We start from the raw sequence: 48594 nt of genomic DNA on the forward strand, positions 1-48594 counted from the left end.
TGGATGCTCATGGTCTTTTAATGCTTGTTGCAGAGTTTCCTTTGTTTCAGAACTGAGGAAGTTTTTAGTAGGCATTGACTTTCTCGGAAAATTATCATATTATACCATACAATATGCGTTTTAGATGCTGAACAGCTTAGCATAACAAGTAGCTGCACTGAAACGTCCCAATCTGGTTTGTTGAATCGCAGAGGTTGTCTGCGTGTGGCGATATTGATCGTTAGCTGGCGATCGCAATACTCAATATCCAATACTTCAAAATTACCTGCGGGCGATCGCTTCAAAAGCAAGTTTTGAAGCGATGCGCTAAAATCCTCTTTAGATAGCTATTAGAGATTAATCATGAAGATTAAGGCGATTATCTGGCAAGAGGATGGCCTAGGGTGCGGCTCAGTTCCAACACTTCCAGGTTGTCACACATGGGGAGAGAGTTATGAACAGTTGTTAGAGATGCTTGAAGATTCTGTTCAGGGTTGGCTTGAAGTCGCCAGTCAACAAAATGAACTTGGACCGGAGAAACAGTTAATTGAGTTATCTCTATAAAATCCGTTTCTGGCAAAGCACTCTGCAAAATCTTTTAGCGACAGGGTTGGGAGCTAAAAAAAATCGCTTTGTCTCCTTAGAAGACTCTTTTGCTCTCCCTTTCTAATTATTCAATCCACCGGGTTGTCTTCATCAAAAAAAATGAAAAGGTAAAAGCCTTTTTAAACCTATGAAATGGTTAATTCAATATCTTTACGAAATCAAATTAGATAAAGCTATTCTCTGGTGTTATCTCATTTGGTATGTTATAGTAGTTTGTTTTCATTTTGATCCTTCGGTTAAGATATGGATCAATTCAATTGGTATAAGTGCTGTAATCGGTACGGGTCTGATGCTAAGTGTTTCTTCTAGTAAGGGCGAAAAAGATCATTGGCAGGCATTCAGGTTATATCTCATGCCATTTTGTGTCTCAAGTTTCTCTGCCTTGATTAAAGAGCAGGGATTTATTGTATTCATATCACCAAATATCAAAGAAACAATAGTGTCAGTATCATGCTGTGTTCTGTTTTTATTAGTTATTTTAGGAGTAAAAGTATTCAAGAATAAAGTAATTTAGCAGGAGGCGGAAAGTTTGTAAAATGCAGCAGAAATATGAGATTTTAGGTTGAAATTACCCCGATCGCCTTTAAGGACTATCGAGCTTGTAGAATTCTTAGGTTCCCATGAAGCGATTGAATTGCTTATTGAAATCGCTTTCTTAGTTTCTAGCCTGATAGTTCTTTGACTACGATCGCTTTTTGGTTGGGCGATCGCCGAGTTGTACTATACAAGCCTCTATAAAGAAATTACGAATATCCCCAGACAAATATCGGCCGTAAGCGGGTTGCTAAAATCGAGCGCTCGCGCTAACAGTTTTTGCACTCAAATCGCTTTCTTTGGATTAATTGGCGTTTTAAATTCTGCCTTCTACTTTCTCCCTTGGGGCGACACAAGCGGCAGTAATGCCCTCCCTAGGGTCAACGGTCAATAACCAATTATTAATTGTTAGTATTACATGAGGGGGCAAAAAAGATATATCATAATCTTAACCGGATCATTTCTTCCCAGATATGTTCTACTGTTCTAATCCCAAGTGTTCTAATCCTTTCAATCCCGACAACTCTAAATTTTGTCAAAGTTGCGGCAAGCCCGACCTCACGCCTCTCTTCAGAAACCGCTACCGCGTGATTCGACTGTTGGGCGAAGGGGGATTTGGCAGAACTTATGAAGCGGTTGATACCGATCGCATGGACGATCCCTGCGTCATCAAGCAATTTATGCCCCAATTTCAAGGAACCTCAGCACTGGAAAAAGCCACAGAATTGTTTAAAGAAGAAGCGAAACGGCTTTACGAACTCGGCGAACATCCCCAAATTCCTCGATTAATTGCTTATTTTGAACAAGACAACCGACTTTATTTAGTACAAGAGTTGATAGAGGGGCAAAATTTACTGGCTGAATTAACTCAGCAGGGCGTTTTTAGCGAAGAAAAAATTTGGCAGTTGCTGGCAGATATTTTGCCGATTCTGAAATTTGTGCACGAACGCAATGTCATTCACCGAGACATCAAACTTGAGAATATCATCCGCCGCCGCACCGGAGTTAGTTCATCTCTGCCTAAGGGGGGAAATTTTCGCAGTACCGCTTTCCCAAGGGGAGGGCGAGGAGAGTTAGTTCTGATAGATTTCGGCATTTCCAAACAAGTGACAGGCTCGCTAATGAGCCAAGTAGGCACAACGGTAGGAACACCCGGATATTCGCCGATGGAACAAATGCGGGGTCAAGTTTTCCCCGGAAGCGATTTGTACAGTTTGGGGATAACTTGCCTGAGACTGCTAACTCAATGTTTGCCAAAAGCTGACGGTTCAGATGACCTTTACGACCCGATAAACGGCGGCTGGATGTGGAGAAAACGGTTGCCCGCCGGCACAAAAATTAGCACCGAGTTGGGAAATATTTTAGATAAATTAATTCAAGATTATCTTAAAAATAGATATCAATCTGCTGATGAAGTAATCAAAGCTTTAAATCTCTATTCTTTACCTCCCCAACCCCAGTTTGTCAATGGGGGACAACGAGATCTAAATTATTTGCGGGCAAAGGGAGGACAAGTTGCTATCACTCCCCCGCTCTCTATAAGCGGCAAAATCAACAGCAATGTCTCTATAAATCCGAGGGAAAAACCCAACACAAATCCGCCTCCTAACAAGACATCGCAGAGAATTTCTCTTGTCAAAAGCACTTTTGAATTTCAAGTATTGACTATAGACAAGACCGGGAAGCAAAGTAATTTTAAGAGTGGCAAAGCGGGTTTTTTTGAAGAACATCTCGGTAGCAGTACAGTCCTGGAAATGGTATCTGTTCCTGGCGGTACTTTCCTCATGGGTTCCCCAAACGATCGGGGTGACAGCGACGAAAAACCGCAGCACCCAGTAACTTTAGCATCTTTCTATATTGGCAAATCTCCCATCACTCAGGCACAGTGGACAGCAGTTGCAGCGCTGCCGGAAGTTAAAAGATTTCTCAATCCCGATGCGGCCCGTTTTAAAGGTGCAAATCGACCTGTAGAAAATGTATCTTGGTACGAGGCTGTGGAGTTTTGCGCTAGACTTTCTCGAAAAACTGGTAAGCGTTATCGCTTGCCTAGTGAGGCCCAATGGGAATATGCTTGCCGGGGGGGAACTCAGACGCAGTTTCACTTTGGGGAAACGATTACCAGCGAGTTAGCAAATTACAACGGAAATTCTAATTACGCTGAGGCGCCGAAAGGAGTTTATCGCTTTCAAACGACAGATGTTGGCAGTTTTAAACCCAATGCTTTCGGATTGTACGACTTCCACGGAAATGTTTGGGAATGGTGTGCGGATGCTTGGCACAATAATTATAACGGTGCGCCTGCTGATGGCAGCGTTTGGGAGTCTGACGGCGACTCTTCGCTGAGGTTGTTGCGGGGGGGTTCTTGGAACGATCATTCTCCGAATTGTGGCAGCGCGTGTCGCCTCCGATATCAGGCGAATTGCAAGGCTAGTATTGTGGGTTTTCGAGTAGCTGTTTGTTTTGAGTGATCAGAGTCCAAGGGCAATTATTTATCGCGTTCAAAAATCGCCCACCTTTGTAACTCTAGAAGAAATGACCCAAAATTTAGCACTATTAATTTCGCTAGCAATTGAAGTTCCAACTGTTCTGCTGTTAGCACAGCTTATGGAACCAAGACCTGACAAAAAGCTGCTCTTGCTGCTAATCTGCGCTGGCATTGCTACTCTTGTAACTCATCCCCTAGCTTGGATCGGCTCCCAAATGCTGATTCCCTATTTGAGATTTCCAGAACGAGCAGGATCGATCGAAATCATTGTGACGATCGCGGAAGGGGCTTTCTACGCGCTAGTAGGTAAAATAGGCTGGCGGCAAGGACTTTTTCTGTCAGCAATTGCTAATGCCACCTCTTTCTTCGGCGGCTTGGCTATCTACCAACTGCTTTAACTTCGATGAACCCTGTTTCCGCAGGACAAACTATAGCCAGCAACAAAATGGGAATTTCTAACCAAGCATGAATAGCAGCTACCAACGAGTAAACGCTGCGAGTACCTGTAAAAGATTGAGTAAAAGCCACAAATAAAAGTGTTCCCAAGATAGCAACTGTCCCGCGAAACAGCCAGCCCCTTTGCCAAGGAAAGAAAGTACGAGCTTTTGCCCAACTCGCAGCATCATCCCAGTGAGGCAGTACGCCGAGAACAACCGCATAGTGCATACACTGAAGGAACACGGCGGCAGAGAAAGCTCGGTCGCCCATAGCTTCCCCGTGCAGCTCTGGAGGTACAAATACGCCCAAGTGAGAGGAAAGTGACCCTGCTTTCAGCAGCGAAACTGAGGGAGATAGCAGATGAAGTTGAGCTAAGGCGGCGTGTGGCAAGCCGGAAAGAATTAGCAGCGGTATGGTAACAAAAACTAGCAAACAGCAGCATAAAGCGCGCTGTCGCCGTTCGCCTCGTAGTCTTTCGGCGATGAAACCAACTGGTGTTAGGTTGTGCAAGATACTAAAAACCAACAGCAACATAGCAGGCGCGATCGCAATGCCTGCCGTCACTCCCGCCACCACTGCTATGCCAAAAGCACCCCACAGCCAACTACGCAAGGCGAGTTTAGGAACGACTAATCCTGCTAGGCACGCAACGCAAGTTAATTCTAAAGGTGCGATCTGCAAGCTAGAAATCAAGCCCAGCATAAAGCAGGTGCGGAAGCTAACAATTAGCAGCAGGAGCCAAATCATCCCCAAACGTAAGTTGTTTCCCAGGCGAGAATTAAAACGACCATCAACATAGCGCAATTCGGTGATGACGTGAGCTAGTCCAAACATTGCCAGGGCGATCGTGTAAGTTGCTAGTGGCAAAGCAACTGATATCAGAGCGCAGGCTAGCACAAGCACAATTGCTGCTATTAGCACCAACTTATGTCTTGGCGGTAAGGTTTCCATCGTCTCCATGAGGTGCAAGGATTGCTATAGCAAGAACGGATAGCATGAGAGCGAAACTATTTAGGCAGCTTGCGCAATCTAAAAATTACTATAGCTGTTACGACGGGGCTGGAAAGCACTAAAAGCCCCAAAATAAACATTTGAGAATTACTGCTTTTCTTCCTTAATTCTAGATTGTTGTTACTGATAGAAACAATTTCCAATACATCCGTAATGTCCCCAACGAAGATGGCGGCGACATATCGCGAGTGCTCAATTTGTAGTTTTGATGGAATTAAACGTCGATCTTTTTCATCAAATTTTTTAAGTTGTTCGGCGAGAATTTCTCCAGGTTTAACCGCTGATTTTGGCAGGGCGTAAACTTGGCTATACATCCGATATCCGTGGTCACCAAAACACAGATTTGGCTTGAGGATTCTATGACTATCTGGGAGTGTCGAGGTAACAGAGCGGACGACAGCTATAAATAAATACTGAGGATATTTATTTAAGTTATCAATTTTAAAACAGGCATAAACTTTAGTATATCCTGGTGTCAGCACATCTGCACGCGCAGGCAAAGATAGTCCTAAAGATAAGACTAATGACAACAGTAAAAATGTCGATTTTATGGTTAATTTTTGCATGGGTTTTAGCTAGACTGAATAGATTAGGACTAAGGCAAAAAAACCGGTTTCTATGAAAAATCGTGGATACACCCTGTGTTGGATTGAGGAAGGAAACCCAACCTACAGTATCAACTAATACCAATTATGTATGAAGCTGCATAGAATGGGAAGCCTGAAATCTTTTCTGGTCAAGGATCTATTCTATGCAGCTTCACAGAAAATTGGTATTAGTTTTTCTTCTGTAGGTTGGGTTGGCAGCTCATGTACCTGAGAAAGGCTATACCGTTAAAGAAAAATATTACCTCAACTAGCCTTCTTCTGAGGAGCCATGATGCGTTCCACACTCATAGCACCGACGCTCAACGTCACCACAGCCATGCCGAGAATTGCCACAGCCTCCAACTTCTCATTGATAACTATAAACCCGAAGAGTGCGGTCAGCGCTGGCCCCAAAGTGCCAATTACTGACGCTAAGGCTGCCCCCGCGAACCGGATGGCAAAATTATTCAAAAGATAGCTAAACAGCGTCAGCACCCCTAAAACAACGCCTCCCAGAATCAAACCAGGCCAAACATTTTGGTCGATTTTAGGAGCAAAATTTTCCGACAGCGGCACCCACAAACTCAGAGAGGAAAATACAAAGATCGCGGCGAAATTAACTAAACTAAAAGGAATCGGGTGCAGCTTGCCCGCAGCCATTTGCGTCAGCAATACGTAACCTGCAAAGGTAATCCCAGAAGCCAGTGCAGCCGTGACTCCCACCCCGACATTGCCGCCGCCCGGAGCTGGGGTCGCAAAACTCGGCCACCCAGCTAAAATCAGACCTGCGGTAATCCCGACTATGGCCAAAAAGCCGACTCTGCTAGGGCGAGAGCCAAACAAGATCCAAGAACCTAGTACGGTGACGATCGGATAAATAAAGAAAATCGTAATCGCAATCCCCGCCGGAATATTGCCGATCGCTAAATAAATCAAAACCTGAGACAAAAACAGAAAAAATGCGCTTCCTAAAACCTTGCTCCACAAAGCTCGATCGCCCGACTGGAACAACCGCCTAATATCTTTCCACACAGAAGGATACAGAAATGTCGCCAATATCGGCATCAAAGCCATCACCACAATCAGCCGCATCAACAAAATCAACAAAGAATTTCCAAAACCCGGAGTCACCACCCCCGGAAATTCAAACAAGCCAAAAACCACCCGAGGAGTTTTGCTTTTAATCAGAATTCTCAAACAAACATTAAACAGCGACAATACCACCGCCGAAGACAAAGCCAGCACCAAACCTGTCTGTACTTTAGAAGATGCTGTAGCGGGTGCGGTCGAGAGCACTGAAGAGGGCTGCGGCACTGGTTCCCGCGGCCTTTCCCTAGGTGTTGGTGGCAGAACTTGCGGGCGGACAGAATTAACAGAATTAGTTGATTCCTCGGGATAAGAATCTTGAGCATCGAAAGGATTCTCAAGATATTCTTCTTCTGATTCGAGTTCTTCCCTGATGCGGTTTACGAGATTTTGTAACAGTTCTTCCCCTTGCCGCTCTAAAGTTTGCATATTGTTGAGCCGCATGGAAAGCTCGCTTTCATAGCTGCTCAAATCTTGTTCCAGCATCTGAAAACTGCGATCGATCCTTTCATCCAGCGCCGCCAGCAACTCCGAGGCTCGTTCGTCGTAGTTGGTCCGCGGCATCGGTATCGGGAACTCGCCACTGGGAATAGGGCTGCTGAGAGAATGTCCAGAGTTAGCGCTGAGTTCGTTGAACCGTTGCACCAACAAATCCTGCAAATTGTGAGCCAAAACTTGAGCCAACTGCTTCAGCCACAATTGCTGCTGTTGAATGTATCGCCCAGACAGAGCTTCCATTTGCTGAGACTGCAATTTGCGATATTGCTCTCTCAGGCCTTCAATATCCTCAATCAGGTGATTTTTTTCAGTTTGCAGCCGTGTAATGTCTTGATTTAACTGGCCTTTGACATTTTGATGCAAAGCGTCCAGTTCTTGCATTACTGAGTGGAGGACTTCTTCTGCTGATTGTGCTTCCTCTGGCTCGTCCTTTGACGAGTATACGTTCCGCTGCGCCATTAGCCTATAACCTCTAATTTAAACTGCACGTTCAGTGTTCTTAAGTATTTTGGCAAATCAGCTCGCAAGTTATAGTGAGTTGATCTAAAAGATTGCGGACACTGTTTAATCAATAGTAGTCGCTCAGTTGGAGATGTGAAAATTTGGCGATCGCCCCAAGAACACTTTGTGCAATTAGAAATCATACTACAGGTTGACCTCTCCACGGATTGCTCCTGCTAATTCTCCCATCTAACTCACCCGATTGCACCCGAATCACAAACTTAATGACCGAAAGCATCCAGGATACAAGCCCCCGGATTCATCCCTGGAGAAATAAAAAACCTGTATCCGATAAACTTGCCCCCCGAATTTATCCGTGGGGTCAAGGCTTCAATCTAAAATCTAAAATCTAAAATCTCAAATCGATTGACCCCTTCTGCGACTAAATTTGATTGGGGGGTGGCACTCCTAGCCCCTCAACGGATAACTTGATCCTGCAGGCAGAAACCCCCTTTCTTTTGCCTGCGTCTCTCCCGCACTCGCGCACCCAGATTTATGATTTTAAAAGTTCCGATCTTTTGCTCGCGAAAGTTTTAAAAGGCGATCGCACCCTCAAAAAGCAACCCCGCGCCATCAAAAAATTAACACATCCCATCCCCCAAGAGCAACAGATATGGCATCCGAAATTTATGACAATTCCTTTACAAACGATCTACAAAAACTGAATATTTCCTCAGAAGCCGAAGTGTTTGTCTTTCCGGCATCATTTGCCCAGCAGCGCTTGTGGTTTCTCGACCAATTCGCACCGGAAAACCCTTTCTATAATGTAGTAACAGCACTGCGCTTAACTGGTTCCCTCAACTTAACAGCCTTAGAGCAAACCTTCAACGAAATAGTGCAGCGCCACGAAACTTTGCGAACCACTTTTGCCGCGGTATCAGGCCAACCAGTGCAGATAATCTCTCCCGCTTTCAAGACTCATTTAAAACTCTTAGACCTGCAACATTTGCCCCCAGAACTACGGGAAACAGAAGCAAAGGAACTCACCGCAGCCGAATCTCTTCGCCCTTTCAATTTATCCACGGGGCCGCTGATGCGAGTAACCATCCTGCGGCTGACAGAAACCGAGCATATTCTATTGCTAAATATGCACCACATAGCCTTCGATGATTGGTCTATCGGGGTACTAATTCGAGAACTGGAGGCGATCTATACAGCTTTGATAAATCAACAGCCATCTCCCCTACCAGAATTATCACTTCAATATGCCGACTTTGCCGAGTGGCAGCGCGAATGGCTGCAATGTGAAGTATTAGAAACTCAGCTAGCTTATTGGCGGCAGCAATTGCACGGGATTTCGGCGTTAAACTTGCCCACTGATCGCCCTGCACCAGCTAGGCACAATTATCGGGGAAAAACTCAATATTTAGAACTCCCGAAAAAGCTGAAAAACGCACTCTTAGCGCTCTCGCAGCGAGAAGGAGCGACTTTATTTATGACAGTGCTCGCAGCATTTCAAACTTTGCTTTACCGCTACTCGCAACAAGAAGATATTGTTGTAGGGTCGCCGATCGCCAATCGCAACCAGAGCGAAATAGAAGCATTAATCGGTTTTTTTGTCAATACTTTAGTGCTGCGAACAGACTGCTCGGGAAACCCGACATTTCGAGATTTTTTGGGCCGGGTGCGGGAAGTAACCCTAGGAGCTTACGCTCACCAAGATTTGCCTTTTGAGAAGCTCGTCGAGGAATTGCACCCAGAGCGATCGTTGAATCGCCACCCGCTGTTTCAGGTGGTATTTGGCCTGCAAAATGCGCCGCTGGACGAGCTAGAATTGCCAGAATTAAAGTTGAGTTATTTTCATTTGGAGACTCAAACAACGCGCTTTGATTTAGAGCTGCATTTGTGGGAAGCTTCCGATAATTTTAGGAGCAGATACGGCGAACATTGGGAAGATTCGGAAGGGCTCAGAGGCGTAGCTGTGTACAATACGGATTTATTTGATGAAGTTACGATCGCCCGAATGCTGAGGCATTTTAAAACGCTGGTGGAAAGCATTGTGGCTAATCCAGAACAAAGAATCGCTAACTTACCTTTATTGAGCGAGGATGAAGTGAATCAATTATTCAGAGAATGGAACGATACTCGCACAGATTATCCTCAAAATAAGTGCATTCATCAGTTATTTGAAGAGGGGGTTCAGCAGCATCTGGAGGATGTCGCCCTAACTTTCGAGGGCCAGCACCTCACTTACAGAGAACTCAACAGTCGCAGCAACCAACTGGCGCGCTACCTACAAAAACTGGGCGTGGGGGCGGAGGTTTTAGTGGGGCTTTGTGCAGAACGATCGATCGACCTAATTGTCGGGATGTTGGCTATACTGAAAGCGGGAGGAGCCTACCTACCGTTAGATCCGAGCTACCCGCGCGATCGGCTAAACTTGATGCTGGAAGATGCTCAAGTTAAAGTCTTGCTAATTCAGGATAAATTGATTGAGAATTTTCGAGACTTCTCAAACTCGGTGATTTACTTCGATCGCGACTGGGAACACATAGCCAAAGAAAGCGCCGAAAATCCCGCCAACACCGTAACAGCAGACAACCTAGCTTACGTTATTTACACATCTGGCTCAACCGGAAAACCGAAGGGAGTTGCTGTCACCCACAAAGCAGTAAATCGGCTGGTACTCAACACCAACTATATAAAAATAGAACCTACCGATAAAATTGCCCAAGCATCAAACGCTTCATTCGATGCAGCCACATTCGAGATTTGGGGAGCCTTGCTTAACGGCGCTAAACTCGTGGGGATTAGCACAAATATTACCCTTTCGCCTCACGATTTAGCCTTAGAACTGCGCCAACAAGGCATCACCGTTTTGTTTTTAACAACAGCCTTATTTCAACAAATTGCTAGAGTTTTACCGCAAGCTTTTGATTCGCTGCGCTGCTTGCTGTTTGGCGGAGAAGCGGTCGATATGAGATGGGTTAAAAAACTTCTCAAACAAAAGCCAACTACTAAATTAATTCACGTTTACGGGCCGACAGAAAATACCACATTTTCGGCTTATTATTGCGTGCAAGACGTACCCGAAACCGCAACATCTATCCCCATCGGCCGCCCGATCGCCAACACGCAAATTTATCTCCTGGATGCGGATTTGCAGCCGGTGGCGATCGGTGTTATAGGTCAATTGTATGTCGGCGGTGACGGATTGGCGAAAGGCTACCTCAACCAGCCTGATTTAACTGCTGCTGCATTCATTCCTAATCCTTTTAGCAATAACTCAGGTTGTAGCCTTTATAAAACAGGTGATTTAGGTCGCTATTTAGCTGACGGCAACATCGAGTTTTTAGGTCGCATTGATGACCAAGTAAAAATTCGAGGCTACCGCATCGAGTTGGGAGAAATTGAAGCGGCTTTGTGCCAGCATCCACAAGTGCGCGAAGCAGTAGTAATTGTGAGGGAAGACATCCCCGACGATAAACAGTTGGTAGCTTATGTTATTCCTGACGGCATTAAGGAAAAATCCGAAATTCCCTATCTCAAGTCAAGTGAGTTGCGCCAATTTTTGAAAGAAAAGTTACCAGGGTATATGGTTCCTGCAACTTATGCAGTGTTGGAGAATATGCCACTGACGCCTAATGGCAAAGTAGACCGCCGCGCCTTGCCTGATATAGATACAGACAGCGAGGATATAACAGAAAATTATGTAGCGCCTCGGACTGAACTCGAAAATGCGATCGGGAAAATTTGGGCTAAGGTTTTGGGAAAACAGCAGGTTAGTATCTACGATAATTTCTTTGAACTAGGCGGGCATTCCCTGCTAGCAACTCAGTTGATTTCTCGCATCCGAGACGCTTTGCAAGTCGAGTTATCGGTCAGCAATTTGTTTGAGGCTCCGACTGTGGCGAGTCTGGCAAAATACATTGAGACAATGCGCTGGGCTGCGAAAGGTTTGGATACTCCCATAACTGACGAAAATGAGCGAGAAGATGTGGAATTTTAAGGGCTTACATAATTGCGGGATGATTTTGATTGTTTTGTGGAATGACCGTCCAAAAGTGGGGAGCATCTCACTTTTGCAGGCAAGCTAGAAATTGGAGTTTTGAGGCAGGAGGCAGGAGGAAAGAGGAAGAAGGAAGGAGCCAGAAAAAGTGTTTTTACAAATATGAGATGCTCCCAAAAAGTGTGTGTCTAAGTGCAATCAAATTGGTGGCAGGAAACCAGAGGAATAGAACTCCAACAGATGTAATCTTTGGCATCTAAATGTTGAGCTAATTTGGGGACTGAATCCTCGCTGGAAAATTGAAAAATCAAGAAACTGTGGTAGTAGGAATTGACCAGGCTGTGGGCGCATTTATCGGTCTGTTTGAGGGAAAAAATATTGGCAAGATGGTGGTGAAATTGGATTAGGTGGCGATCGATTAGTGTCAACTTAAGGTACAACCAATAGTCCGGCAAGGGTTAAAACCCCTGCCTCAAAGCGAAAGTCCTCTCAAAGAGGACTGAAGAGAAGAATTTTCAACTAATTAGTCCTCTTTGAGAGGACTTTCGCTATTAGACAGGGAATTAATTCCCTGTCGGTGCCGGGTGGGCGAGAGGATTTGGCGGACTCACAGCTTAAGTTGACACTAATGGGTGGCGACCAATTGAGTGAGCAGTGGTCGTAGAGAATTGTTTGACGTTATTTGGTTTAACTAAAGTATGGATCTCAAACTATCAGGAAAGGTGGCATTGGTCAGCGGTTCAACGGGTGGCATTGGACTGGCAATCGTTACCGCACTTGCTGAAGAAGGAGCGACGGTCATTGTCAATGGCAGAACGCAAGAGCGCGTAAACAATGCGATCGATCGCATTCAGCAAACAGTCCCTAATGCCAAACTTCAGGGAATTGCTGCCGATTTGGGAACGCAAGCAGGCGTTGAATTGTTACTTCAAAAAGTGCCATTCGTCAACATTTTGGTGAATAACTTAGGAATTTATGCCTCCAAAGCTTTTGAAGATATCTCCGATGAAGCGTGGATGAATATTCTGGAAGTGAATGTGATGAGCGGTGTTCGCCTCTCGCGCCATTATTTGCCGCTGATGCTGAAGCAAGATTGGGGACGAATTATTTTCATCTCTAGTGAATCTGGCTTGAATATTCCCGCCGAAATGATTCACTATGGCGTGACTAAAACTGCACAATTGGCATTGAGTCGCGGTTTGGCCGAAACAACTGCGGGCAGCCATGTGACTGTCAATACGGTATTGCCCGGCCCAACCCGTTCCGAAGGTGTGGAAGACTTCATCCAGGGATTATCTAAGGATCAAAATATTTCGATTGAACAAGTTGAGAAAGAGTTTTTTACCAAGATGCGTCCATCTTCGCTAATTCAGCGATTTGCTTCAACGTCAGAAGTTGCTGCGTTAGTTGCATTTGTTGCCAGTCCTTTAGCTTCTGCGATTAATGGTGCAGCCCTGCGAGTTGAGGGTGGAGTGGTGCGATCGATTGTGTAGCGAAGTTTTTACCTTGATGTGCTTGGAAAATCTCTCACTCCCTACATTTCCGAACAGAATGCTTTCGTTCAAACAAAAATAAGGAGCGTTACATTTCATTAACTCACCCTAAAGCGATCGCTATTCCTGTGAGTCGTGATTTTTAGGCGATCGCACTTAACCTACAAGATCAGCGATCGCGCCCTTTACTCACCGAATACCAGACCGAACCACACTACAGCGTCATGCAGATATGATTGAACGTGGTGGCCAGGAAGGAATTGCGGAGGAGTTGGACTACAAAAATGTGAAAGAGCGGTATCTGGCTGCGGTGAAAGCGATCGGTCAAGCTTAATCAATATGCGATCCCACTTAACCGACAAGAGCAGCGATCGCATTAATGAACATCCCAAAAATCAGATAATTACACATTCATCATGTTTAAAAGTAAAAAGGCGCGTTGAGTAACGCACCCTACAGCGATGGCGATCGCACTGTGCCTGAGACAACGCGATCGCCAATTAGCCTAAGGTAATATGATGATCGCCATTATTCCTGTAGGATCAATCTCAACTAAGAGCGATCGCACTATTTTTTGATTATGTAAAATGTTTGGTTAGGCTTTATTTTAGGCTCAACGCTAATACTAATATTTGTTTTTTCTATAATTGCCAGTTCTGGATATGATTGATTATCTAATTGAATGGTCAAAATAGGCTTTTTATAAAATCTTCCTTCTTTAGTTTCAATAATTAGCATATCTTTAACTTTTATCGTATATTTTTCAATCTCAAATGCCAATATTTCATTCTTGAAAATTTTAATTACCTTTTCTATTTTTTGAAAAGTATGTATTGATTCTTGTTTGATAAATTGTTCAAATAATGCTTGAAAAATAGCTTGACAATATTTTTCTAAAAATTGAATATAAGGTTCTAATTCAGATATGCTTTTGATAGTCTCTACGTTTTCTGAACCGTGAGCAATTTGGTTTCGTCTTTCAACTAAATCATTGATTTTATTGTACAAAATATCTTTTCCTATTGTGGAAATTCTTTCTGGTGTTAAACCTATCTCATTATTAAGTTCTTCATTCTTCAGTAATTCATTGTTCAAATCTAAGTTTAAATCTTTGAATAGATCTACAATTTTATTATGTTTTAAATTACCTGATAAAAGAACAAATGCGTCTGTGTTAATTTGATACTCGCTAGGATTAACGATACATTCATTTAGCTTCTTTAATACCTCCTCTTTTGTAATATGCTGATATTTAGCACTTTCCCTAGTTGTAATAGTATTTATCAATTTTAAAGACAGTTCAAAATGATTAATTCTAATCTTTTCATCCACTTGATTATATTCAGGTACTACTTTAGAGAGGGAATCAAGATATTCTTTAATCCAGATTTCTACATATTTTTCTAGCAGTCCATAAAGTGAAATAATAGAAGCTTTATATTCAAATATTCGTTTATCTGTTCTAAAACCCCTATCATGCTCTTTTAGTCTATTAAGTAATTCCTTGATTTGTCCATTATCAGTGTCTATAATGGCATAAGCTGTTAAATCATTTACATATTGAATGTGTTTTAAATATTCTTTAATTTGATTTAATTCTCTTTTGAAGTTTTCCAATGATTGTATATTCATAATTTCTATCAATAATTAAATATAGTTTTTTAGGAAATTATGAAAATACTCAATGCGTGCTTCTACATCCTTTTTGTTATTGTATCTACCATCAAAAAGCGATCTATTATTTTCTTCTTTGATATATAGCAATTCTTTATTTGAATATAGATTACTTTTAATGTCAGCTTTATTTCTGAGTAGACTTTCCTTATGGGGAATATTATTTGCAAACACCTGCATTATTGGATCATAAATAGTTTTTAATGGTGTTTTTCTATCACGCTGTTCTTTTGGAGGGATGAAAGCTGAATCTCCTAATATAGAATAAATCAACTGAATAGTTTCTTGGAAAATATTTTCAAGATTTTCAATCGTTTGATCTGAATAGTTATTTGCTTGTTTTAAATATTCATCTAAAAATTTATCCACTGGAGATTTTAAATTCTCTATATGACGATAAGCAAAGAATCGCAAAACTAATTCTACATCTTCCATTTTGCGATAAGATTCACTTTCAAGTAACTTTTCTTCCCCTTCACTTTCTAAGGGTAAGTTCCACATTTTACGGAAAGGGTCATTTTCAGAAAGTTTTATACATAGTCGGTTAAACTTGCCATTGTGTAAGGCATTTCTTGTTTCTTGTGCAGTTAGCTTTTCTCCTCCACTATTCAATCTTTCAAAAACTATCTGTTTGAGAGATTCAGCTTCTTCTTTACTTTTAGCTGTTTCTTGCAATAAAATAATAGAAGACAAATATCGTCTATCTATACCTTTTTGAACTTGCTCAGGTAAATTTTGATAATTTCGCCCGTTAAGTTCATTCCAATACTCTAATCCTTCTAGCTCAAATTTTCCTTTATAAAAATCATATATAGCTGTCAGTCTTTGTTGTCCATCCATTACTTCATAAAGAGAATAGTCTATTTCATACAAAAAAATAGGTGGAATAGGTACATTCATTATGAATGATTCTATTAAACGAGATTTTCGAGTATTGTTCCATCTTTTACGACGTTGGTATTCAGGATTTCGGATATATTTTGCACTGTCAAGCATATTTTCTATACTATCAAGTGGATAACGAGCTTGTTCTGTTACAATTCTTATCTCTCCCTTTTTGTATTTTTCGTTAATTTCATCATCTGGCGGAAAGTTGTGAGTTGTATCTGGTCTATTTTGAGAAATATATGTTTCACCTGAAATTAAATGGCTATTTGTAATCATATTTATTCTTCCTTGTTAATTATGAGATCAATGAGTGCGCGACAACTAGCGGATTGGGTTAAGTGCGATTATTATGGGTTGCTATGCCAACTTTTTTTGATGAAGCGAGATCACCGCTCTTTTGGGTCGGCTTAATAAAATTACTCCAAATAACAGTTTAGTGCGATCGCCGATCTTTTAGCTTGGGTTAAGGAACGCAACCCAACTAGGGGAAATGATAACCTCATTGTGGGTTACTGCGTACCGACTCAAGTTCGATCGCCGATCTTTTAGGGGCATTATAACTGTGTTTTTGGCTAACTGTCAAGTTACTGCGATCGCTTTCTCCGATGAAGGGCGATCGCCTCAATTATCTATCTGCTAGAGGTTTTGCTGTATGCCATCGCTATTCCTGTGAGTCGTGATTTTTAGGCGATCGCCTCAATTATCTATCTGTTAAAGGGTTTGCTGTAGGCTATCGCTATTACTGTGAGTCGTGATTTCTAGGCGATCGCTCAAACCCAGTAAATTTATCCCAGTTTGGTTATTTATCACCATTCTAATCACTATCTTGCTCTATTCATGTATATCATACCACAGCAAGGTTTTAATGTCAAAGATGCGAGGATATCCTTTAACTCCAATGGCGATCGCATCTATTTAACAGCTAGCAGCGATCGCGGCACGAATATTCAAGGACTTTTGCAGGCGAAGGCAATACTTGAAAGTAATCAGTAAAGATTGCTGGTGATGGAGCAATTTATGGAACGAGGGGCGATGTTCCGCTACTACTCCTTGCCGATCGCGCTGCCATCTTTCCTGGACACAGTTTGACACACCTGCTATTTTTCAAAGCCAAGATTTAGAAAGCAATGCCTGATGTCTAGCTACCTAGAATCAAAATCTCATCCTTCAGAGAGGTAGCAAGCTGCTAGTTTACTGCCAGCATTGGAGTGAGGTGGAGTCGATTGAAGCAAATCTCAAAGCGGCTTTAGCAAAGGTTCAAACTGAGCAGGAAGTTCAGGTAGGATAGCCTCACTTTTTTTGCGACGATCCTCCGCGCCGCCTTCTTACGATCGCGTAACCGCCCGATGGGTGCGATCGCAGCCTACTTAGTTGCAATAGCACGCTCGAATCGACTTGTAGGGTGCGTCAGACTTTGATTATGAACGGATTATCAAGGGTTTCGGATCTGACGCACCTTACTAATTGTGACACTTCCGTAAGTCCTGGCTCTTAATTTGTGCGCTGGTGGAATTTCTTTTATATTTGCCCAAGTAATGACAGGATGACTCAAAATGCCCGATCCAAAAATATCGAGTTCATCGCCAAATGCCAGAGATTCTGTCAGGGTGGAGTTAGTTGAGTTTTTATCTTACCTTCGCAGTCTAGATATTAATATTTTTGTTGAGGGCGAGATCCTGCGCTGCAACGCTCCCGAAGGAATTCTTACACCAGAACTGCGCGCCAAAATATCTCAAAAAAAAGCCGAAATAATTTCATTTTTAAAAGCAGCTAATCGTACTTCTAGTTTCACTCCTGCACCGATTGTTCCTATGGGGCGGGACGGAAATCTACCGCTTTCCTTTGCACAGCAGCGCTTGTGGTTTCTCGACCAATTAGTCCCGAACAATCCTTTTTATAATGTTCCCGCAGCATTGCGTTTAACAGGTTCGCTCAATTTTTCGGCGCTGCAACAAACCTTCAATGAAATAGTGCGCCGCCACGAAGCTTTACGGACGAATTTAGCAGTAGTTTCGAGCCAACCTGTTCAGAGAATAGCTGCTGCTTTCCACCTCCCGATTAATGTAGTAGACTTGCGAAACTTGCCAAAAGAATCTCGACAAACTGAAGCAAACCGGCTCACCGCTGAGGAAGCGCAACGTTCTTTCAATTTGTCCAATGACTTGTTGCTGCGAGTCACATTATTGCAGTTAGATGATGCCGAATATTTACTAATGCTGAATATGCACCACATTGTCTCCGATGGTTGGTCTATCGGAGTGCTAATTCAGGAATTAGGCGCACTTTACACGGCATTTGCTAGCGAAAAACCTTCGCCTTTACCGGCTTTGTCGATCCAGTATGCTGATTTTGCAAAATGGCAGCGCGAATGGCTGCAAGGGGAAGTTTTAGAAACGCAGCTTGCTTACTGGCGACAGCAGTTAAACGGCATTTCTATGCTAAATTTGCCGGCGGATCGCCCCAGGCCAGCAATTCAAAGTTACCGAGGTAAAAGGCAATTTTTGCAACTGCCAAAACAACTGAGCGAGGCTTTAGAAACGTTGAGCCAGCGCGAAGGAGTGACGCTGTTTATGACAATGCTGGCAGCTTTTAAAACGTTGCTTTACCATTACGCGCAGCAAGAAGATATTGTAGTAGGTTCGCCGATCGCCAATCGCAACCGCAGTGAAATTGAAGCATTAATCGGGTTTTTTGTCAACAGTTTGGTGCTGCGTACAGATTTGTCGGGAAATCCAACTTTTCGGGAACTTTTAAACCGAGTCAAAGAGGTAGCATTAGGAGCTTACGCTCACCAAGATTTGCCGTTTGAGAAGTTAGTAGAAGAACTGCACCCCGATCGCGCGTTGAACCAAAATCCCTTATTTCAGGTGGCGTTTGCGCTGCAAAACGCGCCGGGGAATCAGTTAGAATTGCCAGAATTAACACTCAGCCCGCAGCAGTTAGATGTGGGTACAGCGCGGTTTGATTTGGAGTTCCATTTGTGGGAGCGATCGCCCAACAGCTCGGGAAGCAACCAATCGCCCAGCAATAAGCTGTGGGTTGATAGCTCGGAGGGTATCAGCGGCATGGTTATTTACAGCGCCGATTTATTTGATGAAGCTACGATTACCCGCCTGATCGGGCATTTTCAAACCTTGTTAGAAAGGATTGTGACAAATCCCGAACAGCGAATTGCCAACTTGCAATATTTGAGCGCCCAAGAGCGTTATCATTTGTTAGTTGAATGCAACAATACTCAGGCGGATTATCCGCAAGATTTGTGCATCCATCAGCTATTTGAAATGCAGGCAGATCGGACACCGGATGCGGTGGCGCTGGTATTTGGAGAGGAGCGAGTCACCTATGGAGAGCTAAATCTCCGTAGCAACAAACTAGCACGTTATTTGCAAAAAATGGGGGTTGGGACGGAAGTTTTAGTCGGGCTTTGCTGCGGGCGATCGCCCGATCTGATCCTGGGGATGTTGGGTATCCTGAAAGCGGGAGGAGCTTACTTAATTTTAGATCCGAGCTATCCTGCTGAGCGATCGAGCTTTATGCTAAAAGATGCTCAATTATCTGTTGTGTTAACTCAGCAGCAATGGGTAGAGAATTTGCGATCGCCCAATTTACAGATAGTTTGTTTAGACACAGACTGGGAGATGATTTCCCAAGAAATCGCCGACAATCCCACCAGCGCAGTCACAGCCGAAAATCTGGTTTACGCGATTTACACCTCCGGCTCCACGGGAAAGCCGAAAGGAGTTGAAATTGAGCACGGGAGCTTGTTAAATCTCGTTTTTTGGCATCAAAGAGAGTTTGGGGTGTCAGCGGGCGATCGAGCAACGCAAATTGCAGCGATCGGCTTTGATGCTTGCGGGTGGGAAATTTGGCCTTATCTCGCCGCAGGAGCTAGCATCTACTTTCCAGAAGATGACATCAGGCGAGATCCTGAAAAACTGCAAAACTGGTTAGTATCAAACGCAATTACAATTAGCTTTTTGCCCACACCTTTAGCCGAGAAAGTTTTGCTATTAGATTGGCCTCAAACAACAGCGTTGCGAATCTTGCTCACAGGCGGCGAAAAACTGCAACAACATCCTTTAAAATCTCATCCATTTAAGCTAGTAAATAATTACGGCCCAACCGAGAACACCGTCGTCACAACTTCCGGTTATATTCCTGTAACAGAGCAAACAGACATCGCCCCGACAATTGGCCGCCCCATTGCTAACACTCAAATCTACATATTAGACAAATATTTGCAGCCGGTGGCGATCGGCGTTGTTGGCGAATTGTACATCGGCGGAAACGGACGCGCTCGCGGCTACCTCAACCGCCCAGATTTAACCGCACAAAGCTTTATTGTCAATCCTTTTAAACCAAATTCAGACATCATTCTCAATGACTTGTTTAGGAACAGGCAAGATGCCTGTTCCACAAAAAAATTCATCTCTTGTGAAACAGGCATCTTGCCTGTTCTCGATAATAATGCCCACCCCACTCTTTGTGGAACAGGCATCTTGCCTGTTCTTGATAATGATGCCCACCCCACTCTTTGTGGAACAGGCAAGATGCCTGTTCTTGATAATGATGCCCACCCCACTCTTTGTGGAACAGGCATCTTGCCTGTTCTCGATAATAGTGCAACATCTCAGTTTAAACCAAATTCAGGAGAGCGAATTTACAAAACCGGCGACTTAGTGCGCTACAGAGCCGATCGCAACCTTGAATTTTTAGGACGCATTGACGAACAAGTAAAAATTCGCGGTTTCCGCATCGAATTAGGAGAAATCGAGACAGTATTAACTCAACATCCGGCCGTGCAGCAAACTGTAGCAATAGCTTCGGAAGATGGACAGGGAGATAAACGTTTAATAGCTTATATAGCCCTGAATCCTGAATATAGCGTTGCCCGCGAAAAAAACCAAATAATGCAATTGCAGGACGAACAGGTTTTGCAGTGGCAAATGCTCTACAATGAAACTTACAATCAACCTGCTGTTGACTCAGATCCAACATTTAATATTGTCGGCTGGAATAGCAGTTATACTAATCAGCCAATCCCAGCAGAACAGATGCGCGACTGGGCGAACAATCAAGCCGCCCAAATTTTAGCTTTGCAGCCTAGCCGAGTGTTAGAAATTGGCTGCGGCACAGGTTTGTTGCTGTTCCAAATTGCCTCTCGCTGCACTCAATATTGCGGAACAGACTTTTCACCTATTTCGCTCAACTATATTCGGCAGCACTTGGCAAATCAAGAGTTAACTAATGTAACGCTGCTTCAGAAAATGGCGACAGACTTTGAAGGAGTAGAGACAGCAGCTTTTGACGCAGTAATTCTCAACTCTGTCGTGCAATATTTCCCGACTATCGACTATCTCGTGCAGGTGCTAGAAGGTGCGGTGAAAGCAACTGCTCCCGGCGGCTTTATATTCATCGGAGATGTCCGCAGCTTGCCGTTGCTGGCAGCTTTCCACGCTTCCGTACAACTGTATCAAGCCGAACCTTCTGTCTCTGGCGAACAGTTGCAGCAGCGAGTAAAAATGCAAATTTATCAAGAAACAGAGTTAGTTATTGATCCCGATTTATTTGGCGCATTAAAACACCACTTTCCGCAGATTGGCGGCGTAGAGATTCAATTAATTCGCGGTAGTTATCACAATGAGTTAACTGATTTTCGGTACAATGCTATTCTGCATATTGCGTCGGAAACAGATACCGCCCAATCCCCGGCAAAAGGGGAGTTTGGGGCATCGAAATGGCTGGATTGGTCTGCTGAAAATCAAAATTTGACTGTTACCAAGGTGCAACAAATATTATTGGAAAATCAACTCGATGTTTTAAGAATTGCTAATGTGCCAAATGCGCGGCTAATGGCAGCAGTTAAGGCGGCAGAATTGCTGTCTGTTGTCGATAAATTTCCAACAGCAGGTCAGTTGCAAAAAGCCGTGGAAAAAGTAGAGGATTTAGGAGTAGATCCCGAAGCGTGGTATGCTTGGGAAGTTCCGTATAATGTTAATATTAGTTGGTCTAATTCCGACAGTCAAGGGCGCTACGATGTAGTGTTTGCACGGGGCGAAACTAGAGATTTTGTGCGAGAAACCCGAAGCGATAACTTGCGTCCTTGGCGCTCTTATGCTAACAATCCCTTACAAGGTAAAGTAGCACGGAAATTAGTGCCACAGTTGCAGGCTTATCTAGCAGAAAAACTGCCGGAATATATGGTTCCGTCGGCTTTTGTGGTGCTGGAGTCGCTACCGGTGACGGCGAACGGAAAGGTCGATCGCGTCGCTTTGCCTGTACCGGAGCCGATTAAGTTAGAATGGGCTGGCGGTTATGTTGCGCCTCAGACTTCTATTGAGGAAGTTTTAGTGAAAATTTGGGCTGAGGTTTTGGGGATAAAGCGAGTGGGTATCCGGGACAATTTTTTTGAATTGGGAGGCCATTCGCTGCTGGCGACTCAGCTTGTTTCTAGAGTGCGAGATGCTTTCGGGGTAGAGTTGCCTTTGCGCCGGGTTTTTGAAGCGCCGACAATCGGAGAATTATCTAAGATTGTTGAGAGTTTGAAAGAGAGCGATGCTAAAATTAAAGCTCCTGCTTTAGTGCCTGTTTCTCGCGATAATCGTCGCGTGAAGCTGTCATCGCTGAACAGAGAAAGTAAAGAGAGAGGATGAAAATTTTATTGTCCCTTCCAAGAAATACACCCAATGAGTTCATACGCTTTCTGGAACAATAAAGGCGGCGTCGGCAAAAGCTTCCTTTGCTTTGTCGCTGCTTCTGAATATGCTCACCGTCACCCCGATACAGATGTCTATGTAATTGATTTATGTCCGCAGGCGAATGTGTCAGAAATGCTACTTGGCGGATATTTCACTAGCCCAGATGCGCTGCATTTTTTAATGAGCAAAACTCCGCGCGCAACAGTAGCAGGCTATCTAGAAGCGCGTCTGAACTCTCCATTTCGGATGGTTGCAGACGTATCCCCATATCTATGCGAACCGAGAGAATTCAATCAGAATATACCAGAGAATCTAAGACTTGTATGCGGGGACAATTACCTGGAAATAATTTCTGAAGCAATCCGACAAACATCCCAGTTGGAAATACCTTATGACTCGTGGAAACAGGTGCTAACTTGGGGACGAGACCTGACGGTTGCCCTGCGTTCATATAGCGGCGAGCGCGATACCATATTCTTCATAGACTGTAGTCCTACTTTTGCTATTTATACACAGCTTGCTCTGGTGGCGGCAGAGAACTTAGTTGTACCATTTATAGCGGACTATACTTCACGTCTGGCGATCGAGAATGTCCTCGCAATTCTCTATGCCATAACCGACCCGCATACTGCGCCATACGCACGAATTGCTTTTGCAAAACGCGCCAAGGAAGAAGGTCTACCTGTACCAAAATTACATACATTCGCTAGCCTACATTTGGCTGTGTACAAAGGGAGAGCGAGCAAGGCATACGAAGCTGTAAACCAGACAATTATGCAGATGATGGATGATATACACAAGAAGCACCGTCATATTTTTGCTAACTCCAAAGACAAGCCGAGTAACAGCTTCATTGAAATCCCAGATTTTACCAGCGGTTCTGTACTCGCTGCTACGACTGGCACGCCCTTGCACAAACTCACACCAGCAGCCACAAACATCGCGGGCGAGCAGGTCCAATTGGATGCAGAGTCACTGCAAAGCTACCGAAATGCACTTGAAAAATTCGTGAATTGTCTTTAGGAAATAGCCGTGCCGTCACCAGCAGCATTGAAGTACAAAACCGCGTCCAACACGGCTCGAACACTTCGCGAAACAGCTACCGATCCGCGCTTGCAACCAATATCGCGCAGCCAAACTCAAGTCTATTATCACTCCGCTCTAGCTGCATTTGTTGCTGTATGGGATGCTTACATAAACGAACTCGTTCGCAATTTTTTCGCAGCAACTGCAAATCCTTTAGATCCCAAATTTCATGCCGTACATTCTATTGCTAGAGATGCGGCGGAACGCGCACTTGAAAGATTCAATACACCCAACTCGGAGAACACGCGAAACCTTCTGATTCAAAACACTGGTTACGATCCTATTGGCGACTGGGTTTGGTCTGCAAGAAGCCTGAGCGGATTAGCCGTTCGGCAGAGGCTAAATGAGATTTTAAGAGTGCGGCACAGTTTTGCACATGGTTTTGCTATTCCCGCGCTTTCTTGGACTCAAACAGCAACCGGAAAAGTTCGGCTTACGGCTAAAGCGATAGACGATGTTGATGTGTTTTTTACACATCTTGTGAATGTTACCGACCTCGGCATGAAGCAGCATATCGAAACGAGTTATAGTCTAGTATTGCCTTGGTAAAGATTTTAATCAAAGAGATAAAATCTTCTCTCTTTAATATTTGTAGGCTACTTTGTACGCGCTTTCCTTTGAGGCTTGCCTGATAATTTGATATGACTAACTATCTTTCCGACAATTCCCTCCCGGCTGGTGAAGAAAAGCTTAATCTTCCCGAAGAAACAGAAGTTTTCGTCTTCCCGGCATCCTTTGCCCAGCAGCGGCTTTGGTTCCTCAATCAATTAGCACCGGGCAATCCTTTCTACAATGTCTCAACAGCGCTCCGCTTAACAGGTTCCCTCAACTTAAGATCCTTAGAGCAAACCTTCCACGAAATTGTGCAGCGGCACGAAACTTTACGCACCACATTTACGCTTTTGGAAGGGGAACTCGTACAAATTATTGCTCCCATTTTAACCGTATCCCTCCCCACAATCGACTTACAAAATCTCTCGCCAAATCAGCAGCAAACCGCAGCGCTGCAACTCGCAACCGATGCAGCGCAATGCCCTTTCGATTTAGCCGCCGGGCCGTTATTCAAAGCAACGCTGCTACAACTCAGTGAAACAGAACATATATTGTTGCTGAATTTACATCATATTGTGGCTGATGGTTGGTCGATTGGAGTGCTAATTCGAGAGCTGGGAACGCTCTACACAGCATTTGTAAAAAATGAGATCTCGCACTTACCAGCACTGCCCGTGCAGTACGCCGACTTTGCAGAGTGGCAGCATCAATGGTTGCAGGGCGAAGTATTAGAAAGCCAGTTAGCTTATTGGCGGCAGCAGTTAAACGGAATTACCACACTCAATCTACCAACAGACAGGCAAAGACCAGCGGTTCCATCCTACCGCGGCGCCAAACAATTTATAATACTATCACCTGCTTTGAGCGAGGCGCTAAAGTCATTGAGCCAGCAAGAAAGCGCGACTTTATTTATCACTTTACTAGCCGCCTTTCAAACTTTGCTGTACCGCTATACAGGACAAGTAGATATTGCAGTAGGAACGCCGATCGCCAATCGCAACCTGAGCGAAATAGAAGCATTAATCGGTTTTTTTGTCAACAGTTTAGTGCTGCGTGCAGATTTATCAGGAAATCCAACTTTTCGGGAACTATTGCATCGGGTAAAAAACGTCGCAATGGCAGCCTACGCCCACCAAGATTTGCCCTTCGAGAAGTTGGTTGAGGAAATGCACCCCGATCGCGAGTTGAGTCGCAACCCCCTATTTCAAGTTAGTTTCAGCCTGCAAAACACTCCTGTAGCAGCGCTAGAATTGCCGGGAATCGCTGGAGAGGCGATCGACTTTGACGCGGGAACCGCCAAGCTAGATTTAGAGTGCCACTTGTGGGAAGATGCAGGAAGTATTCAAGGGCAATTTGTCTACAGCACAGATTTATTTGATAGCGGCACAATTGCGCGCATGGCGGGACATTTCCAAACGCTGCTCGAAGCCATTGTTGCCAATTCCCAACAGCACCTAAGCGACTTGGCTTTGCTGACAGCGCCAGAATACCAGCAATTATTAAATGATTGGAATGACACTCAGAGAGATTATCCGCAAAACCAGTGTTTCCATCAGCTATTTGAAGAGCGAGTCGCGCGCGATCCCCATGCTGTCGCCGCCGTCTTTGAAAACCAGCAGTTAACTTACCGCCAACTCAACAGCCGAGCCAACCAACTTGCACGTTACTTGCAGCAATTGGGAGCAGCACCAGAAATCTTAGTGGGCCTTTGTGTAGAACGTTCCTTAGATGCGATCGTCGGATTGCTAGGCATTATCAAAGCAGGCGCAGCCTACCTGCCTTTAGATCCAACTTATCCTCAAGAACGCCTTAACTTCATGTTAGAAGATGCTCAGGTGTCGATTTTGGTAACTCAGCAGCACTTAGCCCAAACCTTGACGCAGGCGGAAAATTACGGAGTTTTTTCAGTAGTGTGTTTGGACTCCGGCAGAGAAATTATCGCCCGACAAAGCCCAGAAAACCCAACTACAAATATCCTACCAGGAAACCTAGCCTACGTCATTTACACATCTGGTTCAACCGGAAAACCCAAAGGCGTTTTAATCGAACATCGGGGACTCTACAACTTAGCCCTAGCTCAAATAGAAGCTTTTAACTTAAACTCAAATCACCGCATTTTGCAATTCGCCTCGCTGAGTTTTGATGCCTCAATCTTTGAGATTGTCATGGCCTTGGGAACCGGAGCAACACTTTACTGTGCCAAGAAAGAATCTTTGTTGCCCGGACAAACATTAATCCAATTTTTGCAGGACAATGCTATTACCCACGCTACCCTCCCGCCCTCGCTGCTAGCTGTCCTTCCAAACGCCGAACTTCCCGCACTGCAAACAATCATCTGTGCTGGCGAATCTTGTTCCCCGGATATTGTTAAACGCTGGGCTGCTGGGCGCAGATTTTTTAACGCTTACGGCCCTACAGAAGCGACTGTCTGGTCAAGTTTGGCCGAAATTTGCGATTCCCTGCGGGATAGCTTCGCTTCACGCAAAAAACCGCCAATCGGCCGCCCAATAGCTAACACTCAACTCTATATTTTAGATAAAAATTTACAGCCTCTACCCGTTGGAATTCCCGGTGAATTGTACATCGGCGGCAGCGGATTGGCGCGAAGCTACCTGAACCGCCCCGAATTAACCGCCCAGCGATTTATTGCTAATCCGTTTAGCCAGAAAGCAGGAGAACGAATTTATAAAACTGGTGACTTAGCTCGCTATTTTCCCGACGGCAATATTGAGTTTTTAGGCCGCACAGACGAACAGGTAAAAATTCGCGGTTATCGAATAGAATTGGGAGAAATTGAAGCGCTGCTGGTTCAGCATCCAGCAGTCAAAGAAACAGCGGCGGTTGCTGTGGATGATTTGTCGGGCAACAAACGCGTAGTTGCTTATGTCGTCCCCAATCACAATCAGACGCTTAATTCCGTGGAAATGCGCCATTTTCTCAAACAACAACTGCCCAATTACATGATTCCCAATGCTTTTGTGGCGATGGATTTTCTGCCCCTAACTCCCAATGGCAAAATTGACCGCCAGCGCCTATCTGCACCGGGGAATCTAACAAGCAATTCAATAGATAAAAGCTGTCTTGCACCTCGCACACCAACCGAGTCCACCCTCGCCCAAATTTGGGCCACAATCCTCAACGCAGAGTGCGTTGGCATTCGCGATAACTTCTTCGATTTGGGTGGAGATTCCCTGCTGGCAATCCGCCTCATCAATGAGATTAACCAGCAATTTGAGCGCGAGTTGCCGCTGTCTGCTCTTTTTTTAAATCCGACAATTGAAGGTTTAGCAGATTCGCTATCTTCAGAAACAAATACTCTGGAATGGTCGCCTTTAGTTGCAATTAAGCCTCGCGGTAAAAATACTCCGTTCTTTTGCGTCCATCCCATCTTTGGCGTCGTATTTCCTTATTGCGAGTTAGCTTTTCAGCTAGGAGAAAATCAACCGTTTTACGGGCTGCAACCAAAGGGTATTGACGGCGAAAGTTCTCCGTTAACTAGCATTGAAGACATGGCGACTGACTACATCGCAGCCTTGCGTACCGTTCAACCAAAAGGGCCTTATTTTTTAGGAGGCTGGTCTTTTGGAGGTTTGGTTGCTTTTGAGATGGCTCAACAGTTGCTCGCAGCGGGGGATCAAGTGGCTTTACTTGCTGTGCTGGATACTTTAGCGCCGGTTTCTGCTAACAAACCTTCTTTTTGGGACGGTTGCAAGTTTATTCTGACTACTGTTTCGCGCTCTATCTGGCCTTTTGTAGTAGATTATTTTCGCTTGGTGGCTGCTGCAGAAAATGTTCAAAGTGGCGGTATTGCTGCTAAATTTCCGAAATTAAATAAGATGCTTAATTTGGCAGCTAATTTTTTGCATCGCTGGAATTGGAAACAGGCCGTTATGGTTAGCATCCTATCTCAGGAGTCAAAAGAACGGAGCTGGCGCGAGCTGGCAATTCCCTCGATGTTTACTGTATTTCAGGCTAATAGTCAAGCAACTCTCAGCTATGTACCGAAAATTTATCCGCAGCGAATTACTCTGTTTAGATCGAGGGAACAGCTAAGCATGAGTCATCAAGATCCGACTCTTGGCTGGAGCGAATTAACGACCCAAAAAGTAGAGGTGATTAGAGTTCCTGGGAATCACCTGACTATGCTGAGAAAGCCAGGGGTCGAGGTGCTGGCTCAACAGCTAAAGCATTGCTTGGAGAAGGAATTAAGTGATTGAGTAGCCCGCGTGCTGGTGTGCCGCAACCGGGTTTGATGTGCGAAAGCGCTATTAGTCCTGAATCTGATCTTCATCTGCGCGAATCAGCGTCCATCCATTGTCATCTGCGGTTTACATTCTCTTTTTTTAACCGCAGATGAGGGCATATTAACACAGATTAACGCAGATGAGTTAGATCAATTCCGGTTGCACCATCCATCCGTGATTGTTGACTGATGACTGTTCTGAAATGCCTCAATCTAAAATCTAAAATCTAAAATCTAAAATCGATTGGGCGATGCTGAAGATGATAGCAGCCAAACCTGCTGCGATCGGAATTGTCACCAGCCAAGCCGAACCAATTGACAGCAAAGTTTCCAAGCGTACTGTTTTCCAAGCTTTGATCAGCCCGACTCCGACGACTGCACCGACTAAAGCGTGGGATGTGGAAACTGGCAAACCGAAGCGGGATGCTAGCAAGACTGTGGTGGCTGTGGCTAATTCCGCGCAAAATCCGCCGCTTGGTTGGAGTTCGATGATCTTTTCGCCGACTGTGGCAATTACATTTTTGCCCCAGATGGCTAAACCGATGACGATTCCTGCGCCTCCGACGACTAAAATCCACAGCGGCACGCTGAAATCCTCTAGGGGAAAGGAACCTGTGCGCCGGATGTAGGCGATCGCAGCTAGGGGAGCAACTGCATTTCCTACGTCGTTGGAACCGTGGGAAAATGCTACAAAACAGGCGCTTAAGACTTGAAATCTCGCCATTTGTTGCTCGATGGGAGAGTGAGGAAGTTTCGGAGTGGGGGAGGAGTTTGTACTTATTCCTTCTGCCTTCTCCCCTCTGCCTTCTGGGTTTTCAACTGATTCTAATTTTTTCCAGCTATTGAGTGTTAGCCCGATCGCCCCAATACTCCCGATGCCAATGACAATATCGTGAATGGGAAGATTCCAGCCAAATCGATCGTGCGCCGCGGCGATCGCCCCTGTCTGCACCAAAGCGACATTCACAACAGACGGCAGTACAATTATCCCAAATACGCTCAGCATTGCTGAACTCAGCCAAGGTATCCACTCGCGCATTTGAGATAGAGGATCTGGCCGATCGAGAATCGAATACTTCACCACGCTGTAAAATAGTGCGGCTAAAGCACCGCTAGCAAAAGGTGTCGCCACCCATGTTAGGGAGATGGTGCCGATTGTTCCCCAATCAACTGCATTAATTCCGGCTGCAACACAGCTAAAACCCGCGATCGCGCCCACCACTGCATGAGATGAAGAAACTGGCAAACCTCGACTGGTAGCGATTTGCAGCCAGATCCCGCAAGCTATCAGCACTGACACCATCCCGATTAAAAATACTTGCGGTTGGGCCGCGAACACTTCTGCATTCACAACTCCTGTTGCCAGAGTTTCGGAAACTCCTTGCCCGAACAGCACTGCGCCGGAAAACTCCAGTATGCCTGCAACAATTATTGCCTGCCGCAGCGTTAGGGCCTTCGAGCCTACGGATGTCCCCATCGAGTTAGCGACATCGTTGGCCCCCAAGTTGGCAGCGACGTAGAAGGCGAGTGCGGCCATTGCCCCGAGTTGCAGAAATACGACCCCAGAGGTATCTAACATAGAAATTTTTTGACATAAAACGGGCATTTCGATATATGATAAGGGATTGTGAGTTTTGGTAAATCCGATGAAAGGCGCAGAAATAATCCGTTCTATCGAAACGGCAGAAATAGATAGAGTCAAGCAAGAACTCAATAAACAAGTTCCCGAAATTTACGTCGGCGACACAGTGCGAGTCGGCGTAAGAATTAAAGAGGGTAACAAAGAACGGGTTCAGCCCTACGAAGGAACTGTGATTGCCATGCGTAACGGCGGGATTAATGAAACAATCACGGTCCGCCGCGTGTTTCAGGGCGTCGGCGTGGAACGGGTGTTTTTGATTCACTCGCCCCGCATCGCCACGATCCAAGTGATGCGCCGCGGGAAAGTCCGCAGAGCAAAACTTTACTACCTGCGCGATCGGGTGGGCAAAGCTACTCGCGTCAAACAGCGGTTCGATCGCTCCCTGTAGGAATGCACCCAGCTTCCCCTTGGTTCATGGTTCATGGGAAATTGAGAAATTTCAAAAAAAAGTTTCCCATTTAGGAGCGCACTGTGTTAAAATAGAAATCTAGAGGTTAAGCGAATTTCAGCAACCTCACCTGTGCGCTCTTAGTTCAGTTGGTAGAACGCAGGTCTCCAAAACCTGATGTCGGGGGTTCAAGTCCTCCAGGGCGCGCTGAATCACCAAACTTTAAATTCTGCCCGAAAGCGCCCGGATTATTGGCTGGCAACAGTCAAAACCGCAAACTTTCGGGTAGAATTAATTTTTGTGGGCGGTTCGCAAAAAATGCCATCAACAAATGCTCGGTGTCGCTTCTTGATCGTCGGTTTCGGCGATCGGCAGTTACACAGTTGATAGGTTGGGCTTGTAAAAAAGTCGTGGCTTTAGATTTGAGATTTGGGACTTGGGCGTAAGTGGTTAGTGTCACAAAATCTGAGAGCCGCGGGCCACTCACACCATCTAAAATCTAAAATCTAAAATCTAAAATCGCAAGGGGGATTGAATCGTGGCGAAAAAAGACGAAGCTCAAGAAACTCAAGAAATAACGGCGCCTGGGTTTAATCCTACGGGTTTTTTAAAGGAAACTAGAGAAGAACTCGACAAAGTGGTTTGGCCCAGCAGGCAGCAGCTAATCAGCGAGTCTTTGGCCGTGCTTTTGATGGTAATCCTCTCAGCAAGCCTGATTTATTTGGTGGATAACTTCTTTAACTGGGGCGCGGGAAAGGTGTTTGGGCCATGACTTTTGCATCAGAAGAATCTGAGTATTCCACAGAAGCGACGGGACAGGCAGCATCGCCAGATGTGCCGGAGATTGATGCTCGCTGGTATGCTGTTCAGGTTGCCTCGGGCTGCGAGAAGCGGGTGAAGGCAAACTTGCAGCAGCGGATTCAAACTTTGGATGTTGCCGATCGCATCGTTCAAGTGGAAATTCCGCAAACTCCGGCGATCAAAGTCGGCAAAGACGGTTCCAGGCGGCAGTCAGATGAAAAAATCTTTCCCGGCTACGTACTCATCCGTATGTTTATGGACGAGGATACCTGGCAGGTGATCAAGAATACCCCGAATGTAATTAATTTTGTCGGGGCAGAGCAGAAACGCCGCTACGGGCGCGGCAGGGGTCACGTCAAACCCCTACCTCTGAGTCATTCAGAAGTAGAACGGATCTTCAGAAACGCTCAGGAATCAGAACCGGTTGTCAAAGTATCGATGTCTGCTGGAGACCACGTTGTGGTACTTTCCGGGCCGTTTAAGGATTTTGAAGGTGATGTGATTGAAGTTAGCCCGGAACGGAACAAGCTCAAAGTTTTACTCTCGATTTTTGGGCGCGATACGCCTGTAGAATTGGAGTTCAATCAGGTTCAGAAACAGAACTAACTAATGGCAAAGAAAGTTGTTGCAGTAATTAAGTTGGCGATTACGGCGGGAAAAGCCAACCCAGCTCCTCCGATCGGCCCAGCTCTGGGTCAGCACGGCGTCAATATTATGATGTTTTGCAAGGAGTACAATGCTAGAACCGCAGACCAAGCGGGTCTGGTGGTTCCGGTAGAAATTTCGGTTTTTGAAGACCGCAGTTTTACTTTTATTCTCAAAACCCCGCCGGCGTCGGTTTTGATTCAAAAAGCGGCTGGCATTGCTAAGGGTTCGGGAGAACCGAACCGCAAGCAAGTAGGGACAATTACACAGGCTCAGTTACGAGAAATCGCTGAAACGAAAATGCCTGACCTCAATGCTAATGATGTTGAGGCTGCTATGAAAATTGTGGCAGGAACGGCTAAAAATATGGGCGTGGCGATCGCGGATTGAAGTCAGTTGTCAGTTGTCAGTTGACAGTTGTCAGTTGACAGTTGCCAGTTGTCAGTAATTCAGGATTTTGAAGCTAAAATCTTCAAGCTCAAATCGTAATTCCTAAGTCGATTCAGGGGGAGAAGCAAAGCTTCGCTAAGAATCGCAAATTTTTTAGATTTGAAATAACCAAAATGGCTCAAATCTAAAATCTAAAATCTAAAATCTAAAATCAACTGACCCCAGGAGATAACAATGGCAAAGAAAGTATCGCGAAGACTGCAAGAACTTCAAAAGAAAGTTGAAGACAGACCTTATCTACCGCTGGAAGCTCTGCAACTTTTGAAAGAAACAGCAACGGCTAAGTTTGGCGAAGCTGCTGAAGCTCACATCCGTTTGGGAATTGACCCGAAATATACTGACCAACAGTTGCGGACAACTGTATCGCTGCCAAAAGGAACTGGTCAAGTAGTCAGAGTTGCGGTGATTGCTAAGGGCGAAAAAGTTAAAGAAGCTTTGAATGCAGGCGCTGATATTGCGGGTTCTGAAGAGTTGATCGATGAAATTCAGAAGGGCATGATGGACTTCGATTGCTTGATTGCTACCCCAGATGTGATGCCGTTGGTGGCAAAATTGGGTCGGTTGTTGGGCCCGCGCGGTTTGATGCCTTCTCCCAAAGGTGGCACGGTGACGACTGACATTGCTCAGGCGATCAACGAGTTTAAAGGTGGTAAACTAGAGTTCCGTGCCGATCGAACTGGCATCGTTCATGTTATGTTTGGCAAGGCAGCTTTCTCAGCGGAAGATTTGCTCGTCAACCTTCATGCTTTGCAAGAAACTGTTGACCGCAACCGTCCTTCTGGTGCTAAAGGTCGCTACTGGCGCAGTCTGTACGTATCCGCAACAATGGGCCCGTCGATCGAAGTCGATATCAGTGCCCTGCGCGATACCAAACTTGATGCTGCCTAGAAAGAATTAATCATTCGGCAGAAGGTAAAAGACAGCTTCGGCTGTCTGTGTAAATCTCTCACAAGATTTGCGTCATAGCCTTGCTATGTCTGCCTTCTAGTGATAGCCTAATCAAAAATCAATAAGCTGAAGACCGCAGGTGCCGATCGCTTAATTTCCTGCCGAGGCTGAAGAAATAAAAACTCAAGACTCAAAGATTAGAAATTTTCTATTTTTAATTCTGACTTGTTAATTTTTAATTCTCTGCCCCGGCTCGAAGGTCGGGGTTTTTGACGGGCAATTTTCTATCCTAAAAGGAGGTGAAATAAGTATGGGCAAAAGTTTAGCAGTAAAAAATGAGATTATTGCAGACCTCAAGCAAACCTTGAGCGAATCTCAACTCGCGATCGTGATTGACTACACGGGCTTAACTGTTGCTGAAATCACAGATTTGCGTCGGCGTTTGCGTCCGAAAGGCAGCAGTTGCCAAGTGGCAAAAAACACGCTGATGCGAATTGCTGTTGAAGGCAACGACACGTGGCAGCCGATACAGGAATTGCTGACGGGTACGTCGGCGTTTGTGTTCGTGCAAGAAGATATTGGCGGCGCGATTAAAGCTTACCAAGAATTCCAAAAAGTCTCTAAGAAGACTGAACTTCGCGGTGGCGTGATGGAAGGACGGGTACTGAAAGAAGCTGATGTTAAAGCATTAGCTGATCTGCCGTCGAAAGAACAACTCATGGCTCAAATTGCTGGCGCTATCAACGGTGTCGCAACTAAGTTGGCTGTGGGTATCAATCAAGTTCCTACTTCGATCGCTCGCGGTCTTAAGGCTTATGCTGAAAAAGACGGCGATTCCGCAGAAGTAGAAGCAGAAGCACCAGCACAACCTGAAGCAGAAGCACCAGCAGAAGCAGACAGCACATCTGCGTAAGTCATTAGTAATTAGTCACGAGTCAAGAGTCGTTAGTTTTGAGAAACAAACTGATGACTGGAGACGAAAAACTAATAATTAATGAGCAATCGAAAATCTCAAATTCCAAATCTACAATCGAACTAGGAGTTCAAAAAATGTCTACTGCAACTGACGAAATCTTGGATAAACTTAAGTCTCTGACTTTGCTCGAAGCTTCTGAATTGGTCAAGCAAATTGAAGAAGCTTTCGGCGTTAGCGCTGCTGCTCCTGTAGGCGGCATGATGATGATGGGCGCGGGCCCTGCGGCCGCTGCTGAACCCGTAGAAGAGCAAACCGAGTTTACTGTCATGCTCGAAGAAGTTCCTGCTGACAAGAAAATCGCAATTCTTAAGGAAGTCCGCGCAATTACCGGTCTGGGTCTGAAGGAAGCGAAAGACTTGGTAGAAGCCGCACCGAAGGCAGTTAAGGAAGCTATTGCTAAGGACGCTGCTGAAGAATTGAAGAAACAGCTTGAAGCTGTGGGCGCAAAGATTTCTATCAAGTAGTCAGAGAATGTAGTTGATATCAATTCCGGTGACACCGGAATGATGGTTGACTGTTGACTGTTGACTGTTGACTGTTCCCTAAATTTAATGGCGCAATAGTTATATCATGTCCGATCGATCGCCCATAATACAATTGCCGGGGCGGGTTTGTGAGATTGTCCGTTTTTGGCAAATATTATTGGTGAACCCGCCCCTACAGGAATCAGGGTAATCGACCGGACATGATATTACATCTCGCGCGATTAATTATTTTTTGCGCTAGGGAAACTGCATTGCCGTGTCCTCTTAGATTTTAGAGGCGGCTTCCATCTGCCGCACTACTGTTAAAGCAGAATAGGAAACACCCGCAGTTCCTTCTCCGGGATGGGTGGAGTCGCCCACTAACCACAAATTTTTAATTGGTGTGCGGTTGGCAAATCCGAAGGGGCCGAAGGTTGGTATTCGCTGGCCGATGCCGCCGACAACTCCTTTATCTCTCGCCGTGTAGCGGGCAAAGGTGCGAGGTGTGGCTGATTCTTGGTGTACGATCGACTCTGGCGTCAAATTGAAATATTCGCTCAAACGGGCGATCGCCCCTGCGCTGTATTTTTGCTTCAATCCTTCATAATCAACCGAATTCCACCACATTCGAGTATCAGTAAATGACGAAGCGATAATTGTCGCCATTCCCTCCGGTGCTCGCCCATCACCCGGATGACTGACTGAAACAAATAATGAATTATTCTCCCCAATCTCGCCGTCGTAATCGTAGAGAAACTGAAGGTGCGGCGGACAATTTGCCGGAATTGCGCTTTCATGCACTCCCAAATATATGACAAATGCACCGGATGCGGGCGGCAATTTATCAACTCGATATTTGTAGCCTGCCATTTGATTTGGGAGTTTGTTTGTTGTCTCTGAAGTCTCTGATTTAACGGATAAATTATCTGTTAAATTGCCGATACTTGGCTCGCTTGACATCAATTTTACTAGATTTTGCGCTGTCACGTTGGCAACAATGCGATCGGCTGTTTCTGTCCAAACTTCGCCTGTTTTTTGATTGCGAATCACTGTACCGATGGCTTTGCCGTTGGCGGTGACAATACTTTCAACTGTGTGCCGCAATAAGACTTGACCGCCGTAGAGTTCGATCGCCTCTACGAGTCGATCGCTCAACACCTGCATACTTCCTTCTAGATGATACAATCCTTGTGGCGCTTGCGAAACTCCTAAAGCCGTCGCCGCGTAAAGTAGCGCAGTTTCTTCGGTATCAACTTGAGAATACAATTTTAACTGCAAATCCAGAAAAGTTCTCAAGCGCAAATTGTCGCCCAACCCACAAAGCCGCAAAGCATCTCCCACTGTCATAAAAGTGAAAGGCAAAGTAATTAGAGTATCGGGGCGAACTGCTTGAATTAATTGCCAGAAATCCCAGAAGTTTCTGGGCGGTAAAACTGGATCGCGCCCTTGAAAGTTCCAGCTAGCTTTGAACAATGCAGACAATAATTGCCAAAAAGGTTCGCTTCCAGGAAACTGCCGCTGCCTTTCTTCCTGCCACTTTTGCGGATCTCGCCACACGCTAATCGGTGCAGTTTCTCCCGGCAAAAACACTGCACAAGCGGGATCGCAGGGTGTCGCGGCGGGAAGTTCTATGTCTAATTCTGAGAAAATTCGGTGGTGAATGCCTCCGGGTTCCAATCCTGCAACCTGGGTGGCGCCGACATCGAAGGTAAAGCCTTTGCGTTTGAAGGTGGAAGCGCATCCTCCGGGGACGATCGCCTGGTCTAAGACTAGCACTTTGTATCCTCTGCGGCCTAGCAGGGCTGCTGCTGTGAGCCCGCCGATGCCTGCTCCTATTACCGTGACGCGGCCCTTAGTGTCTGCTGGACTGGATTTGCCAAAAGGGGTGCGATCGCCTGTCATAAATTTATTTATTGTAATATTTCTTAATAGTATGCTCATATTTTGCAATAAAAAGCTCTTGTAGCGACAGGTTGAAATCTATCGCTACAAGAGGAAGGAGGCCGAGTTGAGAGGACGTTTTAGGGGTAAGGTGGTCCTGGCGCACCCGGAGCGTTAGACTGTGCCGTGCTGATGAGAGAATCAGGGACGGCGCCACTTGTTGAGATAAGCTTCGCCAATCCCAGCCACAGCCTGCATTTGACCTAGCTGTTCCCGTAAAGCTTTGATGGTTCTTAGCTGTTCTTGAGACTGTTGCTGCAAAGCGTCGTAATTTCGCTGTATCGCCGCACTCTGGCTCAATTGATTTTCTAGAGAGTGCAACTTGGTTAGTTGAACTTGGAATTCGCCGATCGCACTTGACTTTTCTGCTAACTCCTGCTGCAAAGATTCGTAACTCGACTTCGACACGGTTTGCTGCAATTGCTGTGCCAAATTTTGCTTTTCGGTAGCTAATTGCTGCTGCAAAGATGCGATCGAACTTTCTCTTTCTGCTAACTGCTGCTGCAAAGATGCGATCAAACTCGATTTTTCTGCTAACTGCTGCTGAAACTCGTGTTCCCGCTGTTCTTTGGCGGCGACTTCCTGCTGCAAAGATGCGATCGAACTTTCGCGTTCACTCAACTGCTGCTGTAAAGTTTCGTAACTTGACTTCGCTACAGTTTCCTGCAATTGGCTTTCGAGATTTTGCTTTTCGGTAGCGAATTGCTGCTGCAAAGATGCGATCGAACTGGATTTTTCTGCTAGCTGCTGCTGAAACTCGTTTTCCCGCTGTTCTTTGGCGGCGAATTGCTGCTGCAAAGATTTGATCGAACTGGATTTTTCTGCTAGCTGCTGCTGAAACTCGTTTTCCCGCTGTTGTCTTTCGGCGAGTTGCTGCTGCAAAGATTCGATCGAACTGGATTTTTCTGCTAGCTGCTGCTGAAACTCGTTTTCCCGCTGTTGTCTTTCGGCGAGTTGCTGCTGCAAAGATGCGATCGAACTCGATTTTTCTGCTAACTGCTGCTGAAACTCGTGTTCCCGCTGTTGTCTTTCGGCGAGTTGCTGCTGCAAAGATGCGATCGAACTTTCGCGTTCACTCAACTGCTGCTGTAAAGTTTCGTAACTTGACTTCGCTACAGTTTCCTGCAATTGGCTTTCGAGATTTTGCTTTTCGGTAGCGACTTGCTGCTGCAAAGATTCGATCAAACTTTCGCGTTCACTCAACTGCTGCTGTAAAGTTTCGTAACTTGACTTCGCTACAGTTTCCTGCAATTGGCTTTCGAGATTTTGCTTTTCGGTAGCGAGTTGCTGCTGCAAAGATTTGATCGAACTTTCGCGTTCAGCCAACTGCTGCTGTAAAGTTTCGTAACTTTCTTGCAGCGGATTTGGCTTTACCTTCACCGAGTCCAATAGAGTTTCTGCCGTTCTAGCGTCATTAATTTCGCTTTCTTCGGCTGTTTCCCCTTGCAAGTCAGCGGTTTCTACCTCCGTTTCTTCACCTTTTTTCCAAGTGACAGTAACTTCCGTCTTGTCGCTAGAAATATCCAGAGCGCCTTTTGCCAAGCGTTCTAGGAGTTGCGACCTTGATATTCCGAGCTTTCGAGCGATCGCGTTCAATCGAGCGGCACTATAAGAGCTCAGGGAAAGTCCGACTTTGACTTTGCTGTCTGAATTGGAACTAACTACATTGCGATTTTTTTTGACCATTGGCATTTTCCTCATGCCAACCTACACTTATTAGTATAGTGGCTGAAGCTTGTATTAAAATTCATTCTTGTTACTTACCAATTGTGCCAGCTTCTGTTCCCAATCGAACAAAAAGCCGTGAATGTATTCTTCCGCCCATTCCTCGCCGTAGAACCGCTTAAACATTCTCCGGGCCGGGTCTTTTTCGGCACGAGACCGCAGATAGAGCAGTTGAGCTTGTAAGATATTATCTAACTTGGCGCCCGATGTCATGGGTTCGGCGCGATCGACCAAATCCAAATAAGCGGCCAGATAGTCTTTGAACGCTGCAAAAACGCTAGTTTCCACAACTTCCCTTTCCTTGGGGCGAGTCCACAGAAACGGCGACGAGAAAAACTGCTTCGCTTCGGAAAGTCGCCACCCTAGGGAAGGTGCGGTTGATGAGCTTGAAAAATTTGTTTGATCGGCACAGTATACTTAGCCTGGTAGTCAGCGTCGCCACCAAACAGAGGCTGCATATCCAGAGCAATTAAATGGCCACCCCGCAGCGTTGCCAAATCCGCGCCAAAAAACGGCAAATCAAAGTTAATATGCGGGAATATCACAAAATAGAGAGCGTGCAAGCTGCTGCCCTCTTGAAGGTGAGCCGCCCGAATTTGCCGCTGTTTCTCTGATGCAAAAGCGTAACTGGTAGTTACGATTTCCTGAGTTATTTTTTTCCATTTGCCGACTGTAGCTTCCTTGACTTCAAAGCTTTCTGGAATCAAGTAATACTGTAATACCAATTTTTTATGAGGCCCCGTAGAATCCGATCCCCCCTAGCCCCCCGCCGGAGGGGGGGACAAGATCCCGATCTTTCGTCCCCCGACTATCAGGGGGATACGAGGGGGATCGAGATATGTGCAACTTCACATTAAATTGGTATAAGTCTAAGCGATTTTTAGTCAGAGCGATCGCGGCATCTAAAAAAGGCTGCTCAAGAGTGAGATCGATTTGAGATTTGAGATTTGAGATTATACCTCTTCAATCCACAGGTCTCTAGTAAGAAATAAAGTTTTTCCCCTGTCGATTGTAGATTTGAGATTTTACCTAATCAATCGAGAGGTTTGTAGTCATGACTTTAGTCCTTAGGGCGATCTAGTTTTTTTGAAAAATATATAGCGGTTCTCAAAAAAGTGAGGTATGCCCTATGCCCTATGCCCTATGCCCTATGCCCTATGCCCTATGCCCAGTCGTACCTCATCTTTCTGAGAAATGCTATATGTAAACTTAGTGGTCATCGCGAGTTCGCGGTTACAGCTAAAGGCACAGCATCTTCTCACAAAAATTTCTCAAGAAATTTATCAGCCAATTCGTGACCGAAATAACTGCTAAACAATCCCGAAGCCGCGTCTCTGTCTGCACTGTACTGGTCATAATCTTTTTGAGCTTTAACGCTGCGGTGGATATTTTATGGGTCAGTCAGCAGTTGTGCTGACCCTAGCATTTTTCAGTACAAATTCCCCTAATGTTTATCAGCTGGATATACCCGATTTTATACAGTTTCCGCCTCAGTTTTGGGGAACAGCAAGTATTTATAAAAATAATGATTGGCGTCATTAAATTTCCTTTCTAAATTTGGGTTCAAATCCTCGTACTTATCACAGAGCGATTCTAGAGGTTGAAGGTATTTTGCTATATAAGCCTCATATCTAAAAAACGGTTGAAAGCCGAGAACCACCCAAATTTTCTGCTTGCTGAAAGACAAGAGGTGAATTCCCAACAGCGGCAAATCGTAATTGTGAGTCGGATAAATCACGCCATTAAAAAGTTGAGCAGATTCACCCGCATCGATGTAAGTGTAGCGGATTTTCCGTAATTGTCGGCAGTTGTAACACCAACTCCGGAGACTAGCTGAAGTTTTGCCGCGGCTGACATTAAGTTCCAACGCCGAAGGAATGGGGCGACTTTGCAAATCAAACCTTTGAAACAGCTATTGCTCTAGGTATTCCCAAAAAGGCTGGTACATGGCGAATTAACTCAGATGGCAAAACTAAGAGCGATCGTCAAGGATGCCGATCGCCCCTGTCTCGCTTATTAGAAACAAAGTAACAATCCGTAATATTGTGAGGGCGATCGGGCTAATCTAGGGGCGGGTTCAAGAGTTTAAGGGCAGCTACCAATGTCTGCTTGAGTTTGTAAGCCGTTGTTTTAAAGCGAAGCTTCCAAAGTCGCACCTGCAACCCGATGATCTGGATCTTTTGCCAAATAGCTCACAGCAGCGCGAGCTTGAGGATTGTCAAATTTGCTCAGCGCGCGAGCAACTCGCAGCCGAATTCCCCAGTTATCCGAACTTACTAGAGGTAATAATTGCTGCAATGCCTCTTCTTGCTTCTGGGTATTAGCCAGCAGACCCAATCCGTCAATTGCTGCTTCCTGAACTGGTAAATCTTCGCCGCCAAGAGCGATCGCACAAATTTCAAATACTGCATCAGGACACTGCATTTCACACAGCGCAGCCATGATACTGCGGCGCACGAGCCAATTGTCATCGCGGCGAAAAGCTTCCACCAAGTGAGAAATCGCCTCGGTTCCGAACATTGACAAAGAGTTAGCGGCTTCGGCGCGCACGTTCGGATCGCGATCGAACTGCATCATTTTTAACAGTGCCGCAAAAGCTTCCGCAGTTTGAGTCTGCCGCAATCCCATCGCCACGAACGATCGCACCATAAACTCCCGATCGTCCACTTTGCTCAGCAGCATCGGTAGCGCCACCGCAGAATCGCACTTTCTCAGAGCAGTTACCCCCCGCATCCTGTCTTGAGAATCCGAACTTTGCAGCGCTGCTTGGATTTCGCTAATTTTCATAAGCCACTTAAAATATACTTTTGTTACTTTTCTTTACAATTTTAGCAATTATTCCCGGATTTTGCGAGGCGATCGCCCGAACCACGCGGCTAGAAGCTTTTTTACACGATGAGGATCAAGTCGCGGGAGGAAGAGTGGGATTAAAGACAAAGCCTGCGGTTTCCAACCGCGCCTACACAGACAAAACCCACTTGGAGTGCGTTAAAGAATTTTTACTCGATCGGGCCTTGACATTTCCCTCTCAGAATGAGAGTATAAGCATAGTAGTTCAATCACTCCGCAGGAGCCAACGTGTATGCCAAACGAAAAAAGACACCAACCAACACACCAACCAAAAACACATGCACCTAATCTCGATCCGGAACCTCCGTAAAGATGCTGCCCAGTACCCCGATGTCAAAAATCAAATTGATAGCTGGAACGACACTATAAAGAAAGCAGAATGGCAGAATCTGGAGGAGGTTCGCAAGATTTACCGGGATGCCGAAGCAGTAGGAGACTTGACAGTCTTTAATATCAAAGGCAACGAATATCGCCTGATTGTCGGCATCAACTACGAGGAGCAAACTATTTTCTACAAATATTTCCTAACCCACGCTGAATACGACAAAGACAAATGGAAAAATGATCCTTACTTTTGATGGAGCCACTTATAGCAAATTGCTTGGAGAAATCGCTCCTAGGGCGATCGAAACCGAAGAGGAATACGATCGCCTCCTGGCAGTGGCAGAACGGCTAACGTTCGCTAAAAACCGCACCCCAGAGGAGAGAGCTTTATACAAGTTGTTAGTCACGCTGATTGAAGTTTATGAGACGGAAAATTATCCGATGGACAAATCTGAGCCTCATGAGATTTTGCAACACATCATGGAATCCAGCGGCACCCGTCAAGCGGACTTGGTAGGTATCATTGGATCGAGCGGTGTGGTGTCTGAGGTTGTGAATGGGAAAAGAGCGATTAGCAAGGCACAAGCTAAGGCACTAGGCGATTATTTTAAAATCTCACCTAGCTTGTTTATTTAATTGGAAAATAGGGCATTGTGAATAGGGCATGGGTTATTTGTGATTAGAAAAACTACTAACCAGTAACCACTAACTATTACCCATGCCCGATGCCCGATGCCAGAGGCATCTGACCCTATGCCGGCAGTCCCTGAATGTTACCGATGGGCGTTGCGGAATCAAGGTATGATTAGTTCAAAGATAAATTTGGAAAAAACAATTAAGTGACGCTCCTATACCAGATCGCTGGCGATTTGTGTAGGAGCGTCACTTAGGTTTTCTACTATTGGCATTATATAGCAATCCTAAATGATTATACTCGTTACCAGGAAGAGCCTGGTAACGCAGACCCGGAGGCTCTGCCTCCATAGTCTGGGCCGAGGCAGAGCAATAGTGACATCGGTTCCCAGGAAGAGCCTGGAAGTTAACCAGTTATTGAAACTGATGCGAGGATTGCTGTATCGGGGCGTTTATTCTCGGGGCGATCGCCCTAAATTACAATCAAACATTGAAAAGCGAGGTCCCTTGATTTTTCTAAAAGAATTCAAGGGATCTCGCTAATAATCAAAGTATTTATCTCAGATATGAGATTTTTTTTGCAAGCTGTTTTTTTTGCCTAAACAGCTTGTTTAACGGAGAGGGAGGGATTCGAACCCTCGTTAAGTTGCCCTAAACAGCATTTCCAGTGCTGCGCCTTCAACCGCTCGGCCACCTCTCCAGGGCTAAATGAATTCATTTAGCCACAGCTAAGCTATCTTAGCAGAACAAATCTGATTTGGGAAGGGGTAACGGCATAAATTTGCTGTTTAATGTGGGTAGGGTGGCAAACGATCGGGCTTGGCTTCTCCTCCCGGTGTCGCAAACCCATTCATCTAAAGGATTTTGCCCGCCAAACCCCTATCTAAAATCTAAAATCTAAAATCTAAAATTCCATGACTCGCTCTTACACAATTAAAATTCATAACAGACAGACAGGCGATCGCCACACCGTGCGAGTACCCGAAGACCGCTACATCCTCCAAAGCGCGGAAAACCAAGGAGTAGAATTGCCCTTTTCCTGCCGCAACGGCGCTTGTACAGCCTGTGCGGTGCGCGTCAACTCGGGAGAACTGTACCAGCCAGAAGCAATGGGGCTTTCGGTGGAACTGCAAAAAGAGGGTTATGCCCTGCTGTGCGTCAGCTATCCCCGTTCCAACCTCGAAGTAGAGACGCAAGACGAAGACGAAGTGTACGAACTGCAATTCGGTCGTTACTTCGGCAAAGGTAAAGTTAGAGCCGGTTTGCCCTTGGATGAAGAGTGAGACTAAATAGCCAAATAGTTTGCTAAACTTGTCTATAATTTACCAAACCCCCAACTATAGGTAAGCTTAACTATGTTTGCTGTCAAACGAGCGCTAAAATTGAATAACAATGAAGCGACCTTGATGGCAAAACACGCAGGATTTAGGCGGGTCGTCTTCAATTTCGGGTTAAGCTTGCGGACTCAAATGTATAGTGAGGGCAAGCTTTCGGACTCGAAGGTGCTCAACGAAGTTAAAAAAGTTCTCACCAACCACGTCAAGAAACAGCCTGAATTTGCTTGGATGAACCAGTTGTCTAGCCGAGTCTACCAAAACGCTTTAATTGACTTGAAAGATGCGTTTAGTCGATATCGTTCCGGGAAAGCAGGTCATCCAAAATTCGCCAGCCGCCGCCATGGTCAATCTTTTACGGTCGATTCATCCAATGGGAAAGTTCTGCTAAGTGCTGGCAAAACCATCAAGATTCCTACATTGGGAACGTTTCGCCTTCATGAGCCACTAGAATGTGGTTACGTGTCTCAAACTTTCACTATCTCAAAAGAAGGAAGTCGCTGGTTTATTTCATTCTGTGTTGATGCAGAACGTTTACCAGTTGAGCAATCTCAGGCAGCCGTAGGAATCGACGTAGGCATTAAGTATGCGGCCACCCTGTCAAACCAGCAAGTTTTTGATGCACCAAAACCGTTGAAAGCCCGTGCGAAAACCAAGCTTGCCAGTTTACAGCGAAAAGCGTCCAAGCAGGTAAAAGGTTCCAATAACCAGCGTAAAACTTACAACAAAATCAGCCGACTTCACGCCCAAATAGCTTGTATTCGTAAAGATTTCCTACACAAGTTAACAACTTACTTAGCCAAGACTTTCAAGCTCATCAAAATAGAAGACTTGAATATAAAAGGGATGATGGCAAATCACAAGCTGGCGGGGGCGATATCAGATATTGGGTTTTACGAGTTCAAGCGTCAACTCGATTACAAATGCCAAATGTATGGAGCGAATTTAGTGCTGGTAGACCAATGGTTTCCTAGTTCTAAAAGTTGCTCTAATTGTGGCAGCAAAAAAGATATGCCATTGGGTATTAGGACTTATGATTGTCCTGCTTGTGGTAGATCTATAGATCGCGATCTTAACGCCAGTATGAATATTTTGAACTGGGAACCCTCGGCTAGAGGGGGATAGCCTACTGATCTTGGGATAGCCGACTCCCTCCACTACGTTGCGCCCAATAGCGTAGGAAGTAAACTCGGATGCTCTAAAGATGGCTTTAGATAAGTTTAGATAAGTTTTACAAAGCAGTGAGGCAATTTGATAAATTATCAACTACCAATTATCCATGCTTTATCGATTATGTGCGATCGCCCTTTGTCTGTTACTAGCTAGCTGCCAAAAACCAGAAATTCCCCAAGGTACGATCGCCAAAGTAGAAAGGGCTATCAGCGGTCAAACAATCGAAGTTATCAGTACAGCCAACAAAATAGCCTTATTAGAACAAATCAGGCTGATTGGTATTGATGCGCCGGATTTAAAACAGCAGCCTTGGGGAGAAGCAGCCAAACAAAGACTAGAAGAGCTAAGTGGGGGAAAACAGGTATTGTTAGAATCAGACATCGAAGAGAAAGACCAGTTCGATCGCAAACTAGCCTACTTGTGGCAAGATAAAATTTTGCTCAACGAACAGCTAATCAAAGAAGGTTATGCCCTGGCCTGGGTGCGATCGCCCAACACCAAATACCAGCAGCGACTCATCAACGCTCAAGAATGGGCGAGACTCATGGGTAAAGGCCTGTGGAATCCAGAACAAGCCCTGCGCCAAACTCCCGCAGAATTCCGCCAGCAAAATCGGAAATAGTCAGTTGGGAATTGGGCATTGGGCATTGGGCATTGGGAATTGGGAATTGGGAATTGGGAATTGGGAATTGGGCATTGGGCATTGGGCATTGGGAATTGGGCATTGGTTATTTGTGGGAGTCATTGGTGATTGCTTATTCGTTCATAAGGTTTGTAGTGAGGAGTGAAGTCCTCAGCTTTAAAATCTACGAAAATAAGGACTTCAGTCCTTACTACGAACCTGTTTGATTGTGGGAGATTCACAAAACACGATCTAACAACTGACAACTGACAACTGACAACTGACAACTGACAACTGACAACTGACAACTGACAACTAACAAATGACAGACAATCAACTGCAAAACTTCTTAGAAATAGCCACCGAAGCAGCCCTAGCAGCCGGTTCCGTCCTGCAATCTTACTGCGGAAATTTAGAAAAAATTCAAGAAAAAGGCCGATCGGGCGATTTAGTAACAGAAGCCGACAAAGCCTCAGAAGCCGTCATCTTAGAAATTCTGGGCCGCCACGTACCCGACCACGCCATCCTCGCCGAAGAATCTGGCAAATTAGGGGATGCCAGCAGCAAATACCTGTGGGCGATCGACCCTTTGGACGGCACAACAAATTATGCTCACCAATATCCTTTTTGGGCCGTGTCGATCGGACTTTTAATCGACGGCCTACCACAAATTGGAGTAATTTACGACCCTTTGCATAACGAATTGTTTCGGGCAGGCAAAGGATTGGGAGCAACCTGCAACGGATCGCCGATCGAAGTTTCTCAAATCCCAGAATTGAGAACCAGCTTGCTAGTCACTGGCTTTGCATACGATCGGCGCGAAACAGCAGACAATAATTATGCCGAATTCTGTCACCTCACCCACCTCACCCAAGGCGTGCGGCGCAGCGGTTCGGCAGCCCTTGACCTCGCACACGTCGCGATGGGGCGATCGGACGGATACTGGGAACGGGGACTCGGCCCTTGGGACGTAGCCGCCGGTGTAGTCATCGTCTCCGAAGCGGGAGGTCAAATTACAGCTTATGACGGCACGGCCTTTGAGATGAACTCGGGTCGGGTTTTAGCCACGAACGGCAAAATACACGCCGAACTCAGTGGCGCACTGCTAGCAGTTCCTCCGTTATCTTCCTGGGGGTAACGTGCCCGCAGCAAGAGATCGGGGGTAGTACGGGGGTCAGAACTCCTTTACTCAAGCTACATTAAAGAATAGTGAAAAGCCAGGAAAGGAAGAGTAAAAGTTATGTCTTTTGAAATGACAAAAGGGCTGTTCAAGTATGACTTTACTGATCAGCACGCAATTTTGGGAGTTCCCTTAGACGCCGAGTTTAGCGAGATCCGCAAGCGCTACATGAAAATCGCCCCCCGCTTGCATGCGGATACTTGCTCTTTTGAAAGCCAAGCCGATAAAGATTGGGCTAACAAATTTTTTTCAAAAGTAGTCAATCCGGCTTACAACAAATTCTCTAAGGAAAGTGATCGCAAAGAATACAACCTGCTATTAGCAGCCATCGGCAAGCGCGTAGCTAAAGAACAGGCGAAAATGCAAATTGAAAGCGAAGCAGCCAAACAGTTAGCTACCGCTAAAGATTGGGAACAAGCTTACAAAACAGCAGTTAGCAAACTCGCTCTCAAGCAATACGAATCAGTTAAGGAAACGCAAGAGGCGATCGATCAAATTAGCGAACTTAACATGGTTTACCTGCTGCGAAAAGAGCGCCTTGGTGGTGTTGGGGTTGCAGCCGGTTCACCCCCAAAAGCCGCAACCCCAACTAGCACAGCAACAAAAACAGCAGCAGCCACCCCAGCCACCCCAGCCACCGCAACTCCAGCGCCACCTCCGCCCAAACGCGAAGACTCGCCGGCCGAAGCCTATTGCCGCCGAGCTCAAGGATTCATGGACAGCAAAAGTTACGCCAAAGCAATTTTAGAGTTGAAAGAAGGGGTGAAACGCGATCCAAAACACAGCAAGGCTCACGCTATGTTAGCAATGTGTTACTTTCAACAAGATCAAGCCACAATGGCAAAACTTGAGATGAACAAAGCTTTGGCATCAAATCCTGAAGAACCGACGGCTTTGGAAGTGAAGAAAAAGCTGGAACAAGGTGCCGCAAAGAGCAAAAAAGGTGACGAGAAACCGGGATTTTTTGCAAGTTTGTTTGGCGGGAAGAAGAAGTGAGAAGTTGTGAGTTGTGAGTCTTGAATATTTAGAAACGGGTGAACTGCAAAGCAGTGGAGTGATCTCGATCAAAACAATCAAGACTTGGTAATATCAAATCCGGTGACATCGGACTTATACCGTCAGTGCGATCGTCCCGCGATCGCGGGCGATCCTGAAAGAACGGGACGATCGCACTGACGCAAGAAAATGATTATTCCGATGCAAACCAAAACGATAGGACGCCTTAATTTGTAAAAGTCGAATGTTAAGTTTGCCTCCTTCGACTTTAACAGCGTCCCCTAAAGCTAAGCTTCTGGGCCGAATCTAAAATCTAAAATCTAAAATCTAAAATCTAAAATCTAAAATTCAGATGACACCTTAATTTGTTAAAGTCGAATGTTAGGCTGGCCTAGTTAGACTTTAACACCGTCCCCTAAAGTTAAGCTTCTAAGCCCAATCTAAAATCTAAAGTCTAAAATCTAAAATTGATATGGTTCACCAACCCCCATCGGGTGCAAGAGATTTATTGCCCCTTGACGTTGCTCAAAAAATTTCGATCGAACGGCGCTTGCAGCAGGTTTTTCACCGCTGGGGCTATCACCGGATTATTACTTCTACTCTAGAACGGCTGGAAACTTTGATGGCTGGGGGCGCGATCGACCGATCGACCTTAATTCAACTGCAAGACGCCGAGGATGGAGAACTGGGTTTGCGGCCGGAATTGACAGCATCCATCGCCCGGGCGGCTGCCGTGATGGCCGGGACTCGCTGGCAGCCGTTTCGCCTCTACTACAACGCCAACGTGTTCCGCAAAGGGCCAGATACTGGCTCAGGCGGGCAACAGGAGTTCTATCAAGCTGGGGTAGAACTGCTCGGCGCGGGGGGGGCGGTTGCGGATGCGGAAGTGCTGCTGCTGCTGTCTGAGTGCTTGCAGAGCTTGGAAATTGATGAGTGGCATTTGGTTTTGGGAGAAGCGGGCTTGACTGCAACATTGCTAGAACCGTTTCCGCCAAACGTGCGCCAGAAAGTTCGGGGGGCGATCGCCAATCTCGATCGAATTGCCTTGGAAACTTTGCCGCTGTCAACCGAATTGCGAGAAAGAGCTCTGCTGTTATTTGACTTGCGGGGCCGCCCAGAAGAGGTGTTGCCAATTGTTGCCAAACTAGATTTAGATTTGCCGCAGCAATCGGCGTTAAACAATCTCAAATCGGCGATCGAATTGCTGCACCAATGCCAGTCAAAAATTCCCAATCTAAAATCCCACATTCACCT

36 protein-coding genes, 2 tRNA genes, 2 pseudogenes and 1 other annotated feature are annotated in these 48594 nt (G+C 45.5%); of the genes and pseudogenes, 28 read left to right on the forward strand and 12 right to left on the reverse strand.

All coding sequences use genetic code 11. The annotated features are described in order from the left end of the window. The first annotated feature begins 342 nt into the window (after window positions 1–342). From ACUVJL_RS34465 to ACUVJL_RS34475, 3 genes are all read left to right on the forward strand, one after another. Entirely contained in the window at window positions 343–543 is a 201-nt protein-coding gene (locus ACUVJL_RS34465; RefSeq protein WP_445249941.1) for a type II toxin-antitoxin system HicB family antitoxin, read from the forward strand. Between the two features lie 1049 nt (window positions 544–1592). Then, a complete protein-coding gene (locus tag ACUVJL_RS34470) occupies window positions 1593–3587 on the forward strand; it encodes an SUMF1/EgtB/PvdO family nonheme iron enzyme (RefSeq protein WP_445249942.1) in 1995 nt (664 codons plus the stop codon). A gap of 64 nt (window positions 3588–3651) precedes the next feature. Next, window positions 3652–4002 (forward strand): hypothetical protein, encoded by a 351-nt coding sequence (locus ACUVJL_RS34475; protein WP_172186522.1) that lies wholly within the window; start codon window positions 3652–3654, stop codon window positions 4000–4002. On the opposite strand, the gene ACUVJL_RS34480 is transcribed toward ACUVJL_RS34475, so the two are convergent. From ACUVJL_RS34480 to ACUVJL_RS34490, 3 genes are all read right to left on the reverse strand, one after another. Next, on the reverse strand, window positions 3983–4993 hold the full coding sequence (locus ACUVJL_RS34480) for a hypothetical protein (protein ID WP_333159006.1): 1011 nt from the start codon (window positions 4991–4993) through the stop codon (window positions 3983–3985). The two genes, ACUVJL_RS34475 and ACUVJL_RS34480, sit on opposite strands and share 20 nt — an antisense overlap. A 56-nt stretch (window positions 4994–5049) precedes the next feature. Beyond that, window positions 5050–5619, reverse strand: coding sequence for a hypothetical protein (locus ACUVJL_RS34485; protein ID WP_445249943.1), 570 nt, complete (start codon window positions 5617–5619; stop codon window positions 5050–5052). Window positions 5620–5904: 285 nt separating this feature from the next. After that, window positions 5905–7683 carry a DMT family transporter gene (locus ACUVJL_RS34490; RefSeq protein ID WP_445249944.1) on the reverse strand — a complete coding sequence of 593 codons (1779 nt, stop codon included), beginning with the start codon at window positions 7681–7683 and terminating at the stop codon, window positions 5905–5907. Window positions 7684–8338: 655 nt separating this feature from the next. On the opposite strand from ACUVJL_RS34490, the gene ACUVJL_RS34495 reads away from it, so the two are divergent. Together ACUVJL_RS34495 and ACUVJL_RS34500 are read left to right on the forward strand one after the other, a co-directional pair. Then, window positions 8339–11674, forward strand: a complete 3336-nt coding sequence (locus tag ACUVJL_RS34495; protein ID WP_445249945.1) for a non-ribosomal peptide synthetase — start codon at window positions 8339–8341, stop codon at window positions 11672–11674. A gap of 698 nt (window positions 11675–12372) precedes the next feature. Further along, complete coding sequence (locus ACUVJL_RS34500; protein WP_445249946.1) at window positions 12373–13167, forward strand: SDR family NAD(P)-dependent oxidoreductase; 795 nt, start codon at window positions 12373–12375, stop codon at window positions 13165–13167. 567 nt (window positions 13168–13734) lie between these two features. On the opposite strand, the gene ACUVJL_RS34505 is transcribed toward ACUVJL_RS34500, so the two are convergent. Both ACUVJL_RS34505 and ACUVJL_RS34510 read right to left on the reverse strand, forming a co-directional pair. Next, window positions 13735–14799, reverse strand: coding sequence for an MAE_28990/MAE_18760 family HEPN-like nuclease (locus ACUVJL_RS34505; RefSeq protein ID WP_445249947.1), 1065 nt, complete (start codon window positions 14797–14799; stop codon window positions 13735–13737). 15 nt (window positions 14800–14814) lie between these two features. Continuing rightward, window positions 14815–16005: a DUF262 domain-containing protein gene (locus tag ACUVJL_RS34510; RefSeq protein WP_445249948.1), complete on the reverse strand. Its 1191-nt coding sequence runs from the start codon at window positions 16003–16005 to the stop codon at window positions 14815–14817. Between the two features lie 561 nt (window positions 16006–16566). On the opposite strand from ACUVJL_RS34510, the gene ACUVJL_RS34515 reads away from it, so the two are divergent. The 5 genes from ACUVJL_RS34515 to ACUVJL_RS34535 all read left to right on the forward strand — a co-directional run bounded on the left by ACUVJL_RS34515 (window position 16567) and on the right by ACUVJL_RS34535 (window position 28282). After that, a complete protein-coding gene (locus ACUVJL_RS34515) occupies window positions 16567–16722 on the forward strand; it encodes a hypothetical protein (RefSeq protein WP_445249949.1) in 156 nt (51 codons plus the stop codon). Between the two features lie 560 nt (window positions 16723–17282). Then, entirely contained in the window at window positions 17283–22382 is a 5100-nt protein-coding gene (locus tag ACUVJL_RS34520) for an amino acid adenylation domain-containing protein (RefSeq protein ID WP_445249950.1), read from the forward strand. A 33-nt stretch (window positions 22383–22415) separates the two neighbouring features. After that, window positions 22416–23450, forward strand: a complete 1035-nt coding sequence (locus ACUVJL_RS34525) for a ParA family protein (RefSeq protein ID WP_445249951.1) — start codon at window positions 22416–22418, stop codon at window positions 23448–23450. A 9-nt stretch (window positions 23451–23459) separates the two neighbouring features. Further along, entirely contained in the window at window positions 23460–24062 is a 603-nt protein-coding gene (locus tag ACUVJL_RS34530; RefSeq protein ID WP_445249952.1) for a HEPN domain-containing protein, read from the forward strand. 92 nt (window positions 24063–24154) lie between these two features. Continuing rightward, window positions 24155–28282, forward strand: a complete 4128-nt coding sequence (locus tag ACUVJL_RS34535; RefSeq protein WP_445249953.1) for a non-ribosomal peptide synthetase — start codon at window positions 24155–24157, stop codon at window positions 28280–28282. A gap of 246 nt (window positions 28283–28528) precedes the next feature. Here ACUVJL_RS34535 and ACUVJL_RS34540 read toward each other — a convergent pair whose 3' ends face one another. Next, window positions 28529–29887, reverse strand: a complete 1359-nt coding sequence (locus ACUVJL_RS34540) for an inorganic phosphate transporter (RefSeq protein WP_445249954.1) — start codon at window positions 29885–29887, stop codon at window positions 28529–28531. Between the two features lie 67 nt (window positions 29888–29954). Between ACUVJL_RS34540 and rplS the strand changes: the two genes are divergently transcribed. The 9 genes from rplS to rplL all read left to right on the forward strand — a co-directional run bounded on the left by rplS (window position 29955) and on the right by rplL (window position 34562). Continuing rightward, the gene (gene rplS, locus ACUVJL_RS34545) at window positions 29955–30338 is read left to right on the forward strand and encodes a 50S ribosomal protein L19 (RefSeq protein ID WP_333054363.1); all 384 of its coding nucleotides are present in this window, start codon (window positions 29955–29957) and stop codon (window positions 30336–30338) included. A gap of 134 nt (window positions 30339–30472) precedes the next feature. Further along, window positions 30473–30545 (forward strand) — tRNA-Trp (locus ACUVJL_RS34550). Then, window positions 30516–30725, forward strand: a complete 210-nt coding sequence (locus ACUVJL_RS34555) for a hypothetical protein (protein WP_333442273.1) — start codon at window positions 30516–30518, stop codon at window positions 30723–30725. The genes ACUVJL_RS34550 and ACUVJL_RS34555 overlap by 30 nt, the downstream gene beginning before the upstream one ends. A gap of 151 nt (window positions 30726–30876) precedes the next feature. Further along, a complete protein-coding gene (gene secE / locus ACUVJL_RS34560) occupies window positions 30877–31110 on the forward strand; it encodes a preprotein translocase subunit SecE (RefSeq protein WP_333409579.1) in 234 nt (77 codons plus the stop codon). Next, the gene (nusG, locus tag ACUVJL_RS34565; protein ID WP_332953948.1) at window positions 31107–31745 is read left to right on the forward strand and encodes a transcription termination/antitermination protein NusG; all 639 of its coding nucleotides are present in this window, start codon (window positions 31107–31109) and stop codon (window positions 31743–31745) included. Before secE ends, nusG begins: the two co-directional genes overlap by 4 nt. Before the next feature lie 3 nt (window positions 31746–31748). Further along, window positions 31749–32174 carry a 50S ribosomal protein L11 gene (rplK, locus tag ACUVJL_RS34570; RefSeq protein WP_006635588.1) on the forward strand — a complete coding sequence of 142 codons (426 nt, stop codon included), beginning with the start codon at window positions 31749–31751 and terminating at the stop codon, window positions 32172–32174. 234 nt (window positions 32175–32408) lie between these two features. Beyond that, the gene (rplA, locus tag ACUVJL_RS34575) at window positions 32409–33122 is read left to right on the forward strand and encodes a 50S ribosomal protein L1 (RefSeq protein WP_445249955.1); all 714 of its coding nucleotides are present in this window, start codon (window positions 32409–32411) and stop codon (window positions 33120–33122) included. A gap of 108 nt (window positions 33123–33230) precedes the next feature. Next, window positions 33231–33403: a sequence feature (ribosomal protein L10 leader region), on the forward strand. A 29-nt stretch (window positions 33404–33432) separates the two neighbouring features. Further along, window positions 33433–34035 carry a 50S ribosomal protein L10 gene (rplJ, locus tag ACUVJL_RS34580; protein WP_445249956.1) on the forward strand — a complete coding sequence of 201 codons (603 nt, stop codon included), beginning with the start codon at window positions 33433–33435 and terminating at the stop codon, window positions 34033–34035. A gap of 137 nt (window positions 34036–34172) precedes the next feature. Beyond that, on the forward strand, window positions 34173–34562 hold the full coding sequence (gene rplL, locus ACUVJL_RS34585) for a 50S ribosomal protein L7/L12 (RefSeq protein WP_445249957.1): 390 nt from the start codon (window positions 34173–34175) through the stop codon (window positions 34560–34562). A gap of 285 nt (window positions 34563–34847) precedes the next feature. On the opposite strand, the gene crtD is transcribed toward rplL, so the two are convergent. The 5 genes and pseudogenes from crtD to ACUVJL_RS34610 form a co-directional block, all read right to left on the reverse strand. Beyond that, the gene (gene crtD / locus ACUVJL_RS34590; protein ID WP_445249968.1) at window positions 34848–36464 is read right to left on the reverse strand and encodes a C-3',4' desaturase CrtD; all 1617 of its coding nucleotides are present in this window, start codon (window positions 36462–36464) and stop codon (window positions 34848–34850) included. A 180-nt stretch (window positions 36465–36644) separates the two neighbouring features. Then, window positions 36645–38189 carry a CopG family transcriptional regulator gene (locus ACUVJL_RS34595; protein WP_445249958.1) on the reverse strand — a complete coding sequence of 515 codons (1545 nt, stop codon included), beginning with the start codon at window positions 38187–38189 and terminating at the stop codon, window positions 36645–36647. A gap of 54 nt (window positions 38190–38243) precedes the next feature. After that, a pseudogene (locus ACUVJL_RS34600) lies at window positions 38244–38953 on the reverse strand (phycoerythrobilin:ferredoxin oxidoreductase). 533 nt (window positions 38954–39486) lie between these two features. Beyond that, window positions 39487–40122, reverse strand: a pseudogene (locus ACUVJL_RS34605) (15,16-dihydrobiliverdin:ferredoxin oxidoreductase). 236 nt (window positions 40123–40358) lie between these two features. Continuing rightward, entirely contained in the window at window positions 40359–41015 is a 657-nt protein-coding gene (locus ACUVJL_RS34610; protein WP_445249959.1) for a HEAT repeat domain-containing protein, read from the reverse strand. A 20-nt stretch (window positions 41016–41035) separates the two neighbouring features. Here ACUVJL_RS34610 and ACUVJL_RS34615 point away from each other — a divergent pair, with 20 nt between their 5' ends. Both ACUVJL_RS34615 and ACUVJL_RS34620 read left to right on the forward strand, forming a co-directional pair. Continuing rightward, window positions 41036–41656 (forward strand): type II toxin-antitoxin system HigB family toxin, encoded by a 621-nt coding sequence (locus ACUVJL_RS34615; protein WP_445249960.1) that lies wholly within the window; start codon window positions 41036–41038, stop codon window positions 41654–41656. After that, complete coding sequence (locus ACUVJL_RS34620; protein WP_445249961.1) at window positions 41640–42038, forward strand: helix-turn-helix domain-containing protein; 399 nt, start codon at window positions 41640–41642, stop codon at window positions 42036–42038. Before ACUVJL_RS34615 ends, ACUVJL_RS34620 begins: the two co-directional genes overlap by 17 nt. Window positions 42039–42650: 612 nt before the next feature. On the opposite strand, the gene ACUVJL_RS34625 is transcribed toward ACUVJL_RS34620, so the two are convergent. Beyond that, window positions 42651–42735: transfer RNA gene (locus ACUVJL_RS34625), tRNA-Ser, on the reverse strand. 214 nt (window positions 42736–42949) lie between these two features. Here ACUVJL_RS34625 and ACUVJL_RS34630 point away from each other — a divergent pair. From ACUVJL_RS34630 to ACUVJL_RS34660, 7 genes are all read left to right on the forward strand, one after another. Further along, window positions 42950–43318, forward strand: coding sequence for a 2Fe-2S iron-sulfur cluster-binding protein (locus tag ACUVJL_RS34630; protein WP_332953924.1), 369 nt, complete (start codon window positions 42950–42952; stop codon window positions 43316–43318). A 72-nt stretch (window positions 43319–43390) separates the two neighbouring features. Beyond that, a complete protein-coding gene (locus tag ACUVJL_RS34635) occupies window positions 43391–44494 on the forward strand; it encodes an RNA-guided endonuclease InsQ/TnpB family protein (protein WP_445249962.1) in 1104 nt (367 codons plus the stop codon). A gap of 154 nt (window positions 44495–44648) precedes the next feature. Further along, complete coding sequence (locus tag ACUVJL_RS34640) at window positions 44649–45164, forward strand: thermonuclease family protein (protein WP_445249963.1); 516 nt, start codon at window positions 44649–44651, stop codon at window positions 45162–45164. Between the two features lie 11 nt (window positions 45165–45175). Continuing rightward, a complete protein-coding gene (locus tag ACUVJL_RS34645; RefSeq protein WP_445249964.1) occupies window positions 45176–45391 on the forward strand; it encodes a hypothetical protein in 216 nt (71 codons plus the stop codon). Window positions 45392–45486: 95 nt separating this feature from the next. Further along, a complete protein-coding gene (locus ACUVJL_RS34650) occupies window positions 45487–46302 on the forward strand; it encodes an inositol monophosphatase family protein (RefSeq protein WP_445249965.1) in 816 nt (271 codons plus the stop codon). Window positions 46303–46404: 102 nt separating this feature from the next. Then, window positions 46405–47340 (forward strand): J domain-containing protein, encoded by a 936-nt coding sequence (locus tag ACUVJL_RS34655; RefSeq protein ID WP_445249966.1) that lies wholly within the window; start codon window positions 46405–46407, stop codon window positions 47338–47340. Between the two features lie 472 nt (window positions 47341–47812). After that, on the forward strand, window positions 47813–48594 hold a 782-nt coding region (locus ACUVJL_RS34660; RefSeq protein WP_445249967.1), incomplete at its 3' end, for an ATP phosphoribosyltransferase regulatory subunit.

The sequence above is a fragment of the Microcoleus sp. OTE_8_concoct_300 genome (genome assembly GCF_031383065.1).
GTDB lineage: Bacteria > Cyanobacteriota > Cyanobacteriia > Cyanobacteriales > Microcoleaceae > Microcoleus.

Bases quoted from the DNA above. Each gene is read 5' to 3' on its own strand.
- ACUVJL_RS34465 (WP_445249941.1), top strand. From the start codon at position 343: ATGAAGATTAAGGCGATTATCTGGCAAGAGGATGGCCTAGGGTGCGGC.
- ACUVJL_RS34470 (WP_445249942.1), top strand. From the start codon at position 1,593: ATGTTCTACTGTTCTAATCCCAAGTGTTCTAATCCTTTCAATCCCGAC.
- ACUVJL_RS34475 (WP_172186522.1), top strand. From the start codon at position 3,652: ATGACCCAAAATTTAGCACTATTAATTTCGCTAGCAATTGAAGTTCCA.
- ACUVJL_RS34480 (WP_333159006.1), bottom strand. From the start codon at position 4,993: ATGGAAACCTTACCGCCAAGACATAAGTTGGTGCTAATAGCAGCAATT.
- ACUVJL_RS34485 (WP_445249943.1), bottom strand. From the start codon at position 5,619: ATGCAAAAATTAACCATAAAATCGACATTTTTACTGTTGTCATTAGTC.
- ACUVJL_RS34490 (WP_445249944.1), bottom strand. From the start codon at position 7,683: ATGGCGCAGCGGAACGTATACTCGTCAAAGGACGAGCCAGAGGAAGCA.
- ACUVJL_RS34495 (WP_445249945.1), top strand. From the start codon at position 8,339: ATGGCATCCGAAATTTATGACAATTCCTTTACAAACGATCTACAAAAA.
- ACUVJL_RS34500 (WP_445249946.1), top strand. From the start codon at position 12,373: ATGGATCTCAAACTATCAGGAAAGGTGGCATTGGTCAGCGGTTCAACG.
- ACUVJL_RS34505 (WP_445249947.1), bottom strand. From the start codon at position 14,799: ATGAATATACAATCATTGGAAAACTTCAAAAGAGAATTAAATCAAATT.
- ACUVJL_RS34510 (WP_445249948.1), bottom strand. From the start codon at position 16,005: ATGATTACAAATAGCCATTTAATTTCAGGTGAAACATATATTTCTCAA.
- ACUVJL_RS34515 (WP_445249949.1), top strand. From the start codon at position 16,567: ATGTATATCATACCACAGCAAGGTTTTAATGTCAAAGATGCGAGGATA.
- ACUVJL_RS34520 (WP_445249950.1), top strand. From the start codon at position 17,283: ATGCCCGATCCAAAAATATCGAGTTCATCGCCAAATGCCAGAGATTCT.
- ACUVJL_RS34525 (WP_445249951.1), top strand. From the start codon at position 22,416: ATGAGTTCATACGCTTTCTGGAACAATAAAGGCGGCGTCGGCAAAAGC.
- ACUVJL_RS34535 (WP_445249953.1), top strand. From the start codon at position 24,155: ATGACTAACTATCTTTCCGACAATTCCCTCCCGGCTGGTGAAGAAAAG.
- ACUVJL_RS34540 (WP_445249954.1), bottom strand. From the start codon at position 29,887: ATGTTAGATACCTCTGGGGTCGTATTTCTGCAACTCGGGGCAATGGCC.
- rplS (WP_333054363.1), top strand. From the start codon at position 29,955: ATGAAAGGCGCAGAAATAATCCGTTCTATCGAAACGGCAGAAATAGAT.
- ACUVJL_RS34555 (WP_333442273.1), top strand. From the start codon at position 30,516: ATGTCGGGGGTTCAAGTCCTCCAGGGCGCGCTGAATCACCAAACTTTA.
- nusG (WP_332953948.1), top strand. From the start codon at position 31,107: ATGACTTTTGCATCAGAAGAATCTGAGTATTCCACAGAAGCGACGGGA.
- rplK (WP_006635588.1), top strand. From the start codon at position 31,749: ATGGCAAAGAAAGTTGTTGCAGTAATTAAGTTGGCGATTACGGCGGGA.
- rplA (WP_445249955.1), top strand. From the start codon at position 32,409: ATGGCAAAGAAAGTATCGCGAAGACTGCAAGAACTTCAAAAGAAAGTT.
- rplJ (WP_445249956.1), top strand. From the start codon at position 33,433: ATGGGCAAAAGTTTAGCAGTAAAAAATGAGATTATTGCAGACCTCAAG.
- rplL (WP_445249957.1), top strand. From the start codon at position 34,173: ATGTCTACTGCAACTGACGAAATCTTGGATAAACTTAAGTCTCTGACT.
- crtD (WP_445249968.1), bottom strand. From the start codon at position 36,464: ATGACAGGCGATCGCACCCCTTTTGGCAAATCCAGTCCAGCAGACACT.
- ACUVJL_RS34595 (WP_445249958.1), bottom strand. From the start codon at position 38,189: ATGGTCAAAAAAAATCGCAATGTAGTTAGTTCCAATTCAGACAGCAAA.
- ACUVJL_RS34610 (WP_445249959.1), bottom strand. From the start codon at position 41,015: ATGAAAATTAGCGAAATCCAAGCAGCGCTGCAAAGTTCGGATTCTCAA.
- ACUVJL_RS34620 (WP_445249961.1), top strand. From the start codon at position 41,640: ATGATCCTTACTTTTGATGGAGCCACTTATAGCAAATTGCTTGGAGAA.
- ACUVJL_RS34630 (WP_332953924.1), top strand. From the start codon at position 42,950: ATGACTCGCTCTTACACAATTAAAATTCATAACAGACAGACAGGCGAT.
- ACUVJL_RS34635 (WP_445249962.1), top strand. From the start codon at position 43,391: ATGTTTGCTGTCAAACGAGCGCTAAAATTGAATAACAATGAAGCGACC.
- ACUVJL_RS34640 (WP_445249963.1), top strand. From the start codon at position 44,649: ATGCTTTATCGATTATGTGCGATCGCCCTTTGTCTGTTACTAGCTAGC.
- ACUVJL_RS34650 (WP_445249965.1), top strand. From the start codon at position 45,487: ATGACAGACAATCAACTGCAAAACTTCTTAGAAATAGCCACCGAAGCA.
- ACUVJL_RS34655 (WP_445249966.1), top strand. From the start codon at position 46,405: ATGTCTTTTGAAATGACAAAAGGGCTGTTCAAGTATGACTTTACTGAT.